This window comes from Streptomyces sp. NBC_00647 (assembly GCF_045207245.1).
Classification (GTDB): Bacteria; Actinomycetota; Actinomycetes; order Streptomycetales; family Streptomycetaceae; genus Streptomyces.
The window spans coordinates 6,704,679-6,759,911 of record NZ_CP109040.1 but is presented as its reverse complement, the minus strand read 5'-3'; the positions used below and the strand labels follow the sequence as shown (position 1 = coordinate 6,759,911).

56 protein-coding genes, 1 tRNA gene and 1 riboswitch are annotated in these 55,233 nt (G+C 70.7%); of the genes, 27 read left to right on the top strand and 30 right to left on the bottom strand.

Translation table 11 applies throughout. From position 1 onward, the window contains the following. The first annotated feature begins 91 nt into the window (after positions 1–91). The 3 genes from OG788_RS29880 (at position 92) to OG788_RS29870 (ending at position 2,323) form a co-directional block, all read left to right on the top strand. Complete coding sequence (locus OG788_RS29880; protein WP_351552899.1) at positions 92–511, top strand: VOC family protein; 420 nt, start codon at positions 92–94, stop codon at positions 509–511. 190 nt (positions 512–701) lie between these two features. Further along, complete coding sequence (locus OG788_RS29875; RefSeq protein ID WP_406374452.1) at positions 702–1,574, top strand: hypothetical protein; 873 nt, start codon at positions 702–704, stop codon at positions 1,572–1,574. Beyond that, a complete protein-coding gene (locus tag OG788_RS29870) occupies positions 1,571–2,323 on the top strand; it encodes a VOC family protein (RefSeq protein WP_406374451.1) in 753 nt (250 codons plus the stop codon). Before OG788_RS29875 ends, OG788_RS29870 begins: the two co-directional genes overlap by 4 nt. Here the strand turns inward: OG788_RS29870 and OG788_RS29865 are convergent. From OG788_RS29865 to OG788_RS29840, 6 genes are all read right to left on the bottom strand, one after another. Beyond that, on the bottom strand, positions 2,320–2,544 hold the full coding sequence (locus tag OG788_RS29865) for a hypothetical protein (protein WP_406374450.1): 225 nt from the start codon (positions 2,542–2,544) through the stop codon (positions 2,320–2,322). The two genes, OG788_RS29870 and OG788_RS29865, sit on opposite strands and share 4 nt — an antisense overlap. Before the next feature lie 41 nt (positions 2,545–2,585). After that, complete coding sequence (locus OG788_RS29860; protein ID WP_406374449.1) at positions 2,586–2,933, bottom strand: DUF952 domain-containing protein; 348 nt, start codon at positions 2,931–2,933, stop codon at positions 2,586–2,588. Positions 2,934–2,943: 10 nt separating this feature from the next. Then, positions 2,944–4,170, bottom strand: a complete 1,227-nt coding sequence (locus OG788_RS29855) for an RNA polymerase sigma factor (protein ID WP_406374448.1) — start codon at positions 4,168–4,170, stop codon at positions 2,944–2,946. A gap of 5 nt (positions 4,171–4,175) precedes the next feature. Next, on the bottom strand, positions 4,176–4,589 hold the full coding sequence (locus OG788_RS29850) for a YciI family protein (protein ID WP_406374447.1): 414 nt from the start codon (positions 4,587–4,589) through the stop codon (positions 4,176–4,178). 106 nt (positions 4,590–4,695) lie between these two features. Further along, a complete protein-coding gene (locus OG788_RS29845) occupies positions 4,696–4,917 on the bottom strand; it encodes a hypothetical protein (protein WP_406374446.1) in 222 nt (73 codons plus the stop codon). A gap of 26 nt (positions 4,918–4,943) precedes the next feature. Then, positions 4,944–5,528: a dihydrofolate reductase family protein gene (locus tag OG788_RS29840; protein ID WP_406374445.1), complete on the bottom strand. Its 585-nt coding sequence runs from the start codon at positions 5,526–5,528 to the stop codon at positions 4,944–4,946. Between the two features lie 144 nt (positions 5,529–5,672). Between OG788_RS29840 and OG788_RS29835 the strand changes: the two genes are divergently transcribed. After that, positions 5,673–6,263, top strand: coding sequence for a TetR/AcrR family transcriptional regulator (locus OG788_RS29835; RefSeq protein ID WP_406374444.1), 591 nt, complete (start codon positions 5,673–5,675; stop codon positions 6,261–6,263). Between the two features lie 275 nt (positions 6,264–6,538). Here OG788_RS29835 and OG788_RS29830 read toward each other — a convergent pair whose 3' ends face one another. From OG788_RS29830 to OG788_RS29820, 3 genes are all read right to left on the bottom strand, one after another. Then, positions 6,539–7,171: a GNAT family N-acetyltransferase gene (locus OG788_RS29830; protein ID WP_406374443.1), complete on the bottom strand. Its 633-nt coding sequence runs from the start codon at positions 7,169–7,171 to the stop codon at positions 6,539–6,541. A 340-nt stretch (positions 7,172–7,511) separates the two neighbouring features. Then, the gene (locus OG788_RS29825; RefSeq protein WP_406374442.1) at positions 7,512–8,651 is read right to left on the bottom strand and encodes a family 2 encapsulin nanocompartment cargo protein polyprenyl transferase; all 1,140 of its coding nucleotides are present in this window, start codon (positions 8,649–8,651) and stop codon (positions 7,512–7,514) included. A gap of 127 nt (positions 8,652–8,778) precedes the next feature. Next, a complete protein-coding gene (locus OG788_RS29820) occupies positions 8,779–10,185 on the bottom strand; it encodes a family 2B encapsulin nanocompartment shell protein (RefSeq protein ID WP_406374441.1) in 1,407 nt (468 codons plus the stop codon). 363 nt (positions 10,186–10,548) lie between these two features. Here OG788_RS29820 and OG788_RS29815 point away from each other — a divergent pair, with 363 nt between their 5' ends. Together OG788_RS29815 and OG788_RS29810 are read left to right on the top strand one after the other, a co-directional pair. Further along, entirely contained in the window at positions 10,549–11,139 is a 591-nt protein-coding gene (locus OG788_RS29815; RefSeq protein WP_406374440.1) for an N-acetylmuramoyl-L-alanine amidase, read from the top strand. A 179-nt stretch (positions 11,140–11,318) separates the two neighbouring features. After that, entirely contained in the window at positions 11,319–12,260 is a 942-nt protein-coding gene (locus OG788_RS29810) for a 1-aminocyclopropane-1-carboxylate deaminase/D-cysteine desulfhydrase (RefSeq protein ID WP_406376884.1), read from the top strand. Here OG788_RS29810 and OG788_RS29805 read toward each other — a convergent pair. Then, complete coding sequence (locus OG788_RS29805; RefSeq protein ID WP_406374439.1) at positions 12,242–13,837, bottom strand: Na+/H+ antiporter; 1,596 nt, start codon at positions 13,835–13,837, stop codon at positions 12,242–12,244. The two genes, OG788_RS29810 and OG788_RS29805, sit on opposite strands and share 19 nt — an antisense overlap. A 60-nt stretch (positions 13,838–13,897) precedes the next feature. Here OG788_RS29805 and OG788_RS29800 point away from each other — a divergent pair, with 60 nt between their 5' ends. The 3 genes from OG788_RS29800 to OG788_RS29790 all read left to right on the top strand — a co-directional run bounded on the left by OG788_RS29800 (position 13,898) and on the right by OG788_RS29790 (position 15,992). Continuing rightward, positions 13,898–14,158 (top strand): UBP-type zinc finger domain-containing protein, encoded by a 261-nt coding sequence (locus tag OG788_RS29800; RefSeq protein ID WP_351552846.1) that lies wholly within the window; start codon positions 13,898–13,900, stop codon positions 14,156–14,158. Positions 14,159–14,442: 284 nt separating this feature from the next. Next, on the top strand, positions 14,443–14,856 hold the full coding sequence (locus tag OG788_RS29795) for an anti-sigma regulatory factor (protein WP_054228129.1): 414 nt from the start codon (positions 14,443–14,445) through the stop codon (positions 14,854–14,856). Then, positions 14,853–15,992 (top strand): RNA polymerase sigma factor SigF, encoded by a 1,140-nt coding sequence (locus OG788_RS29790; RefSeq protein ID WP_406374438.1) that lies wholly within the window; start codon positions 14,853–14,855, stop codon positions 15,990–15,992. Before OG788_RS29795 ends, OG788_RS29790 begins: the two co-directional genes overlap by 4 nt. A 7-nt stretch (positions 15,993–15,999) precedes the next feature. On the opposite strand, the gene OG788_RS29785 is transcribed toward OG788_RS29790, so the two are convergent. Next, positions 16,000–16,452 (bottom strand): hypothetical protein, encoded by a 453-nt coding sequence (locus OG788_RS29785; RefSeq protein WP_406374437.1) that lies wholly within the window; start codon positions 16,450–16,452, stop codon positions 16,000–16,002. Between the two features lie 171 nt (positions 16,453–16,623). Here OG788_RS29785 and OG788_RS29780 point away from each other — a divergent pair, with 171 nt between their 5' ends. Continuing rightward, positions 16,624–17,592 carry a diacylglycerol kinase family protein gene (locus OG788_RS29780; RefSeq protein ID WP_351552837.1) on the top strand — a complete coding sequence of 323 codons (969 nt, stop codon included), beginning with the start codon at positions 16,624–16,626 and terminating at the stop codon, positions 17,590–17,592. A gap of 318 nt (positions 17,593–17,910) precedes the next feature. Continuing rightward, complete coding sequence (locus OG788_RS29775) at positions 17,911–18,168, top strand: WhiB family transcriptional regulator (RefSeq protein ID WP_006380970.1); 258 nt, start codon at positions 17,911–17,913, stop codon at positions 18,166–18,168. A 257-nt stretch (positions 18,169–18,425) separates the two neighbouring features. On the opposite strand, the gene OG788_RS29770 is transcribed toward OG788_RS29775, so the two are convergent. After that, entirely contained in the window at positions 18,426–19,901 is a 1,476-nt protein-coding gene (locus tag OG788_RS29770) for a PAS domain-containing sensor histidine kinase (protein ID WP_351552834.1), read from the bottom strand. A gap of 596 nt (positions 19,902–20,497) precedes the next feature. Between OG788_RS29770 and nagB the strand changes: the two genes are divergently transcribed. Then, a complete protein-coding gene (nagB, locus tag OG788_RS29765; RefSeq protein ID WP_406374436.1) occupies positions 20,498–21,283 on the top strand; it encodes a glucosamine-6-phosphate deaminase in 786 nt (261 codons plus the stop codon). 92 nt (positions 21,284–21,375) lie between these two features. On the opposite strand, the gene OG788_RS29760 is transcribed toward nagB, so the two are convergent. The 4 genes from OG788_RS29760 to OG788_RS29745 all read right to left on the bottom strand — a co-directional run bounded on the left by OG788_RS29760 (position 21,376) and on the right by OG788_RS29745 (position 26,403). Further along, the gene (locus OG788_RS29760; protein ID WP_406374435.1) at positions 21,376–23,106 is read right to left on the bottom strand and encodes a glycoside hydrolase family 3 protein; all 1,731 of its coding nucleotides are present in this window, start codon (positions 23,104–23,106) and stop codon (positions 21,376–21,378) included. Between the two features lie 8 nt (positions 23,107–23,114). Beyond that, entirely contained in the window at positions 23,115–23,990 is an 876-nt protein-coding gene (locus tag OG788_RS29755) for a carbohydrate ABC transporter permease (protein WP_351552825.1), read from the bottom strand. Next, complete coding sequence (locus OG788_RS29750) at positions 23,987–24,973, bottom strand: sugar ABC transporter permease (protein WP_351552822.1); 987 nt, start codon at positions 24,971–24,973, stop codon at positions 23,987–23,989. The genes OG788_RS29755 and OG788_RS29750 overlap by 4 nt, the downstream gene beginning before the upstream one ends. A gap of 146 nt (positions 24,974–25,119) precedes the next feature. Further along, a complete protein-coding gene (locus OG788_RS29745; RefSeq protein ID WP_266762593.1) occupies positions 25,120–26,403 on the bottom strand; it encodes an extracellular solute-binding protein in 1,284 nt (427 codons plus the stop codon). A gap of 427 nt (positions 26,404–26,830) precedes the next feature. On the opposite strand from OG788_RS29745, the gene OG788_RS29740 reads away from it, so the two are divergent. From OG788_RS29740 to OG788_RS29715, 6 genes are all read left to right on the top strand, one after another. Beyond that, entirely contained in the window at positions 26,831–27,595 is a 765-nt protein-coding gene (locus tag OG788_RS29740) for a GntR family transcriptional regulator (RefSeq protein ID WP_351552819.1), read from the top strand. Between the two features lie 202 nt (positions 27,596–27,797). Continuing rightward, positions 27,798–28,061 carry a DUF3311 domain-containing protein gene (locus tag OG788_RS29735; protein ID WP_406374434.1) on the top strand — a complete coding sequence of 88 codons (264 nt, stop codon included), beginning with the start codon at positions 27,798–27,800 and terminating at the stop codon, positions 28,059–28,061. Then, a complete protein-coding gene (gene mctP, locus OG788_RS29730) occupies positions 28,058–29,668 on the top strand; it encodes a monocarboxylate uptake permease MctP (RefSeq protein ID WP_351552816.1) in 1,611 nt (536 codons plus the stop codon). Before OG788_RS29735 ends, mctP begins: the two co-directional genes overlap by 4 nt. 200 nt (positions 29,669–29,868) lie before the next feature. Next, a riboswitch (cobalamin riboswitch) is annotated at positions 29,869–30,018 on the top strand. A 133-nt stretch (positions 30,019–30,151) separates the two neighbouring features. After that, positions 30,152–32,533, top strand: coding sequence for a ribonucleoside-diphosphate reductase subunit alpha (locus OG788_RS29725; RefSeq protein WP_406374433.1), 2,382 nt, complete (start codon positions 30,152–30,154; stop codon positions 32,531–32,533). Further along, positions 32,533–33,582: a ribonucleotide-diphosphate reductase subunit beta gene (locus OG788_RS29720; RefSeq protein WP_406374432.1), complete on the top strand. Its 1,050-nt coding sequence runs from the start codon at positions 32,533–32,535 to the stop codon at positions 33,580–33,582. Before OG788_RS29725 ends, OG788_RS29720 begins: the two co-directional genes overlap by 1 nt. Before the next feature lie 158 nt (positions 33,583–33,740). Then, positions 33,741–34,199 carry a hypothetical protein gene (locus OG788_RS29715; protein WP_406374431.1) on the top strand — a complete coding sequence of 153 codons (459 nt, stop codon included), beginning with the start codon at positions 33,741–33,743 and terminating at the stop codon, positions 34,197–34,199. On the opposite strand, the gene OG788_RS29710 is transcribed toward OG788_RS29715, so the two are convergent. Then, positions 34,160–34,363 carry a hypothetical protein gene (locus tag OG788_RS29710; RefSeq protein ID WP_406374430.1) on the bottom strand — a complete coding sequence of 68 codons (204 nt, stop codon included), beginning with the start codon at positions 34,361–34,363 and terminating at the stop codon, positions 34,160–34,162. The two genes, OG788_RS29715 and OG788_RS29710, sit on opposite strands and share 40 nt — an antisense overlap. A gap of 92 nt (positions 34,364–34,455) precedes the next feature. Here OG788_RS29710 and OG788_RS29705 point away from each other — a divergent pair, with 92 nt between their 5' ends. After that, positions 34,456–35,421: a helix-turn-helix domain-containing protein gene (locus OG788_RS29705; protein WP_356758909.1), complete on the top strand. Its 966-nt coding sequence runs from the start codon at positions 34,456–34,458 to the stop codon at positions 35,419–35,421. Between the two features lie 56 nt (positions 35,422–35,477). Here OG788_RS29705 and OG788_RS29700 read toward each other — a convergent pair whose 3' ends face one another. From OG788_RS29700 to OG788_RS29655, 10 genes are all read right to left on the bottom strand, one after another. Then, positions 35,478–36,848, bottom strand: a complete 1,371-nt coding sequence (locus OG788_RS29700) for a cytochrome P450 (protein WP_406374429.1) — start codon at positions 36,846–36,848, stop codon at positions 35,478–35,480. Continuing rightward, a complete protein-coding gene (cyc1, locus tag OG788_RS29695) occupies positions 36,845–37,924 on the bottom strand; it encodes an epi-isozizaene synthase (RefSeq protein WP_406376883.1) in 1,080 nt (359 codons plus the stop codon). The genes OG788_RS29700 and cyc1 overlap by 4 nt, the downstream gene beginning before the upstream one ends. 341 nt (positions 37,925–38,265) lie before the next feature. After that, entirely contained in the window at positions 38,266–38,916 is a 651-nt protein-coding gene (def, locus tag OG788_RS29690) for a peptide deformylase (protein WP_406374428.1), read from the bottom strand. Between the two features lie 59 nt (positions 38,917–38,975). Next, positions 38,976–39,956 carry a hypothetical protein gene (locus tag OG788_RS29685; RefSeq protein WP_266762575.1) on the bottom strand — a complete coding sequence of 327 codons (981 nt, stop codon included), beginning with the start codon at positions 39,954–39,956 and terminating at the stop codon, positions 38,976–38,978. 153 nt (positions 39,957–40,109) lie between these two features. Then, a complete protein-coding gene (locus tag OG788_RS29680; RefSeq protein WP_406376882.1) occupies positions 40,110–41,321 on the bottom strand; it encodes an HD-GYP domain-containing protein in 1,212 nt (403 codons plus the stop codon). A gap of 83 nt (positions 41,322–41,404) precedes the next feature. Continuing rightward, complete coding sequence (locus OG788_RS29675; protein WP_406374427.1) at positions 41,405–42,769, bottom strand: HD-GYP domain-containing protein; 1,365 nt, start codon at positions 42,767–42,769, stop codon at positions 41,405–41,407. Positions 42,770–42,962: 193 nt separating this feature from the next. After that, entirely contained in the window at positions 42,963–43,265 is a 303-nt protein-coding gene (rsrA, locus tag OG788_RS29670) for a mycothiol system anti-sigma-R factor (RefSeq protein WP_103548068.1), read from the bottom strand. Then, a complete protein-coding gene (gene sigR, locus OG788_RS29665) occupies positions 43,262–43,945 on the bottom strand; it encodes an RNA polymerase sigma factor SigR (RefSeq protein ID WP_351555040.1) in 684 nt (227 codons plus the stop codon). The genes rsrA and sigR overlap by 4 nt, the downstream gene beginning before the upstream one ends. 255 nt (positions 43,946–44,200) lie before the next feature. Next, the gene (locus OG788_RS29660; RefSeq protein WP_406374426.1) at positions 44,201–44,845 is read right to left on the bottom strand and encodes an alpha/beta family hydrolase; all 645 of its coding nucleotides are present in this window, start codon (positions 44,843–44,845) and stop codon (positions 44,201–44,203) included. A 1-nt stretch (position 44,846) separates the two neighbouring features. Then, on the bottom strand, positions 44,847–45,662 hold the full coding sequence (locus OG788_RS29655; RefSeq protein WP_406374425.1) for an SOS response-associated peptidase: 816 nt from the start codon (positions 45,660–45,662) through the stop codon (positions 44,847–44,849). 50 nt (positions 45,663–45,712) lie between these two features. Between OG788_RS29655 and OG788_RS29650 the strand changes: the two genes are divergently transcribed. From OG788_RS29650 to OG788_RS29635, 4 genes are all read left to right on the top strand, one after another. Further along, positions 45,713–46,444, top strand: coding sequence for a M50 family metallopeptidase (locus OG788_RS29650; protein WP_406374424.1), 732 nt, complete (start codon positions 45,713–45,715; stop codon positions 46,442–46,444). Positions 46,445–46,592: 148 nt separating this feature from the next. Next, positions 46,593–47,933, top strand: coding sequence for a 3-phosphoshikimate 1-carboxyvinyltransferase (gene aroA, locus OG788_RS29645; RefSeq protein ID WP_406374423.1), 1,341 nt, complete (start codon positions 46,593–46,595; stop codon positions 47,931–47,933). Between the two features lie 16 nt (positions 47,934–47,949). Beyond that, entirely contained in the window at positions 47,950–48,963 is a 1,014-nt protein-coding gene (gene rsgA, locus OG788_RS29640; protein ID WP_266762558.1) for a ribosome small subunit-dependent GTPase A, read from the top strand. Positions 48,964–49,088: 125 nt separating this feature from the next. Next, a complete protein-coding gene (locus OG788_RS29635) occupies positions 49,089–49,412 on the top strand; it encodes a multidrug efflux SMR transporter (protein WP_351555023.1) in 324 nt (107 codons plus the stop codon). A gap of 17 nt (positions 49,413–49,429) precedes the next feature. On the opposite strand, the gene OG788_RS29630 is transcribed toward OG788_RS29635, so the two are convergent. Beyond that, positions 49,430–50,038 carry a TetR/AcrR family transcriptional regulator gene (locus OG788_RS29630; protein WP_406374422.1) on the bottom strand — a complete coding sequence of 203 codons (609 nt, stop codon included), beginning with the start codon at positions 50,036–50,038 and terminating at the stop codon, positions 49,430–49,432. Positions 50,039–50,273: 235 nt separating this feature from the next. Here OG788_RS29630 and hisN point away from each other — a divergent pair, with 235 nt between their 5' ends. The 3 genes from hisN (at position 50,274) to OG788_RS29615 (ending at position 52,571) form a co-directional block, all read left to right on the top strand. Then, on the top strand, positions 50,274–51,074 hold the full coding sequence (hisN, locus tag OG788_RS29625) for a histidinol-phosphatase (protein ID WP_356758895.1): 801 nt from the start codon (positions 50,274–50,276) through the stop codon (positions 51,072–51,074). Positions 51,075–51,278: 204 nt separating this feature from the next. Next, positions 51,279–51,785, top strand: coding sequence for a hypothetical protein (locus OG788_RS29620; protein WP_406374421.1), 507 nt, complete (start codon positions 51,279–51,281; stop codon positions 51,783–51,785). 393 nt (positions 51,786–52,178) lie between these two features. Beyond that, the gene (locus tag OG788_RS29615; protein ID WP_351555011.1) at positions 52,179–52,571 is read left to right on the top strand and encodes a CBS domain-containing protein; all 393 of its coding nucleotides are present in this window, start codon (positions 52,179–52,181) and stop codon (positions 52,569–52,571) included. A 94-nt stretch (positions 52,572–52,665) separates the two neighbouring features. Here the strand turns inward: OG788_RS29615 and OG788_RS29610 are convergent, their stop codons facing one another. Continuing rightward, complete coding sequence (locus OG788_RS29610; protein WP_406374420.1) at positions 52,666–54,117, bottom strand: catalase; 1,452 nt, start codon at positions 54,115–54,117, stop codon at positions 52,666–52,668. A 140-nt stretch (positions 54,118–54,257) separates the two neighbouring features. On the opposite strand from OG788_RS29610, the gene OG788_RS29605 reads away from it, so the two are divergent. Beyond that, positions 54,258–54,683, top strand: coding sequence for a Fur family transcriptional regulator (locus OG788_RS29605; RefSeq protein WP_266762544.1), 426 nt, complete (start codon positions 54,258–54,260; stop codon positions 54,681–54,683). 194 nt (positions 54,684–54,877) lie between these two features. Here the strand turns inward: OG788_RS29605 and OG788_RS29600 are convergent. After that, positions 54,878–54,951: transfer RNA gene (locus tag OG788_RS29600), tRNA-Met, on the bottom strand. Between the last annotated feature and the right edge of the window lie 282 nt (positions 54,952–55,233).

The following is a 55,233-nucleotide window of genomic DNA, read 5'->3' as shown; positions in this document are numbered from 1 at the left end:
TGTCCCGGGCGGTTCCGGCCACGGAAAAAGCCGGGTCGCCCGCCCCCCGAGTCCCGGGCATGAGCCGCCGGACAAGGCCTAGGTTGGACGCATGGATCTGAAACTCTCCCAGTGCTTCATCTCCGTCGACGACCACGACAAGGCGCTCGCCTTCTACCGTGACGTGCTGGGCCTGGAGGTCCGGGGTGACGTCGGGTTCGAGGGCATGCGGTGGGTCACGGTCGGCTCGCCGCTCCAGCCGGACGTGGAGATCGTCCTGGAGCCCCCGGCCGCGGACCCGGACGCCTCTCCCGCGGACAAGCAGGCCATGGCCGAGCTGCTGGCCAAGGGGATGCTGCGCGGTGTGATCTTCTCGACCACCGACTGCGACGAGCTCTTCGAGCGCGTCCGCTCCTCGGGCGCCGAGGTCATCCAGGAACCCATGGACCAGCCCTACGGCCTGCGGGACTGCGCCTTCCGCGACCCGGCGGGCAACCTCCTGCGCTTCGCGGAGAAGCACCGCACCGGCTGATCCGGACAGCGCCCGGCCCGGTCGCCGCCGCGCCGGGTGGCGCCGCGCCGTCCGTCGTTCTCGGGTGCCCGCGGGCACCCGGGGGTGCCGGACGGCCGGAATCGCGCGGGAGGGACACTACGTCCATGTGGTCCGCGGGCGCCGTGCTCCCCGCGGGGTGAACCGTCCGAGCGCCTACGAGGAGTCACCCGTGCCGTCCGCGCGCCCTCGCATCCTGTACGTCAGCGACCTGGCCTATCCGGCCAAGGGGCGGCGGTACTGCGACGAAGACATCGCCTTGACCTCAGGGCTGCGCGAGGAGTTCGACATCGCCGTGTGCCATCCGCTGGACGCGGCCGCGCTGATGTCCGTCTTCGACGCCGTGGTCGTACGCAACAGCGGGCCGGTCCTGCACTACCAGGCCGCGTACGACGCGTTCCGGGAGCAGGCCCTCGCGGACGGTGTCCGGGTCTACAACCAGCTGTCGGGCAAGGGGGACATGACCGGCAAGGGGTACCTGCTGGAGCTGACCGCCGCCGGATTCCCGGTCATCCCCACCGTCGACAGCGCACGGGACCTGGACCTGCTGCCCGAGGCCCACACCTACGCGGTGAAGCCGAAGCAGGGCGCGGACTCCATCGGCCTGGAGTTCGTGCCGCGCGAGAGGCTCGCCGGGCTGCCGTTCGGCGACATCCTCGTCCAGCCACGCATCGACTTCCGCTACGAGGTGTCGTTCTACTTCGTGGACCGCACTCTCCAGTACGCCCTGTACGCGCCCGACCCGGAGCGGCGGTGGGCCCTGGAGCCGTACGAACCGACGCCCGGGGACCGGGAGTTCGCGCAGCGCTTCGTCGACTGGAACGACATCGCGTACGGCATCCAGCGCGTGGACGCCTGCCGGGCCCCCGGCGGTGAACTGCTCCTCGTCGAGCTGGAGGACCTCAACCCCTATCTCTCGCTCGACCTCCTCTCCCCCGAGGTCCGGGACGCGTTCGTCTCGCGGATGAAAACGTCGTTGCGCGCCCTGATCGGACAGGAGACGGTACGAGCCGTACCGCCCGTCCGGCAGGGAGATCACCCATGACCACGCCACCCGTCCGGTGGACCTACGCCTTCGTCGACCGGCCCGGCCGGGACTTCGGCGCCGCTCTCGACTTCTGGACCTCGGTCACGGAGACAACGCTGTCCGAACCGCGCGGCGATCAGGGCGAGTTCGTGACGCTGCTGCCCGGCGGGGCCGACGCGTGCGTGAAGGCGCAGGGTGTCGCGGACGGAACCGGGGGCGCTCATCTCGACCTCGCCGTCGAGGATGTGCCGGCGCTGGTGGAGTCGGCTCGGCGGCTGGGTGCCGAGGTGGTCTCCGGCCATGACGGGTGGGCCGTACTCCGTTCGCCCGGCGGACAGTTGTTCTGCGCGGTGCCCTGGCAGGGGGAGTCCGCGCGGCCACCCGTGGTCGAGGGACCGGGCGGCGCGACGAGCCGGCTCGACCAGGTGACCATCGACCTGGCACCGGGCGTGTACGCCGCCGAGATCGCCTTCTGGAGCGAGCTCACCGGGTGGGAGTCCCACCCCGGCGCGCTCCCCGAGTTCCACCTGATCAAGCCGCCCGCCGGGCTGCCGCTCCGCATCCTGCTGCAGCGCCTCGGCACCGGCCGCCCCACCTCCGCCCACCTCGATCTCGCCTGCTCGGACGTCGAGACGGTCCGGGCCCACCACGAGGGCCTCGGGGCAACGCCGGTCGGCCGGGGTGCGCGCTGGACGGTGATGCGGGACCCGGCCGGCGGCGTCTACTGCCTGACCGGCCGCGATCCCAGCACGGGCAGCCTGCCCTAGGGAGTGTCCGCGAACCCGGTCGCGACCGCACAGAGGACGGGCCGCCCGTCCTGCGCCTCGGGGCAGGGGGGCTCCGAGACGTCGGAGGAGAGCAGCGGTGCCGGGGCGTCGCGGCCGTCCTCCCCGGAGCGGTACCAGCCGGCGGGCGGTGGCGGCTCCGCCGCGTCCTGGAGCCAGAGCGTGAGGACGCCGCCCGCGACGACGACGACCGCCCACACCACCAGAATCCACCGCCATGTTCGACGTCGTCCCCCCGCCGCGGTCACGCCGAAGCCGCCCCGCCCCTGTCCCAGACCTCCACGTCCGCGACGGCGTCCGCCGGGATCGGCCCGTAGATGTGCGGGAACTCCTCGCCGCCGGGCGCCATCGCCTCGAACCGGACGGGCACGTCCAGCCGTTCGGCGTCGACGACGAGGACCACGAGCTCGTCGGGTCCGGTGTAGGAGCCGTACAGCATGGCGGCCACGGCGGGGAGCTGGTGGCGCAGCGAGCAGTGGATGAAGCCCTCCTCCTGGAGGGTCCGGCCGCGGGTGGACATCTCGAAGGTGCCCGACGCGCGGGCCGCGTCCCAGAGGGAGCGCTCGGTCAGGTGCAACAGGGGTTCGGACATGGGGCCAACGCTATGGCCTCAGCCGGGCCGCCCGCGCCTCCAGATAACGCCGTTCGGGGAGGCTGAGGGTCTGGCCGGCCGCCGCCGCGTAGGCGGCCCGGGCACCGGCCATGTCCCCCGCGCGCTCCAGCAGATGGGCGCGGACCGCCTCAAGCCGGTGTCCCGCGGCCGACACCCCCTCCAGTCGGTCGAGTTCGGCGAGGGCGGCGCGCGGGCCGTGCACCATGGCCATGGCGACCGTGCGGTTGAGGCGTTCGACGGGGCCGGGGACCCGGAGGACGAGGATGTCGTAGAGGCCGAGGATCTCGGCCCAGTCCGTCGCCTCGGCCGAGGGCGCCTCGTCGTGGACCGCGGCGATCGCGGCCCGGAGCGCGTAGGGGCCCGCCGGACCCCGCGTCAGCGCCTCCGTCACCAGGGCCACGCCCTCCCCGATCGCCGCCTTGTCCCAGCGGTCGCGGTCCTGCTCGTCGAGGGGAACGAGCTCTCCGTACGCTCCGGTCCGCGCGGCGCGCCGGGCGTCGGTCAGCAGCATCAGCGCGAGCAGGCCGGTCACCTCGCCGTCCTCGGGCAGCAGCCGGTGCACCGTGCGGGCCAACCGGATGGCCTCGCGGGCGAGTTCGGCCCGTTGGAGCGCGGTTCCGGAGGTCGCCGTATAGCCCTCGTTGAAGATCAGGTAGAGGGTGTGGAGGACGGATGGCAGCCGTTCCTCCCAGTGGTCGGGGCGGCCGAAACCCACCCCCCGCACCCGCTGCTTGGCCCGGCTGATCCGTTGCGCCATGGTCGCCTCGGGCACCAGGTACGCCCGTGCGATCTCCGCCGTGGTCAGACCGCCCACCGCGCGCAGGGTGAGCGCGATCTGCCCGGCCGGGGGCAGATCGGGGTGGCAGCACAGGAAGAGGAGGGAGAGCGTGTCGTCCTCCGACGGGGCACGGTCCGCGCCCGGCGGCGGTGCCGTGAACGCGTCCCGCGGCGTCAGCGCCGCCGCCTTCTCCTCCCGCAGCCGCCGCGACTCCTCCGCGCGCAGGGCGTCGACGAGCCGTCGCGAGGCGACCTTGATCAGCCATCCGCGCGGGTTGTCCGGCACGCCCTTCGCGGGCCACTGCCCGGCGGCCGCGAGCAGCGCCTCCTGCACGGCGTCCTCGGCGGCGTCGAAGTGCCCGTAGCGGCGGACGAGCGCGCCGAGGACCTGCGGCGCGTGGCGGCGCAGCAGGTCCTCGGCCTCGGTCGTGCCTCTCATCCCGCTCAGATGTCCCCGGCACCGTCCTGGATGCGCCGGATGACCACCGGGTACTCGGTGAGGCCCTCGGGGCCCGGGCAGCGGGTGACGCGCTCGGCGATCTCGGTGACCCGCTCCAGGCTCGCGCAGTCGACCACCCAGTAGCCGGCCATCAGCTCCTTGGTCTCGCTGTACGGGCCGTCGGTGATCACGGCCTTGCCGTCGGGCCCCCTGCTCACCAGGCGGGTCTGCGCGGGTTCGACCAGCCCCTGCGCGTCGACCAGTTCACCCGATTCGGAGAGGTCGTCGCTGATCGCGCCCATGTAGGCGTACATGGCCTGCAGTTCCTGCTCGCTCCAGACCGGTGCCTGGGCGCTCGCCTTGCCCCGCATGCTCTCGTAGTCGGCCTGTGTGCCCTGCACCATCACCAGGTACTTCATGAGTCCGCTCCTTCGGCTTCCTCGGTTCGGGCCACCCGTGCCGGGCGGCTCTCACTGGGGACGTCGGAGCCGGCACGCGCTTCTCTACACCGCGGCGTCCGGCGCGTCAGGATTTTCCGGCGGGCTCTTCCGGCAGGTCGTGCCCGGGCCCGGGCTCCGCCGGCGGGAGGTGTTCGTGCCCGGGCGCGTCGGCGTACGCCTCGCACTCCGGGTTCCGGCAGGGGCCGGGGCCCCATTTGGGGACCCAGGCGCCCAGGGTCTTGTACCGGTGCACCACCGTGGCGACCGGTTGCCCGCAGACGGGACATGCATGCTCATCGGTGCCCATGCCTTCAGGGTAGGGCGGCGGCGGACTCAGCGCTTCCTGCGGTACGTCCGCACGAGCACCCCGTTCCCGAACACCCGAACCACGTCGAGGGTGAACTCGGTGATGTCGAACCCGGAGCCGAACATCGGCATTCCGGAGCCGAGGACGACGGGGTACGTCTTGATGACCAGTTCGTCCACCTCGTCGATCAGCGCGCCGGCGAGCCGCGAGCCGCCGCACAGGTAGATGCCGAACTCACTGTCCTCCGACTTGAGTTCGCGGACCGCCCCGAGGATGTCGTCCGCGACGATCCGCACCTGCGGGTCGGGCGACCCGGCGAGGCTCCGGGAAGCGACGTACTGGCGCAGATGCGCGTAGGGGCTGGTGACTCCGATGTCCAGCGCCACGTCGTAGCTGGCACGGCCCTGGACGACCGTGTCGAACACCCGGTTCTTCAGGTCGTCGAGGCCGAGGGCCACGCGGCCCGGCGTCGACAGGGTCTCCGGGTACTCCGCCTTGAGGAAGGTGAGGAACTCCTCGTCGACGAACGGCATGAACGCCTGTGCGTCTCCGGCGGGGTCGCCGATGAAGCCGTCGATCGAGCAGGCGACGAAATAGGTGAGCTTGCGCAAGCGGATCTCTTCTCGTAGGCAGCGTCTTCTTGAACGGCTTCCGCCGAACCACGTCAGTTATAGTGCTTCACCTGTAGTGGTTGCAAGGGATTTCGCGGCCCGGTCCCGGAGAATGTCCCGACGACCGACGCGGAGGAGGCCCGTATGGCAAGGAACATCGAGCGCAGAGCCGCTCTCGTCGACGCCGCCGTGGCGGTGCTGGCGCGGGAGGGGGCCCGCGGGCTGACGTTCCGCGCGGTGGACGCCGGGGCCGCCGTCCCGGTGGGCACCGCGTCGAACTACTTCACCGACCGCGACGATCTGCTCAACCAGATCGACGCCCACCTCCACCAGCGCCTGGCCCCGGACCCGGCGGTCCTGGCCGATCTGCTGAAGGGCCCCCGGAACCGGGCCCTGGTCCTGGACTTCATGCGGGACCTGCTGAGCCGCGCGACCCGTGACCGCACGGGGTATCTCGCCCTTTTCGAGATGCGCCTGGAGGCCACCCGCCGCCCGTCCCTGCGCACCTCGTACACCGCGTCGGTGCGCGGCGACCTGGACCAGGCCATGGAGTTCCACCGGGACGCGGGGCTGCCTGGCGGCGACGAGACCGTGGTCGTCCTCTACCTCGCGGTGCTCGGGCTGCTCCTGGAACACCTGACCCTGCCCGGGGTGCTGGACGAGACCCTGCCGGGCGTCGCCGTACCGGACGCCCTGCTCGAAAGGATCGTGACGACGATCGTCCCGGAGGCCTAGGCCTCCGGGACGAGGTCCGGGTCCGGGTCTCCAGATCGCCGGGGGCGGGCCGAGCCGGGATCCAGTGCCGGGCTCGGCGACCGGGGAGGGCAGGGATCTAGAGCTGGGCCCGGCGACCGCGGCGCGGCGGGGCGGGGCGGGGCGGGGCGGGGCGGGATCCAGGGCTCGGCCCGGCGACTGTGCCGGGCAGGGATCTAGAGCTGGGCCCGGCGACCGGGGCGCGGCGGGCCGGGATCAAGGTCTGGGGCAGCCCGGCGACCGAGGCGGGCCAGGACCTACTGCTGGGCCCGGCGACCGGGGCGCGGGTCTCGCCACATCGGCCACATCCGCGGGCCGTCCGGCAGGTCGAGGGGGCGGCCCGTGAACACGAAGCCGAGCCGTTCGTACAGGGCGCGGCTGCGGTCGTTGCTCGCTTCCAGATACGCGGCCAGGCCCTCGCTGTCGCAGCGTTCGAGAACCGACCCGATGAGCGCGCTGCCGAGCCCCTCACCCTGGCGCTCCGGCGCCACCCCGATCATCCACAGGTACGCGTGGGCGCGCCCCACGGGGTGGACGTCCGCCGTCAGCCGGCCGATCAGCTCGACGCGTTCGTTGTCCGGGTCGACAGCCGCGCGAAGCTGCGCGGGGCCGTCCTCGTCCTCACCGTCGCCCTCCGTCGCGTCCCCGTGATCGCCGTCGGGGAGGGACAGCCACAGGGCGCACGCCGAACCGTCCTCGGCCAGGTCCACCCGCCCCTCGGCGAGGACCACGTCGGTGAACGCCGCCATCAGCTTGGGGTGCGTCACACGGCGGTGCGCCGGGTCCGGGAAGACCCAGTGGCTCACCGGATCGTCGTGGAACGCCTTGTCCAGCAGCCGGACGACCAGCTCCCGGTCCGCCTCGCCCGCCACCCGTATCGCCACACCCATGACCTTCCCCGCCCTTCGCCCCAACCGGCCTTGACCGTACGGCGGTTGAGCCTAATCTCCCCGGAGCCGGCGGACCGACCCGGGTGCCCGGGGGTGGGGGCGGCCCGATGTCCGGTGCCCGGTCTCCCGGGCACGCGCGCCCGGGAGACCGGGCGCGCGGGGCCCACGGGGTGTGCGGCGCGGCGCGCGGACTCCGGCGGCCGCTCGGTCCGGCACGCGCGAAGGCGCGGGCCCCGCACACCGTGGGGATGTGCGGGGCCCGCTCTCCGGAGCCCGGCACCGTACGGATGTCAGGTGCCGTACGGTGCCCGGGCTCCGGGTCTTCGACCGGCCGGGCCGGTCAGCTGCTGCGCCGGGTGACGAACTCGGCGAGGGCGAGGAGGCCTCCCGCCGCCTCGGGGTCGGGGACCGCCCGGGACAGTTCGTGCATCGCCCGGGCCATCCGGTCGGCCGCCTGGACCTGCGCCCAGTCGCGCCCGCCCGCCCGCTCGACGGCGAGCGCCGTGCGCTCCATATCTCCTTCCCGGTAAGGCGCCGCGTACAACTCGGCCAGCTCCGCGGCCGCCGGGCTGCCCGAGGTGAGTGCTGCGACCACGGGCAGCGACTTCTTGCGGGCGGCGAGGTCCGCCCCGGCCGGTTTGCCGGTGCGGCTCGGGTCCCCCCAGATCCCGATCACGTCGTCGATCAGCTGGAAGGCGAGCCCGGCCTCCCGGCCGAACGCGTCGAGCGCCTCGACGTCCTCGGCGTCCGCCCCCGCGTACAACCCCCCGATGGCACAGGCGCTGCCGAGCAGGGCGCCCGTCTTCGCCTCGGCCATGGCCAGGCACGCGTCGAGGGTGACCTCGCCGGGGCCGAGCCGCTCCATGGCCGTGTCCGTGTGCTGTCCCGCGCACAGTTCGACGACGCAGCCCGCGAGCCGCGCGGCGGCAGCCGATGACGCGGGGTGCGGGTCCTCTGCGAGCAGCCGCTGGGCCAGCGCCTGCAGGGCGTCCCCGGCGAGGATCGCGTCGGCGTCGCCGAACACGGTCCACGCGGTGGGGCGGTGTCTGCGGGTGGTGTCCCGGTCCATCACGTCGTCGTGCAGCAAGGTGAAGTTGTGGATCAGCTCCACCGCGGCGGCCGCGCGTACGGCCGTCGCGTGCTGTCCGCCGAGCGCCTGGACCGCGGTCAGCACGAGCGCGGGCCGGATGGCCTTGCCGGCGTTCCCCGCCGCCGGAGTGCCGTCCGCCTGCTCCCAGCCGAAGTGGTACAGCGCGATCCTGCGCATCGAGCCCGGCAGCGAGTCGATCGCGCCGCGCAGTTCGGGGTCGACGGACGCCCGGGCGCGCTCCAGGATGCCCGCCGCCTCCTGCACGTCGAGCGGGTTCGGCGCACCCTGCCTTCCCATGGGTCTCCCGCCGGCGCTTCGCCTGTCCGGAGGCCCTGCCGGGCGCCGCCCGTTCGGAATTCCGGCCGGACCCTGCTGCGTCTTCGTCGTCATGCGGTCACCTGCGCGATCGCACCGGACGGTCCGCCGACGGTCGCCTCGCAACGGCCGCCGGGCGCGCACCCCCGTCGTGTTCCCGCCCCGAGGGAGGGGAACACGACGGGCTCCGCTTCGCGGAACGTCACCGCCAGCGGCCGATCTCGACGTTCTCCAGGATGCCGAGGGCGTCCGGCACGAGCACCGCGGCCGAGTAGTACGCCGTCACCAGGTAGGAGATGATCGCCTGTTCGTTGATGCCCATGAAGCGCACCGACAGGCTCGGCTCGATCTCGTCCGGGAGGCCCGCCTGCTGGAGCCCGACCACTCCCTGCTCGGCCTCGCCGGTACGCATGGCGATGATCGAGGTCGTACGGGCGTCGCTGACCGGGATCTTGTTGCACGGGAAGATCGGCACCCCGCGCCAGGTCGGAATGCGGTTGCCGCCCATCTCGATGGTCTCGGGGACGAGTCCGCGCTTGTTCAGTTCACGGCCGAACGCGGAGATCGCGCGGGGGTGGGCGAGGAGCAGCTTGGTGCCGCGGCGGCGGCTGAGCAGTTCGTCCATGTCGTCGGGGCTCGGTACGCCGTCGTGCGGCTGGAGCCGCTGGTCGTACTCGCAGTTGTTGAGCATGCCGAACTCGCGGTTGTTGATGAGCTCGTGCTCCTGGCGCTCCTTCAACGCCTCCACGGTGAGCCGCAGCTGCTGCTCGGTCTGGTTCATCGGCTGGTTGTAGAGGTCGGCCACACGCGTGTGCAGGCGCAGGACCGTCTGGGCGATGCTCAGTTCGTACTCGCGCGGGGTGGCCTCGTAGTCCACGAACGTGCCCGGGATATCCGATTCACCGGTGTGGCCGGCCGCGAGGTCGATCTCCTTCTCGCCGTACTTGTTGGTGCGCTGCGAGGGAATCGCGCGCAGTTCCTGGAGGTGCTCCCGCAGTGACTCGGAGCGCTCCGCCACCTGTTCGAGGTCCTGGCGGGGCAGCGCGAGCACGGTGACCGCCGTCACCGCGCGGGCCGTGTACTCCCAGATGGCCTCCGGGTCGATGAGCGCCTGCTCGCCGAAGTACGCGCCGTCGGCGAGGACACCGAGCACCGCGTCGTCCCCGTAGGGGCCGGTGCCGATCTTCTCGACCTTTCCGTGCGCCAGCAGGAACACCTCGTCGGCCTGGCTGCCGAACGAGGCCAGCACATCCCCCGGGACGAACTCCCGCTGCTGGCACCGCTGGGCGAGCTCGCCCAGCACTTCCAGATCCTCGTACGACCGCAGTACGGACAGTTCTCCTAGCTCCGCGGGGATCACCTGGACACGGTCGCCGGTCTTGACGAACGTGACGCGACCGTCGCCCACGGAGTAACTGAGCCGCCGGTTCACGCGGTACGTGCCACCTTGCACGTTCACCCACGGAAGCATGCGCAGCAGCCACCGTGAGCTGATCTCCTGCATCTGTGGCGCGGACTTGGTGGTGGTGGCCAGGTTCCGCGCGGCTGATGTGCCGAGACTCTGCTGCGGACGGTTCTGCTCCGCGCGGACCTCTTCGCCTACCGACATGAAAATTGCCCTCCCGGTCGTGCACTGATCTTGCAGAGCAAGCCTTCCATCACGGAGTGTGCTGGTGCTATTACACGAATGAGGGGGAATGGATCACCCCGGACCTGGGCAGAGAGGGCGATTCTGTCCAGCGATCGCCTCCCGCCGGCCGGGAAACTCCGGGACCGGGCCTCTTCGGACGCCCGCGAACCGTGCCGCCGCCGCGGAGATGCTTTCCTCCGGTCCTGACCGGTTCCTCCGCGACTGACCGGATCGGCTCGCACGCCGTGCGAACGAGTGGGTCCGGCGGCCCGGCCGGCGATACAAGCTGCGATACGAGACGGCCGCGCAAGGTGGCCGGCGCGCAGCGCGAAGGAGGCGGCCATGGCCTCGCCCATGTCCGCGGGCAGCTTCCTCGACCGGATCAGGGAGGAAGGCGTCCATGTCGTCGAGGTCGGCGACTGGAAGCATCACAACCGCAATCACAAGGGCCCGTGGGGGCCGGTGCACGGCGTGATGATCCACCACACGGTGACCTCTGGCACCGAGCGAACGGTCGGGATCTGCCGCGAGGGCCACGGGGACCTGCCGGGGCCGCTGTGCCACGGTGTCATCACCAAGGACGGTGCCCTCCACCTGGTCGGCTACGGCCGGGCCAACCACGCGGGCCTCGGCGACGACGACGTGCTGCGCGCGGTGATCGCCGAGAAGGCGCTCCCGCACGACAACGAGGCGAACACCGACGGCAACCGCCACTTCTACGGCTTCGAGTGCGAGAACCTCGGCGACGGCAAGGACCCGTGGCCCGAGGCGCAGCTCGACGCCATCGCCAAGGTCTCCGCCGCGATCTGCCGGCACTACGGCTGGACGGAACGCTCGGTCATCGGCCACCTGGAATGGCAGCCCGGGAAGGTGGACCCGCGCGGATTCACGATGAGCTTCCTGCGGGGGCGCGTCCGCGAGCTGCTGAAGTGAGCGAACGCCCGGGGGCTCCTACGGGCTGAACCCCGGACCGCTCTCGGCAGCCGGCTTCCGGGAGCGGCCGACACCGCGGGTCACCCCGGTGTCCGGCCCTCCCCGGACAGGTGTCCGACAATGAGAGCGTGACCAGCCCCGACGCCCCGGATCCCGCCGCCGCCCACGGCGCGCCGGGCATGCCCCGAGCGCTCGGCCCGGCCGGACCCCGGCCGCGGCTTCCGTCGCCGGTCCGGGAGGCCGTGGACGCGCGCTTCGCGCGCCACGGCGTCCGTCTGCTGCTGAAGCGGGACGATCTGATCCACCCGGAGCTGATCGGCAACAAGTGGCGCAAGCTGACGCCGAACCTCGAAGCGGCGGCGGGCCGCACCCTGGTCACCTTCGGCGGGGCGTACTCGAACCATCTGCGCGCCACCGCCGCGGCCGGCCGCCTGCTGGGCCTGCCCACCCTCGGCGTGGTCCGCGGCCAGGAGCTGGCGGACCGCCCCCTCAACCTCTCGCTCGCCCGCTGCGCCGCCGACGGCATGCGTCTGCACTTCGTCGACAGGTCGACCTATCGCCACAAGACGGAGCCGCGGACGCTGGCCGGGATCCTGGGCTCGACGGACACCGAGGACGCGTACGTGGTGCCCGAGGGCGGCAGCAACGCCCTCGCCGTACGCGGCTGCCGGGCGCTCGGCGAGGAACTGCGCGACCACGGCGACATCGACGTGGCCGCCGTCGCCTGCGGTACCGGCGGCACCCTCGCGGGCCTGGCCGCGGGCCTCGCACTCGGCCGGCGCGCCCTCGGTGTCGCGGTCGTCGGAGGCGGGTTCCTCGACGCCGACACGAGGGCCCTGCAGACGGCCGCCTTCGGCGCCCGGCGCGGAACCTGGTCCCTCGACCACCGATTCCACTTCGGCGGCTACGCCCGCACCACTCCCGAACTCGACGCCTTCGCCGAGGACTTCGAGCAGCGCCACGGGCTGCCGGTCGAACGTCTCTATGTCGCCAAGATGCTGTACGGACTTGTCGCCCTCGCCGAGGAGGGCGCGTTCCCGCGGGGCACGACGGTGGCGGCGGTGATCACCGGAGCGCCGTTCCCCGCCGCGGGAGCCGCGCCTCAGGCCGCCTCCCGGTAGGCCGCCGCCTCCTCCAGGTCCAGTCGGCGCAGCAGCGTGCGCAGCATCTCGTCGTCGATGTAGCGGTAGTCGCGCAGCTTGACGAAGACCTCGCGCTCGGCGCCGATCATCTCGCGGGAGAGGCGGCGGTAGGTGTCGTCGGCGGTCTCGCCGGTGACCGGGTTGACCGCGCCGAGGCGCTCCCAGACGGCGTTGCGGCGCCGCTCCAGGACGGTGCGCAGGCGTTCGGCGAGCGGCGGGGGCAGCGCGTTGCGCTCGTCGGCGAGGAGTTCGTCGAGGCGCTGCTCGGCGGCGCGGGAGGCCTGTGCCTGGGCGTTGGCCTCGGCGAGCGTCTCGGCCTGGGTGTCGCGGCCCGGAAGTTTCAGCAGCCGGATCAGCGGGGGCAGCGTCAGGCCCTGCACGACCAGGGTGCCGATGACGGTGGTGAAGGTCAGGAAGAGGATCAGGTTGCGGTCGGGGAAGTCGTCGCCGCCGTGCACGGTGAGCGGGATGGAGAAGGCGATGGCGAGTGAGACGACGCCGCGCATGCCGGCCCAGCCGATGACGAACGGCGCCTTCCAGGTGGGGTTGTCCTCGCGTTCGCGGATGCGCGCCGAGAAGATGCGGGGCAGGAAGGTGGCGGGGTAGACCCACACGAAGCGCGCCGCGACGACGACGAGGAAGAGGGCGATCGCGTACCAGGCGGCGGTCGTGCCCTCGTACGCCCCGAGGCCCTTCAGGACGACGGGCAGCTGCAAACCGATCAGCGCGAACACCGCGGACTCCAGGATGAACGCGACCATCTTCCAGACCGCCTCCTCCTGGAGCCGGGTCGCGAAGTCCACCTCCCAGGAGCGGTGTCCGAGGTAGAGCGCGACGACGACGACCGCGAGCACCCCGGAGGCGTTGAACTGCTCGGCGACGCCGTAGGCGACGAAGGGGATCAGCAGGGAGAGGGTGTTCTGCAGGAGCGCTTCGTTCATGTGGGTGCGCAGCCAGTGGATGGGGATCATCAGGACGAGTCCGACGAACACCCCGCCGACCGCCGCGAGCAGGAACTCGCGGACGCCGCCCGCCCAGGTCGCGCCCTCGCCGACCGCCGCGGCGAGCGCCACCTTGTAGGCGGTGATCGCGGTCGCGTCGTTCACCAGGGACTCGCCCTGCAGGATGGTGGTGATCCGAGAGGGCAGCCCCACCCGGCGCGCCACCGCCGTCGCGGCCACCGCGTCCGGCGGCGCGACGACCGCGCCGAGCACCAGGGCCGCGGTCAGCGGCAGGCTCGGCACGAGCAGATAGGCGACCCAGCCGACCACGAGGGTCGCGAAGAGGACGTAGCCCACGGACAGGAGCGCGACCGGCCTCAGCTGGGCCCTCAGGTCGAGGTAGGAGCTGTCGGTGGCCGCCGTGTACAGCAGCGGGGGCAGCAGCAGCGGGAGGACGACTTCGGGGTCGAGTTCGTACGGGGGCACCCCGGGGATGTACGAGACGATCAGGCCCACGGTGACGAGCAGCAGGGGCGCCGGAACCGGAGTACGGCGGGCGACGCCGGCGACCGCCGCGCTCCCCGCGACCAGCAACAACAGTGGCAACACGTGCATCGTCTTCGCCCGCCCTCATTTTCGCGCGGCATTCCGCACGCCCGACGTAACCTGGCAATCATGAAACAGTGCACGCACGCCGACGCGCTGCCGCAGCCCGAACCCGAGCCCCGGAGCGAGACCTGCCAGGAGTGCGTGGCGGCCGGCACCCACCCGGTGCAGCTCCGGCTGTGCCTGGAGTGCGGGCATCTCGCCTGTTGCGACTCCTCACCGCTGCGGCACGCGACCGGGCACCACAAGGACACCGGGCATCCGATCATGCGCACGTTCGAGCCGGGGGAGAACTGGCGTTGGTGTTTCGTGGACCACGTACTCGTCTGAGCCGTGGATCACGTGCGCGTGTGACTCAGGATCCGGACGGTTCGACCGTCTGACGTCTGGGTACGTCAACCCGGCGCGCGCTCTTCCTATTTGGGGCCGCAGACCCCTAGCCACTGTCCGTACTCATAGGCTTACTATGAGTGACAGCAAGGGGCGGGGTCCCCAGGACAGGAAAGTCGGGAGCGCGGTAGCGTCACCGCTGAACGACGTAGCGCGTTACCCCGGGGGGCGACCCTCGGCCCCCGAAAGAGCTCGAATGAGCTTGTACCACCATGGAGGTGAGGGTGTCCCAGATCGCAGGCGAGCCCGCGACGAAGGACTTCGTGGAAGTCCGGCTGCCGGCCGCGGGTGCCTACCTGTCGGTACTGCGCACGGCCACGGCCGGGCTGGCAGCCCGTTTGGACTTCACCCTCGACGAGATCGAGGACCTGCGCATCGCGGTGGACGAGGCCTGCGCGATCCTGCTGCAGCAGGCCGTCCCCGGTTCGGTGCTCAGTTGTGTCTTCCGGCTCATCGACGACTCACTGGAGGTCACGGTCTCGGCGCCGACCACGGACGGTCACGCTCCGTCACGTGACACTTTCGCGTGGACCGTCCTGTCCGCCCTCGCGGGCAAGGTCGACTCCACCGTCGCCGAGGACAAGACCGTTTCGATCAGCCTCTACAAACAGCGCGGCGCGGGACCCGGGCCGGCGTGAGGAACGGGGACGGGCCGGTGCGTGACGAAGAGCGCGGCACACGGGAGCCTCCCGCGGAGCGCGCCGACGGCCCGGGCGGGCCGCGGCACACGGCGGACGGCGTCGACGGCATCCCCGAACAGGCCCGGCCGCATCCGGAGAACGGCGTCTCCTCGGCAGCCGCAGCGCAGCTGGGGGTCTCCTCCCCCGTCCGGGGAGGTCCCCCCGGTTCGAGCGCAGCCGAGGACATGGGGGAAGAGCCGCGAGCTCGGGGAATGGTGACGGGCGGGACTATGAGCGAGCACGAGCGAAACGCGGAGCAGAACGTGCAGGGCGCGCAGCACGGGCCGAGCGCCCAGCCGATCCAGCACGGGCCGAGCGCCCAGCACATCCAGCACGATCCCCACGACCGCAGCGGGGCCCGGGCGATGTTCATCGAGCTGCGCAAGCTGCAGGACGGCAGCGCCGAGTACGCGGAGCTGCGCAATCAGCTGGTCCGCATGCATCTGCCGCTCGTCGAGCACCTCGCGCGCCGCTTCCGCAACCGCGGTGAGCCGCTGGACGACCTCACCCAGGTCGCGACGATCGGGCTGATCAAGTCGGTCGACCGGTTCGACCCGGAGCGCGGCGTCGAGTTCTCGACGTACGCGACCCCGACGGTGGTCGGCGAGATCAAGCGGCACTTCCGCGACAAGGGCTGGGCGGTGCGCGTCCCGCGTCGCCTCCAGGAGCTGCGGCTGGCTCTGACCACGGCGACCGCGGAGCTCTCCCAGCTGCACGGCCGCTCACCGACGGTTCACGAGCTGGCCGAGAAGCTGGCCATCTCGGAGGAGGAGGTCCTGGAGGGCCTGGAGTCCGCCAACGCGTACTCCACGCTGTCCCTGGACGTCCCCGACACGGACGACGAGTCCCCGGCCGTCGCGGACACCCTGGGCGCCGAGGACGAGGCACTGGAGGGCGTCGAGTACCGGGAGTCGCTGAAGCCGCTCCTGGAGGACCTGCCTCCCCGGGAGAAGCGGATCCTGCTGCTTCGCTTCTTCGGCAACATGACGCAGTCGCAGATCGCGCAGGAGGTCGGCATCTCGCAGATGCACGTCTCGCGACTGCTCGCCCGCACTCTCGCCCAGCTGCGGGAGAAACTCCTCGTCGAGGAGTGAGACCCGCCTACTTCTCGTCCTGTACGTCGCCGCCGGGCCCTCGGATGCCGAGGGCCCGTGTCGTTGCCGGGTTCAGCAGCAGCACCAGGCTCGCCACCGCGACGGCCGCGAGGGCGATGCCGGCGGGGATCGCGACACTGTCGGCCTGGAGCAGGGTGTAGGCGACCGGCAGCGCCATGATCTGGGTGATGACGGCCGGGCCCCGGCTCCAGCTGCGGCGCAGCAGCAGTCCGCGCGCGGCGAGCAGCGGCAGCAGCGCGAGCACGATCAGCGTGACGCCGCCGGTGACGGCCTGCTGCCGGCTGTCGGGGTCGCCCGTGAGTCCGAGTACGAGGACGCAGACACCGCCCGCCACGAGGGCGGTCCCCTCCAGCGCGGCCAGCGCCGCCGCGGCGGTCAGCCGCCCGGGACGGGGTTCGGCGAGGGGGGCGTCGGGGGTGGGATTCTGCTCACGGCTCACTCCTGAAGAGTAGCCGTCACCCCCGGGCCGCCCGGTGCCCCGGGGGCCGCCTACGGCCCGGTCCCGGGGCTCGCGCCGGTCCGTCGCCGCGTCCCTGCTGACCCCGGAACCTCTTACTCGATCCCTACCTCGGTCTGGGCCGAGTACCACCCAGTAGGTACGCTGCTTCGCATGCGCGCACTTCTCGTGGTCAATCCGGCAGCAACCACCACAAGTGCGCGGACGCGTGACGTCTTGATCCACGCGCTGGCCAGTGAGATGAAGCTGGAGGCGGTCACCACCGAGTACCGCGGGCACGCCCGGGACCTCGGCAGGCAGGCCGCGGACAGCGACGACATAGACCTGGTCGTGGCCCTCGGCGGGGACGGCACGGTCAACGAGGTCGTGAACGGTCTTCTCCACCGGGGCCCCGACCCGGAAAACCTCCCCCGCCTCGCCGTGGTCCCCGGCGGTTCCACCAATGTCTTCGCCCGCGCCCTCGGCCTGCCGAACGACGCCGTGGAGGCGACCGGCGCCCTGCTGGACGCGCTGCGCGAGGAGCGCGAGCGCACGGTAGGCCTCGGCCTCGCCGCGGGGACTCCCGGCACGGAGGACGAGGCCGTACCCTCCCGCTGGTTCACCTTCTGCGCCGGTCTCGGCTTCGACGCGGGGGTGGTGGGGCGGGTCGAACAGCAGCGCGAACGCGGTCGGCGCTCCACCCATGCGCTGTATCTCCGCCAAGTGGTACGCCAGTTTTTGGACGAACCTCACCGCCGGCACGGAACGATCACGCTGGAGCGTCCCGGCGCGGACCCGGTCACCGATCTGGTCCTGTCGATCATCTGCAACACCGCGCCGTGGACGTTTCTCGGCAATCGTCCGGTGTACGCGGCGCCTAAGGCCTCGTTCGATACCGGACTCGACGTACTCGCCCTCAGCCGCATGTCGACGGCCTCGGTTGCCCGGTATGCCACCCAGTTGCTCACTTCGTCCCCCGAACGCGGCCCCCAGGGCAAGCACGCCGTCTCTCTGCATGACCTGACGGACTTCACCTTGCATTCGAAGGTGCCACTGCCCCTTCAGATGGACGGCGACCATCTCGGACTGCGTACTAGCGTGACGTTCACAGGCGTACGCCGTGCACTGCGTGTGATTGTGTGAGCGGAAGGGGCCAAACTCCTTTCACTCGAACGTTTAGACCAGGGTCCACCCCATGGAAGTACGGCTGTGACTCAGCCGACACCGAGGAATCAAAAAAAACTTTCTGGAAGGGGTTGTATCCGCCGCTGAGGTTTGCGAGTCTCTACGTGGCGCTCGGGACGGCCCGCAACATCGGCCCCACAGAGCACCGGAACCCCTCCTCAAATCACAGGACCACACCAGTCCGTCTGGTTGTCGGCCCTTCACTTGTTGAGGGATTCGTGAAAGCGTTCACATTCACAAGCAACGTGCATGTAATACCAAGGAGAGGTAGCAGCCATGGACTGGCGTCACAACGCCGTTTGCCGCGAGGAAGACCCCGAGCTCTTCTTCCCCATCGGCAACACCGGTCCTGCGCTGCTGCAGATCGAGGAAGCCAAGGCCGTCTGCCGCCGCTGCCCCGTCATGGAGCAGTGCCTGCAGTGGGCGCTCGAGTCCGGCCAGGACTCCGGCGTCTGGGGTGGCCTCAGCGAGGACGAGCGCCGCGCAATGAAGCGCCGTGCCGCCCGCAACCGAGCTCGTCAGGCCACCGCCTGACGTTCCACCCCGCACGAGCCTGAGCTTGGCGGCGCGTACAGCGAGTACGCAACTCCCGCCCCCGAGCCGCAGCGCGCAGTACCCCGATGCGCTTGATGCAACGAGCTTTCAGCCCCGGACCACCTGGTGGTCCGGGGCTCATTGCTGTTCGCGTCCGGCGCCCCTGGCGTCCGGCGTCGGTCACAGTGAGTGACGGGCATCCATGGGCATCGACTACCCCTGCCCGTCGGCCACTTGTGCGGGCATTTGTCCCCCCGCTACTTGGGTACGACCACCGGGATGTCCAGGAGCACCTGGGTGCCGCGCTCCGGAGCGGCCACCATGTCGAAGGTGCCGCCCAACTCGCCCTCCACCAGCGTCCGTACGATCTGCAGGCCGAGGTTGCCCGAGCGGTGCGGGTCGAAGCCCTCGGGCAGTCCGACCCCGTCGTCCTGGACGGTGACCAGCAGGCGGGCGTCCTTGGAGGTGCCGCCGCGCACCGCGGAGACCTCGACAGTGCCCCGGTCGCCCTCGCGGAAGCCGTGCTCCAGCGCGTTCTGGAGGATCTCGGTGAGGACCATGGAGAGAGGGGTCGCGACCTCGGCGTCCAGGATGCCGAAGCGTCCGGTGCGCCGGCCGGTGACCTTTCCGGGTGAGATCTCGGCGACCATGGCGAGCACCCGGTCGGCGATCTCGTCGAACTCCACCCGCTCGTCCAGGTTCTGGGAGAGCGTCTCGTGCACGATCGCGATCGAACCGACCCTGCGCACGGCTTCCTCCAGGGCTTCCCGGCCGCTGTCCGAGTCGATGCGGCGGGCCTGGAGACGCAGCAGGGCAGCCACCGTCTGGAGGTTGTTCTTCACCCGGTGGTGGATCTCCCGGATGGTGGCGTCCTTGGTGATCAACTCGCGCTCGCGGCGGCGCAGTTCGGTGACGTCACGGAGCAGGACGAGGGAACCGACGCGGGTTCCCTTGGGCTTGAGCGGGATCGCGCGCAGCTGGATCACGCCTTCGGCACTCTCGATCTCGAACTCGCGGGGCGCCCAGCCGCTGGCGACCTTGGACAGCGCCTCGTCCACCGGACCCCGGGACGGGGCGAGTTCGGCGGTCGTGGATCCGAGGTTGCAGCCCACCAGGTCGGCGGCCAGGCCCAGCCGGTGGTACGCGGAGAGCGCGTTCGGTGAGGCGTACTGGACGATGCCGTCCGCGTCGAGGCGGATCAGTCCGTCGCCGACCCGCGGCGAGGCGTCCATGTCGACCTGCTGGTCGGGGAACGGGAAGGAGCCGGCGGCGATCATCTGCGCGAGGTCGGAGGCGCTCTGCAGATACGTCAGTTCGAGGCGGCTCGGGGTGCGCACCGTGAGCAGGTTGGTGTTGCGGGCGATGACGCCGAGGACACGGCCCTCGCGGCGTACGGGAATGGACTCGACCCGGACCGGGACCTCCTCGCGCCACTCGGGGTCGCCCTCGCGCACGATCCGGCCCTCGTCGAGCGCCGCGTCCAGCAGGGGGCGGCGGCCGCGCGGGACGAGATGGCCGACCATGTCGTCCTGGTACGAGGTGGGCCCCGTGTTGGGGCGCATCTGCGCGACCGAGACATAGCGGGTGCCGTCGCGCGTGGGAACCCACAGCACGAGGTCGGCGAAGGAGAGGTCGGAGAGCAACTGCCACTCCGAGACCAGCAGATGCAGCCACTCGAGATCGGAATCACCGAGGGCGGTGTGCTGGCGTACGAGGTCGTTCATGGAGGGCACGTGTGCGAGCGTACCCGGAGGATCCGACAGGTCCCGAAATCAGCCACCCGCGTGGGGCCCCCAGGGGCGCCGCAGGGCCCCGGAAACACCCGCGGGCCGCGGCGCCTGGGAGGGACCCTCAACCCTCCCGGCACCGCAGCCCGGAGCAACATCGGCCGTGGGGTGTGCGGTCCCGGTCGGCCGAGGAGAGGAGCCGGAGCAGTCAGGGCAGAGAGCGCCGGTTCCTCGGTCCGCCTTCCTGTGCGGGGAAGACGGAGGCTTGTTCAGTTTCTCAAAGCATTGTGGACTAGACCATGGTCCCGCGTCCATGTGTCCGCAGCCCGTGCGCCCGCTGATGCTCTTTGTTGTCCGCTTATCCAACACCAGAAGCACCCATCAGACTATCCCGCTTCGGTTCCCGAACGGGGGGAGTTACCGGATGAGCACGTCCGGGGCGGTCCGGACGCGCGGGCCCCCTTCCCCGGGGTGCAATGGAAGCGCGCCCTGGCCCGGCGGGGCGACGGAAGGGTGACGCTCTGCTAGATTGGTCTATACCACATGCCCTTCGGGTTCCAGTTGAGTCCCCTGAGTCCCCTCTCCAGATCGGCAGGCCCAGCGTGGAAGTTGTCATCGTCCCGGACGCCAAGGCAGGCGGCGAGCTGATCGCCCAGGCCATGGCGGAACTGCTCAGGCGCAAGCCCGACGCCCTGCTCGGCGTGGCCACCGGCTCGACGCCGCTGCCCATCTACGAGGCGCTGGCGGCCCGAGTGGGTTCCGGTGCCGTGGACGCCTCACAGGCGCGCATCGCGCAGCTCGACGAGTACGTGGGGCTGCCGGCCGAGCACCCCGAGTCCTACCGCTCCGTGCTGCGCCGTGAGGTGCTCGAACCGCTGGGCCTCGGCATGGGCGCGTTCATGGGGCCCGACGGCACCGCGACGGACGTCCAGGCCGCGTGCGAGGCGTACGACAAGGCACTGACCGCCGCCGGCGGGGTCGACCTCCAGTTGCTGGGGATCGGGACGGACGGGCACATCGGCTTCAACGAGCCGTGCTCCTCGCTCGCCTCGCGGACCCGGATCAAGACGCTGACCGAGCAGACCCGGGTGGACAACGCCCGGTTCTTCGACGGCGACATCGAGCAGGTGCCGCACCACGTCATCACGCAGGGCATCGGCACGATCCTGGAGGCGCGGCACCTGGTGCTGCTCGCGACCGGCGAGGGCAAGGCGGACGCCGTGGCGGCGACGGTCGAGGGGCCGGTCGCGGCGGTCTGCCCGGCGTCGGCGTTGCAGTTGCACCCGCACGCGACCGTGGTCGTCGACGACGCCGCCGCGTCCAAGCTGAAGCTCGGGGACTACTTCCGCCACACGTTCGCCGCCAAGCCGGACTGGCAGGGCATCTAGAGCCCGCCGGTCGGTCGACGTACACATGCCGGTGCCCGGCCTCCCCAGGGGAGGCCGGGCACCGGCATGTCGGGCCCGAGGGGCCCTGCGTCCTACTCCCCCGCGATGACCTCGGCCGCCGCCTGGCCGCAGACCCGTGCGGCGCCGTGGGTGGCGATGTGGAGGGCGCCGCGGGGCGCCGACTGGGGGACACCCATCTCGACGACAACGCTGTCCGGGCGGGCGGCGAGGAGCGAGTCGAGGGCGGCCGCCATCCAGGGGTGACGGTGTTCGTCCCGGACCACGGCGACGACCGGGCGGCTCCCGGCGGCGGCGAGGGCCGAGGAGCCCGCGTCCTCGCCGGTGAAGCTGCCGGTCTCGGTGCCGGGGAGCAGCCGGGCCAGCTCGGCGGCCACCCCCCAGGGGGTCTCGTCACCGACGGCGATGTTCGCGACCGGGGTGAGCGCGGCGACGAAGGGGGCGCCGGTGAGCGGTGTGTACGACGCCGAGCGGGTCACGGTGAGCGCGCGCCGGGCGGCGACCAGGCCGACATCGACGGCTCCGCCCGTGCCGTTCGAGCCACTCGTACCGAGCGAGCCGCCCGAGCCGTTCGAAGCGTTCGAACCGCCCGTGCCGTTCGAGGCGCTCGTGGCGTTCGAAGCGTTCGAACCGTTCAAGCCATTCGTGTGGTGCGCCTCGGGGGCGGTGGCGCTCCCGCCGGTCACCACGGCGCGCGGCCCGGCCGGGGTCGCTCCGGCCGCGGTCCCGGCCGTCGCGCCGGAGGTGGCCGTGGCGGTCCCGGAGACCGCGGAGGCCGTGGCCGTCCACTCGGCCAGCGCCCGCACCCGGTTCGCCGCGTCCGCGAGGCGTTCCTCGGGGAGTTCGCCGGCACGGACGGCGGAGACCAGGGCGTCGCGGAGGCGGCGCACGGTGTCGTCGTCCGCCAGTCCGCCGCCGACGCAGATGGCGTCCGCTCCGGCCGCGATGGCCAGCACGCTGCCCCGCTCGATGCCGTACGTCGCGGAGATGGCCTGCATCTCCATGCCGTCGGTGACGATGAGGCCGTCGTAGCCGAGTTCCTCGCGCAGCAGGCCCGTGAGGATGCGGCGGGAGAGGGTGGCCGGGCGGTCCGGGTCCAGGGCCGGGACGAGGATGTGCGCGCTCATCACGGCACGGCTGCCCGCGGCGATCGCGGCCCGGAACGGGACGAGCTCGCGCGACTGGAGGACCGACAGGTCCGCGTCGATGCGGGGCAGGGCGTGGTGGGAGTCCACCGCGGTGTCCCCGTGGCCGGGGAAGTGCTTGGTGCAGGCGGCGACGCCGGCGGCCTGGAGGCCGGTGACGTAGGCGGCCGTGTGCCGGGCCACCAGGTCGGTGTCGGCGCCGAAGGACCGTACGCCGATGACCGGGTTGGAGGGGTTGGAGTTCACGTCGGCGGACGGCGCCCAGTTGAGGTTCACTCCGCACGCGGCCAGCCGGCGGCCGAGTTCGCGGGCGACGTCCTCGGTGAGCGACACGTCGTCGACGGCGCCCAGCGCGTGATTGCCCGGGAAGGACGAACCCGTGCGCACCTCCAGGCGGGTGACGTCGCCGCCCTCCTCGTCGATGGCGACGAGGACGTCGTCGCGTTCGACGCGCAACTGGGCCGTCAGGGCGGCCAGTTGCTCGGGCGAGGCGATGTTGCGGCCGAACAGGCCGACGGAGGCGAGGCCTTCACCGAGACGGCGGAGCAGCCAGTCCGGCGCCGTGGTCCCGGTGAAGCCGGGCTGCAGCACGGTGAGGGCGTCGCGCGTCAGGCCGTCCTTTGAATTGGACGCAGTGGTACCACTGGCGAATGTCGTCATCGGGAGGGTTATCCCTTCACGGCGCCCGCGGTCAGACCCGCGGCCATCTTGCGCTGGACAAGGAGGAACAGGACGACGATCGGCACGGCCATCATGGTGGATCCGGCCATCATCGGGGCGTACTCGGTTCCGTGCTTGGTGGTGAAATTGCCGAGCCAGACGGTGGCGGTCTGGTTCTTCTGGCTCATCAGCATCAGGGCGTAGAGGTATTCGTTCCACGCCTGGATGAAGGCGTAGACGGACGTCGCGACCATGCCGGGAGCCAGCAGCGGGAAGACCACGCGGATGAAGGCGCCCGTGCGGCTGCACCCGTCGACCATCGCCGCCTCCTCCAGCTCCTTCGGGATGTTGACGATGAAGCCGCGCAGCGTCCACACCGTGAAGGGGAGGATGAAGGTCAGATACGTGATGATCAGACCGGAGAGCTTGTCGTACTGGTCGAGGTCGTTCAGCAGCAGGAAGACCGGGATGATCATGGCGACCAGCGGGACCATCTGGACCGCGAGGATGCCGACGATCACGACCTTGCGGCCGCGGAAGGCGAAGCGGGAGATGGCCAGCGCGGCCAGCATCCCCACCACGATGCCGATCACGACCACGGCGAGCGACACGACGAGGCTGCGGCCCACCGGGCCCCAGAAGTCGGCGATGTCCAGCGCGCGGCGGAAGTTGTCGAGCGTCAGCCCCGTCGGGAACAGGCTCGGGTCGGGGTCGATGGCGTCCTTGGCCGGCTTGAAGGCCGTGTTGAACATCCAGTAGACGGGGAAGCCCGCGGTGAGGAAGACCAGCAGGCCGAGCAGGTTCCAGCCGAGCTTGGACTTGCGGGGCCCGGAGGACTTCCGCCCCGCGGCGGACGCACGCCCGGGCGTGGCGACGGCGCTCATTCGACCTCTCCGATCTTCAGCATCTGACGCATGTACACGGCGACCACGCCCAGCAGCAGCAGCACGGTCAGCAGGGCGATCGCCGATCCCTGCGCGTAGTCGTTGACGACGAAGGCGCGGTCGTACGAGTACGTGGTGAGCAGTTGGAACTCGGCCTCGGGGTGTCCGTTGCGCATGACGAAGACCTGCGGGAAGACACCCATGTCCCAGATGACGGAGAGGGTCGTGAGCATCACGATGATCGGCTTGAGGATCGGCAGCGTCACATAGCGGAAGACGCCCCAGGCGCCCGCGCCGTCGAGCCGTGCGGCCTCCTCCAGCTCCGCGGGCACCTGGGTGAGTCCCGCGCTGAGCGTGATGACGACGAACGGCACCGCGCCCCAGACGACCAGGAGCATGATCACGGTCAGGCCCTGCGGGCCGCTCGCGAACCAGTTGTGGCCGATCATGTCGACGCCGGGGAGCTTGCTGAGCAGCGCGTTGAAAACGCCGTAGTCGGAGTCGAAGAGCCACTTGAAGACCGTGGTGGCCACGATGATGGGCATGCCCCAGCTCGCCACCAGCACGATGTTGATGAGCGTCTTGACCCAGCCCGAGACCCGCTGGAGGAGCAGCGCGATCAGCATGCCGATGACCATCGTGAAGACGACGGCCCCGCCGGCGAAGAAGATCGTCCGGACGACCACCGCCCAGAACTCGCCGTCCCCGAGCACCTTGGAGAAGTTGTCGAAGCCGACCGACTCGGCCGGCTGGAAGCCCCAGAGCTGGGACTGCCCGAACTTCTGGAAGGAGAGCGTGACCAGGCGCACCAGCGGATAGCCGAGGACCAGCGCGAGGATCAGCAGGCACGGGGCGAGCAGGGCCCAGGGGGCCGCCGTCCTGCCCGAGGTCCGCTTGACGCGTGGCGCCTTGGGGACGGCCGGTGGCGGTGCCTGCCGCGGAGGCGGCACCTTGGCGGGGGTGGTCGTGTCTGCGGCACTCATCGCGCGCTCCTCAGCGGTCCCTCAGGTCGTACGAAAGCGAAGGCCCGTACGGCCGGGCGCCGCGGGGACGAGCCCCGGGCCGGGCCGTACGGGAGGCAGGGCCCCGCCCCTCCGCGAAGGAGGACCGACGGGGCCCCGCGCTCAGGTCACTTGGTGTTGATGACCTTGTCGATCTTGGCGTCCGCTTCCTTCGCGGCGTCCTCGACCGACTTCTTGCCGGTACCGATGCTCTGCAGCATGGTCTGCAGGACCTGGGCCTTCTCGACCTGGCCCCAGCCCGGCGCCATCGGGACGAACCAGTTGGACTCGGCCGCGGTGGCCGGGACGACCGTCGCCGGGTCGTTCTTCAGGGTGGCGAGGTCGGTCTTGTTGTTGGGCAGGTTGCCCTTGCCCATCAGGCCCTTCTGGCCCTTGGCGCCGGTGAACGCGTTGATCCACTCGGCGGCGACGGCCTGCGCCTTCGACTTCACCGGGACGGCGAGGTCGGAGCCGCCCAGGAAGACCGGGAGGTTCTTGCCGGACGGGCCGGGCATCACGAAGTTCTCGAGGTTGCCCTTGAGCTTGCCGGTCTTGTCGCTCTTCGGGTCCTCGGCGGTCGCGCCCTCCCAGGCGGCGCCGAAGATCATGCCGGACTTGCCCTGGCCGTAGACGATGTAGCGGTCGGACTCGTCCTTGGTCTTGTCGCCGTGCATGTAGGTGTCGACGACGTTCTTGAACTCGGTGAGGCCCTTGACCGACTCGGGCGAGGAGAGGTTGGCCTTCCACTGGCCGCCCTCCTCCTTCGCGATGGAGCCGCCGGCGTCGTAGACGAAGGACATCGCCGCGTACCAGTCGCGGGTGGGCTGGTACCAGGCGCTGAACTTGTCACCCTGCTTCTTCTGGATCTTGTCCAGGGCGGAGGTGAGCTCCTTGTACGTCTTCGGCGGGGTCTTCACGCCGACGGAGGCGGCGAGGTCCTTGCGCCAGTTGCCGACGCGGCCACCGGCGTAGTACGGCACGCCGTAGGTCTTGCCGTCGTACGTCACGGAGGCCTTGAGGCCGTCCAGCCAGGCGTCCGAGTTCTCGAACTTGGCCGTGTCCAGGGGAGCGAAGGCGCCCTTGACCATGTAGCCGAGCATCTCGGTGTTGCCCATCTCGACCACGTCGGGCGCCTTGTCGGTGGCGAGGACGGCGTCGAGCTTGGTGTTCTTGTCCGGCCAGCCGTAGTACTCGTGGTTGATCTTGATGCCGGGGTGCTTCGCCTTGATCGCCGCGTCGGCCGCCTTGACCAGCTCGGGCCAGTTGTTCTGCGCGTCGACCGTGAGCCAGACGGTCAGCTCCTTGGCGTCCGCGCCCTTGTCCGACCCCCCGGACTTGTCGTCGTTCCCGCACGCCGCGATGGAGAACATCATGCCCGCGATACCGATCGCGGCTATCAGCTTGCGCTTCACGCCACCCTCCTCAGGGATGCCACAAACCCCCCTGCTCCCCGCGGTGACATAACGCCGTGTACCGCCCGTGGGGCCGGGACTGGACCAATGGTGTAGACCAGTACGGGGAGCTTGGCCTAGACCTAGAGGGGTGTCAAGGGTGTGTAAGCCCGTCCAGTCGTCCGTTATGGGACCTACATATGCAAGGACCTTTAAGTAGGTAAGCGGCATAAACAGTGGGCCTGTTCAGGGCCCACGGAAGGGCCGCCCGCGGAGTCGCCCACGCGGCCGTCTGCGCGCGATGGACTAGACCAACGGGTACGTCGACGGTATATAGAGGGGATCACGGAGCGTGCGGGGGACACTCGCACGTCAAGCCGTGCCACGATGTGAGCCGTGGCCGACGGTAGGTCGGTCGCTTCGGCATCCGGAGCCGGGAAGGCAGAGCATGAGCACCGACGTCAGCAGTGCGGAGAACGAGGGTGGGGCGCCCATCCGTACCGCGCGCGTGCCCAAGTACTACCGCCTCAAGAAGCACCTGCTCGACATGACGGAGACACTGCCGCCCGGTACGCCGGTACCGCCCGAGCGGACCCTCGCCGCCGAGTTCGACACCTCGCGCACCACGGTGCGGCAGGCCCTTCAGGAGCTGGTCGTCGAGGGCCGCCTCGAACGCATCCAGGGCAAGGGCACCTTCGTCGCCAAACCGAAGGTCTCCCAGGCGCTCCAACTGACCTCGTACACCGAGGACATGCGCGCCCAGGGCCTCGAACCCACCTCGCAGCTGCTGGACATCGGCTACATCACGGCGGACGACGCCCTCGCCGGCCTGCTCGACATCTCGGCCGGCGGCCGGGTGCTGCGCATCGAGCGGCTGCGCCTCGCGAGCGGCGAGCCGATGGCCATCGAGACGACCCACCTCTCCGCCAAGCGCTTCCCCGCCCTGCGCAGGTCGCTCGTCAAGTACACCTCTCTCTACACCGCGCTCGCCGAGGTCTACGACGTCCATCTCGCCGAGGCCGAGGAGACCATCGAGACCTCGCTGGCGACCCCGCGCGAGGCCGGACTGCTCGGCACCGATGTGGGCCTGCCCATGCTGATGCTCTCCCGCCACTCGATCGACCGGCAGGGCGAGCCGGTGGAGTGGGTGCGGTCGGTGTACCGGGGAGACCGGTACAAGTTCGTCGCCCGCCTCAAGCGCCCGCAGGACTGATCCGCGCGGGGTGGCGCGCGGGCCCGGACGGGCCGTCAGGATCCGTACCCCCCCGAGGGGTTCCGCTCCTGATGAGGGGCCCCGCGCGCACCCTCACGAACCCTCCACACCCGCCGTCCGACGGGGGGTTCCCTAAAGCGGAACCGTCGCCTAGATTGCCTGCGCGTTACCCAGGTGATCGATGAGGGGACGGAGCCGACCCATGTCAGACCTGCCCGAAGTGAAACCACCGGTGGTGACACCGGTCCGTGCGGTGATCGCCCTGTGTCTGCTCGCGCCCTTCGTCGCGATGCTGTGGGTCGGTTCCTACGCCAAGACCGACCCGGCCTTCATCGGCATCCCGTTCTTCTACTGGTACCAGATGCTGTGGGTGGTCCTCTCCACGGCGCTGACGGTGACCGCGTTCCAGCTGTGGAAGCGTGACCAGCGGGCCCGCGCCTCCGCGAAGGGAGGTGCCGGAGCATGAACGACGGTGTGAACGGCGTCGCCCTCGGCGTCTTCGTCTTCTTCTTCCTGGCCGTCACGGTCATGGGCTTCCTGGCCGCGCGCTGGCGCAGGGCCGACAACGAACACAGCCTCGACGAATGGGGCCTGGGCGGCCGGTCCTTCGGCACCTGGGTGACCTGGTTCCTGCTCGGCGGCGACCTCTACACGGCGTACACCTTCGTCGCCGTACCGGCGGCGATCTACGCGGCGGGCGCGGCCGGCTTCTTCGCCGTGCCGTACACGATCCTGGTCTACCCGCTGATCTTCACCTTCCTGCCCCGCCTCTGGTCGGTCTCCCACAAGCACGGCTATGTGACGACCTCGGACTTCGTGCGCGGCCGCTACGGCTCCAAGGGCCTGTCCCTCGCCGTGGCCGTCACCGGCATCCTGGCCACCATGCCGTACATCGCGCTCCAGCTGGTCGGCATCCAGGCCGTCCTCGACGTGATGGGCGTGGGCGGCGGCGAGAGCACCAACTGGTTCGTCAAGGACCTGCCGCTCCTCATCGCCTTCGGCGTGCTGGCCGCGTACACCTACTCCTCGGGCCTGCGGGCCCCCGCCCTGATCGCGTTCGTGAAGGACACCCTGATCTACATCGTGATCGCGGTGGCCATCATCTACATCCCGATCAAGCTGGGCGGCTTCGACGAGATCTTCAAGGCGGCGAGCGACAAGTACACGGCCGCGGGCGCCGGCGGGCTCGTCCCCGCCGAGGCGGGCCAGTGGACGTACGCCACCCTCGCGCTCGGCTCGGCGCTGGCGCTGTTCATGTATCCGCACTCGATCACCGCGACGCTGTCCAGCCGCAGCCGGGAGGTGATCCGGCGCAACACCACGATCCTGCCGCTGTACTCGCTGATGCTGGGCCTGCTCGCCCTGCTCGGGTTCATGGCGATCGCGGCCGGCGTGAAGGTGCAGAACGGACAGCTCGCGATCCCCCAGCTCTTCGAGAACATGTTCCCGGACTGGTTCGCGGGCGTGGCCTTCGCCGCCATCGGCATCGGGGCACTCGTCCCGGCGGCCATCATGTCCATCGCGGCCGCGAACCTCTTCACCCGCAACATCTACAAGGACTTCATCAAGCCGGACGCGACCCCGCGGCAGGAGACCCAGGTCTCCAAGCTGGTCTCGCTCCTGGTGAAGGTGGGCGCGCTGGTCTTCGTCCTGACCATGGACAAGACCGTCGCGATCAACTTCCAGTTGCTCGGCGGCATCTGGATCCTGCAGACGTTCCCGGCGCTCGTCGGCGGCCTGTTCACCCGCTGGTTCCACCGCTGGGCGCTGCTCGGCGGCTGGGCGGTCGGCATGCTCTACGGCACGATCGCCGCCTACGGGGTGGCGTCGCCGACCCAGAAGCACTTCGGCGGCAGCTCGAAGGAGATCCCCGGCATCGGGGAGATCGGCTACATCGGCCTGACGGCGTTCCTCCTGAACGTGGCCGTGTCCGTCGTCCTCACCTTCGCCCTGCGGGCGTTCAAGGCTCCCGACGGCATCGACGAGACGTCGCCCGGGGACTACACGGCCGACGCGGGAGACCCCGGCGTCGAGACGGAGCTCCCCCCGGCCACGGCGGGCGCGAGCCACTAGCCACAGGTCACGCACCACGGACGACGGGCCGCCGGGAGGGAATCCGGCGGCCCGTCGCCGTGCCGGGCGGGCGCGACGAGGCCCTCGTACGCGGCCCGACGACCTCCGGCCGCTCACCTACGAGTTGACGCTCCAGCACACTCCGTAGCGCTCTCCGATGCCGACCCGACACAACATGTGGGGGTACTCCCGGAGCCCGGCACAAGATGTATGCTCATGGTCGCTGTCACCGCAGGGGAATCCGGTGCGAATCCGGAACTGTCCCGCAACGGTGTACTTGTGTGTGTTCGCGTACCCACGCGACCGCGCTCGCGTCAGTCCGAGGACCTGCCGACAGCGCACCCCGGCCGTCCGGCCCGGGTGCCGACGACGTCCGGGCCTCGCGGAATGGGCCGGTGGACGCGGTGCGCTGCTGCCCAGAAGCGCTCCCGTGTGCCCCGTGCCTCCCCGCAAGGCCCCGTGCCGAGCGAGGGAGAGCCCCACGTGACCATCGCGCCAGCCGATCCGGCTTCAGTGACCGCGCAGCAGGCCCCGGTGGAGACCGACGGTCCCGGAACCGCGCTGCTGCGGACCCTGACGGATCTCACCGCCGACCTCCCCGACGCCGACCCCGGCCGGGTCGCCGCCGCGGCGCTGCGCGGCCGGTCCGCCCGCGCCGACGAGGCCGAGCTGCGCGAACTGGCCACCGAGGCGGCCGCAGGGCTCATCTCCGAGGACCCCGCCTACTCCCGGCTGGCCGCCCGCCTGCTCACGATCAGCATCGCCGCGGAGGCCGCCTCCCAGGGCGTCACGACCTTCTCCGAGTCGGTCGCCGTCGGCCACCGCGAGGGCCTGATCGCCGACCGCACGGCCGAGTTCGTCCGGCTGCACACGGCCCGTCTCGACGCGCTGATCGACTCCGAGGGCGACGACCGCTTCGGCTACTTCGGGCTGCGTACGCTGCACAGCCGCTATCTGCTCCGGCACCCGATCACCCGCAGCGTCGTCGAGACGCCCCAGCACTTCATGCTCCGGGTGGCCTCCGGCCTCGCCGAGGACGACACGGTCCGCTCGGTGGACGAAGTCGCCGCGCTCTACCGGCTCATGAGCCGCCTGGACTACCTCCCCTCCTCCCCCACGCTCTTCAACTCCGGTACGCGGCACCCGCAGATGTCGTCCTGCTACCTCCTCGACTCCCCGCTGGACGAGCTGGACTCCATCTACGACCGCTACCACCAGGTGGCGCGCCTGTCTAAGCACGCGGGCGGCATCGGCCTGTCCTACTCCCGTATCCGCTCGCGCGGTTCGCTGATCCGCGGCACCAACGGGCACTCCAACGGCATCGTCCCGTTCCTCAAGACGCTCGACGCCTCGGTCGCCGCGGTGAACCAGGGCGGCCGGCGCAAGGGCGCGGCCGCGGTGTACCTGGAGACCTGGCACTCCGACATCGAGGAGTTCCTGGAGCTGCGCGACAACACCGGTGAGGACGCCCGGCGTACGCACAACCTGAACCTCGCGCACTGGATCCCGGACGAGTTCATGCGCCGGGTGAACGAGGACGGCGTCTGGTCGCTCTTCTCCCCCGCCGACGTGCCGGAACTGGTCGATCTGTGGGGCGACGCGTTCGACGCGGCCTACCGCAAGGCCGAGGAGGCGGGCCTCGCCAAGAAGACCATCCCGGCCCGCGACCTGTACGGCCGCATGATGCGCACCCTCGCGCAGACCGGCAACGGCTGGATGACCTTCAAGGACGCCGCCAACCGCACCGCCAACCAGACGGCGGAGCCCGGCCACACCGTCCACTCCTCGAATCTGTGCACCGAGATCCTCGAGGTCACGGACGACGGGGAGACGGCGGTCTGCAACCTGGGCTCGGTCAACCTGGGCGCGTTCGTGGTCGGTCAGGACATCGACTGGGAGCGGCTCGACGAGACCGTCCGCACCGCGGTGACCTTCCTCGACCGTGTCGTGGACATCAACTTCTACCCGACCGAGCAGGCGGGCCGCTCCAACGCCAAGTGGCGTCCGGTCGGCCTCGGCGCGATGGGCCTCCAGGACGTCTTCTTCAAGCTGCGCCTGCCCTTCGACTCGCCCGAGGCCCGCGCCCTGTCCACCCGGATCGCCGAGCGCATCATGCTCGCCTCCTACGAGGCCTCCGCGGACCTCGCCGAGCGCAACGGCCCGCTCCCCGCCTGGGAGAAGACCCGTACCGCCCGTGGAGTGCTGCACCCGGACCACTTCGACGTCGAGCTGAACTGGCCGGAGCGCTGGGCCGCCCTGCGGCAGCGGATCGCGGCGGTCGGCATGCGCAACTCGCTGCTCCTCGCCATCGCGCCGACCGCCACCATCGCGTCCATCGCGGGTGTGTACGAGTGCATCGAGCCGCAGGTGTCGAACCTGTTCAAGCGCGAGACGCTCTCCGGCGAGTTCCTCCAGGTCAACTCCTACCTGGTGGCCGAGCTGAAGAAGCTCGGCGTGTGGGACGCGCAGACCCGTGAGGCACTGCGCGAGTCCAGCGGCTCGGTGCAGGGCTTCACCTGGGTCCCGCAGGACGTCCGCGACCTGTACCGCACGGCGTGGGAGATCCCGCAGCGCGGCCTGATCGACATGGCCGCCGCCCGGACCCCGTTCCTGGACCAGGCCCAGTCGCTGAACCTGTTCCTGGAGACGCCGACCATCGGCAAGCTCTCCTCGATGTACTCCTACGCCTGGAAGTCGGGCCTCAAGACGACGTACTACCTGCGGTCCCGTCCCGCGACGCGCATCGCCCGCGCGGCCCAGGCCCAGGCGCAGCCCGAGAAGACCATCCCCGTCCAGCAGGTCGCCGACCCCGACGCCGTCGCCTGCTCCCTGGAAAACCCCGAGTCCTGCGAGGCCTGCCAGTAATGAGCGACACCACCACCGAGAAGGCCGCGTCCGAGAAGGCCGCGTCCGAGAAAAACCTGCTCGACCCGGGCTTCGAACTGACTCTCCGCCCCATGCGCTACCCCGACTTCTACGAGCGCTACCGGGACGCGATCAAGAACACCTGGACCGTCGAGGAGGTCGACCTCCACTCGGACGTCGCCGACCTCGCGAAGCTGACGCCGGGCGAGCAGCACATGATCGGGCGGCTGGTCGCGTTCTTCGCGACGGGCGACTCGATCGTGTCGAACAACCTCGTGCTGACGCTGTACAAGCACATCAACTCCCCCGAGGCGCGGCTCTACCTGAGCCGTCAGCTCTTCGAGGAGGCCGTGCACGTCCAGTTCTATCTGACGCTGCTCGACACCTACCTGCCCGACCCCGAGGACCGCACCGCGGCCTTCGCGGCGGTCGAGAGCATCCCCTCCATCCGCGAGAAGGCGCAGTTCTGCTTCAAGTGGATGGACTCGGTGGAGAAGCTGGACCGGCTGGAGACCCAGGCCGACCGCCGCCGCTTCCTGCTCAACCTCATCTGCTTCGCCGCGTGCATCGAGGGGCTCTTCTTCTACGGGGCCTTCGCGTACGTCTACTGGTTCCGCAGCCGGGGTCTGCTGCACGGCCTGGCGACCGGCACCAACTGGGTGTTCCGCGACGAGACGATGCACATGAGCTTCGCCTTCGAGGTCGTCGACACCGTCCGCAAGGAGGAGCCGGAGCTCTTCGACGACCGGCTCCAGGAGCAGGTGACCGACATGCTGCGCGAGGCCGTCGAGGCGGAGCTGCAGTTCGGCCGTGACCTGTGCGGCGAGGGTCTGCCCGGCATGAACACCGACTCGATGCGGCAGTACCTGGAGTGCGTCGCCGACCAGCGCCTCCAGCGGCTGGGCTTCGCGCCGGTGTACGGCTCCGAGAACCCGTTCTCCTTCATGGAGCTCCAGGGCGTCCAGGAGCTGACCAACTTCTTCGAGCGCCGGCCGTCCGCGTACCAGGTCGCGGTGGAGGGCACGGTCGACCTCGACGAGGACTTCTGACCGCTCGTCCTCCGGACGGTCCGGTCACGGCCGGCACCGCCGCGACGACCGGGTGACGGGTGACAGGGCCCCGGCCGCCATCGGCGGCCGGGGCCCTGTCCCGTGGAGAGGGATCCTGATCCGCCGGTGGTACGTCCAACCCGCAAGGAGGCCACCCCATGCGTCGAACGACCCACACCCGGACCATCGCCCTCAGCGCCCTGATCCTGCTCCTCGCGGGCTGCGGCACGCAGAGCGGAGGCGACGCGGGCGGCAGCGGCACCGTGTCGCCGTCGCCCACCGCGTCCCCCCGGGACTGCGCCACGGCGAAGGCGGAGCTCGGCGCCGCCGACACCGGCGACACGTACTGTCTGGCACCCGGCGAGACGATCCGTGTCTCGCTGGACGGCACCACGCGCAAACCCTGGGCGCCCGTCAAGGCGGCCGGCAGCGGGCTGGAGGCCACCAACAGCGGCATCGTCCTCCAGCCGGGCGACGCCTCCGCCGCCTACAAGGCGGTCTCGCCGGGAACGGTCCGGCTGACGTCGTCCCGGCCGATGTGTCCGAGTGATCCGGCCCGGGTCTCCTGCGACGGGCTTCAGGAGTGGGCGGTCACCGTGGTGGTGACGAAGGAGTGAGGCCGCGGCGGCCGCCCGGCCTCCTGGCGGGGGCCGGCGGCCGCCCTGAGCTGACGGTCCACGCGCCGCTCGCGCGCGAGCCCGATCAGGGAGGGGAGCGTCACGGCCGTGAAGATCGCGAGAACGGCCAGGATTCCGACGAGGTTCTCCATCGCTGAGTTCATGACACTAGTGTCACGTCGATGACTCCTTACCGTCAGTGGCAGAACTGCCGCAGACCCTCGAATTACTGCCACTTCCACGGCACACTGGGGGCATGCTGAACAACGTGGCGGCCGTCCTGCTCGACGGCGTGCATCCCTTCGAACTCGGCGTCGTCTGCGAGGTGTTCGGCCTCGACCGTAGCGACGAGGGCTTGCCCGTCTACGAGTTCGCGGTCGCGTCCGCCGAAGGGCCGACGCTCGGCACCCACGTCCCCGGGTTCACGGTCTCCACTCCGTACGGTCTCGACCGGCTCGAAGAGGCCGACCTGGTGGTCGTGCCCGCCGGCGACACCTACGCCGTACGCGGCTATCCGCCCGAACTGCTCGCGGCGCTGCGCCGTGCGGTGGACCGCGGGGCCCGGGTGCTCAGCGTCTGCTCCGGCGTCTTCGCGCTCGGCGCGGCCGGGCTCCTGGACGGCAGGCGCTGCGCCGTGCACTGGCAGCACGTCGACGAGCTGGCCCGGCAGTACCCGCGGGCGATCATCGAGCCGGACGTCCTGTACGTGGACGAGGACCCGGTGATCACCTCGGCCGGCACCGCCGCCGGCATCGACGCCTGTCTGCACATCGTCCGCAAGGAGCAGGGCCCCGAGGTGGCCAACACCATCGCCCGCCGCATGGTGGTGCCGCCGCACCGCGACGGCGGCCAGGCCCAGTACATCGAGCGGCCCCTTCCCCGCTCACGGTGCGACACGGTCGGCGAGGTGCTGGTGTGGATGCAGCAACACCTCGACGAGGAGACGACCGTCGAACAGCTCGCGGCGCGTGCGCATATGGCGCCGCGCACCTTCGCACGCCGCTTCCAGCAGGAGACGGGGACCACGCCGTACCGCTGGATCCTGCGTCAACGGGTCCTGCTGGTACAGGAGTTGCTGGAGGCCACCGACGAGACGATGGACGCGATCGCGGGCCGTGCCGGCTTCGGCAACGCGGCGGCGCTGCGCCATCAGTTCGTACGGAGTCTGGGGACGACTCCGCAGGCGTACCGGCGCACGTTCAGGGGCCCGAAGGCGGCCTGAACGTGCGCCGGTAGACGTGCGGGTCGGACACCGGCCGGGCCGGGCACCCGACCGCCTCAGCGGGGACGGGCCTTCAGCCGCAGCTCGTTGGGCCGCAGGGTGATACCGACGCGGGTCGTGTCGTTGGACCCGGACACCGGCTCGAAGCGCCACCGGGACGCCACGGTCGCGGTGACCAGGCTGAGCAGCGCCATCGAGAAGTGGTCACTCGGGCACTTGCGGTTGCCGACGCTGAACGGGCGCATCGCGTACTTCGGGATGTCCTTGGAGCGTTCCGGAAGCCAGCGGTCGGGATCGAAATCCAGGTGCTCCTGGTACGACCGCGGGTCGCGCTGGATCGCGTACGGACTGTAGATGATGTCGGCACCGGCCGGAATGCGATAGCCACCCAGCTCGGTTTCGGTCACCGCTCGCCGCGTCAATATCCATACGGCGGGGCGCAAACGCATCGCCTCGACGACGACATTGTTCGTATGCGACAGCTTCCGCACGTCGTCGAATCCGACGGGCCGGTCTCCGGCGAGGGTTCGGACCTCTTCGGCCACCTTGTCCGCCTGTTCCGGATGTTCCGTCAGGACTTGGAGCAGCCACATGATCGTGGACGCGATGGTTTCGCTGCCTGGGGTGAGTATCGCGACGACTTGGTCGTGGATCTCCTGTTCGTCGATGGGGTCGCCATCGTCGTTCTTCGCTTCCAGCAATGCCGTCAGCAAATCGTCCGGCTTTTGACCAGATGCCCGTCGCTCGTCGATGATCTCGTCGACGAGCGCATGCAAATCGGCCAATGCCCGGTCGAATGCGCGCATCGAAGGAAGCGGGAGCCGATAGAGCGGCCCCGCGGGTATGACCATGCGCCGGTACATGCCGCGGAACACGGTGGCGAGGGCGAGGCTCAGCCGTTCGGCACGCTCGTCCATGAACCGGCCGCGCAGCAGGCAGCGGGCGGCGACGCGGACGGCGACGCGGAACGACTCGGAGGTGCAGTCGACGGCCGTCCCCTGCTCCCAGCGCGCCGCGAACGCGCGCGCCTCCTCCTCCATGATCGGGCCGTACTCGGGGATGATGTCGAGCCGGAACGCGGGCTGAATGGTCCGCCGCTGGCGCCGGTGCTGCGGCCCGTTGGCCGTGGCGACGCCCTGCTTGCCCAGCAGCCCTTCGAGCGACTCCCACAGGGGGCCGCCGATCTCGTAGTCGGGGCTGAGCGCCAGCGCCCCGGTGAGCGCGGGGGTGGTGACGGCGTACACCGTCTTGGGGCCCATCCTGAGCCGCACGACATCGCCGTGGTCGCGCAGCTGGGCGAGGAAGCCCAGCGGGTCGCGCACCAGCTTCCAGCCGTGCCCGAGACCGGGCACCCCGCCTCCGGCGATGGGCGGGACGGACAGCGCCCGCACCTCGGGCACCTCGGGTCGTACCGACTCGACGGTCATTTCTCACCTGCCGCTTCGTTGTTGACGTACGGGGGTGTGGAGCGGTCGTCCCAGCTGTCGACCATGTACCGGCCCGACTCGTGGTGGAACCAGTACACAGAGCTGAACCAGTTCCGCATATTTCCGAGGCACGCCCTTACGGCGGCACTGGTCTCTTTTCCTCGCACGGTGCCGTCCGCGAGAGTGTCGGCGAGCCTCAATACGTCCTTCTCGGTGATGAGGAATTGTTCGATGCATTCCTCGATCCGCCGCCTCACTTCGGTGACGGCCTCTTCGAGCGTCAGCCCCTGATGATGAATGAGACTGATTCCGAGATTATGGACCTCGTCGCCCGCTATTTCCTTGGGCAGCGAACAGAGGTCGTTGTACCAGGCCGCGAATTCCTGACTGAGCAGTGCCGCCCGGTGAAATGCGGGATGCAACCGCACTTCGTTGGGGATTTCCTGACCCGCACTCGGTTCCAGAAGGTCGGTCCAGATCCAGTGCGCAAAAGTGAGCCGGCGGAGTTCGAGGTATTCCCCCACCGTGGGGACGGTGCCGGAGGTACGGTTCCGGAACTCCCGGTCGTACGCCTCGATCACCGCGTGGAAGTGGAGCGCGAACCGCTTGTTCCAGTTCTCGCCGAGGAACGAGTACAGCCGCACCATGCTGTCCGCGAACCCCGCCACCAGGGGATCCTGGTGGTGCAGATGGTCCCTGGGGGCGTCGAGGGCCGCGTGAAGCTGCGACCTGAGCCTCCGCCAGGCGTCCACCCGGCCGTGGACGACATCGCGGTCGTGGCGGTCGTCCCAGACGAAGAACCACGCGCTGTAGTCCGCTATCGCCTGCATGACCTCGTCGGGGGCACCAATGTAGTAGCCCGCCATGAGGTCCGTGTAGCACAGGCCGTCGGCATATTCTTCGACCTTGTCCGCGGACATCAGTCGCTTTTCGAGGAGCCAGGTCCGGGTCTTCTCCTGGAGCCTGGGCCAATACGGGTGCAGTTGACGGGGAAACTCGGACTCGATCACCGGGAGAGAGAGCGCCGGTGGTACCGCGATCGCTGTCGATGAAGAGCCGTATGAGAAAGCACGCACGAACAAACCCCTCTCAGCCGCCTGTTGACGCCACACCCCTCCACCTGTGCCGGGCGTGCGCCGTTGCGTATCCCCGCACTTCCCATTCAGCACTACAACTGACCGTTCTGGGAACGGATTTGGCCCACTGACTACCTCAGCGTGCCGAGAATCTCCCCTTGTGTGACTGGATCCGGATCATTGAAGGAGCACAAGGGATCGAACGTGCGACGTACATGCGAACGGTGCCTGGTCAGGGCGTTCACCCGACCAGGCACCGTTCGAGCAGACCCACGAGGGGTCGTGCGTCCCGCCTGTCAAAATGCGTCACAGCCGTCCGGGGCGACCGGCGACGTGGTGGTTCAGTCGTTCGCCACGGTCGCGTAGCGCGGCTCGTTCTCGGCCATCTGCCGCAGCGCGTCCTTGCGCTCGCGCTTGGAGAGCCGGTCGATGTACAGGTAGCCGTACAGGTGGTCCGTCTCGTGCTGGAGGCAGCGCGCGAAGTAGCCCGTGCCACGCACCCTGATCGGGTTGCCCTTCTCGTCCTGCCCGGTGACCTCGGCGTAGTCGGGGCGGGCGAGCGGCGCGTACGCGGTCGGCACGGAGAGGCAGCCCTCGTTGCTCTCGTCCAGCTGGCGCTGGTCGGCGGGCAGGTCGACCAGCTTCGGGTTGCAGACCACACCGACGTGCCGGGTGCCCTGGTCGTCCTGGCAGTCGTAGACGAAGACCTTCAGGTCGACGCCGATCTGGTTGGCGGCCAGGCCCACGCCCTCGGCGGTGCGCTGACTCGCGAACATGTCGGCGACCAACTGCTCCAGCTCGTCCCCGAAGTCGGTGACGTCCTTGCACTCCTTGTGCAGAACCGGGTTCCCGACCACGGTGATCGGCCGCGAGGTGCCGCGCTCGTGGTAGGCCGCCTCGCGCTCCTCGGTGTCCTCGGTGTCGATGACGAAGCCGTCGTCGTCCACGGGGAGCACGCCCACGTGCTGCTGATCGGTGTCCTGCTGCGCCATGACGACGTACGCCTTCCTCAGACCTCGGTAAATTCTGCGAGTACAGCCTAAAGGTGTACTCAGCAGACCTCTTCCAGATCCCGCCAGTCACGGGAGTCCGGGCTGTCCGCGACCCAGCCGTCGAGCAGGCCGCGCACCAGCGAGGCGGGCGCCGCGAGGCCGCACTCCCGCTCCGGGACCCAGAGCTGCCCGTCGGTGCGATGACCGAGCGGACCCGGGTGCCCCGGCTCACTGTGGTCGTGCGGGTCGAGGTGTTCCTCGTCGCCCTCGTCGGACGGCATCCGGGACTCCGAGCACATCCGGCACAGCAGCCGTACGGACGACGACCAGTCCTCCGCGGCGAAACCGGCGTCGGCGGCGAGCTGCTCCAGCGCGTCCCGGTCGTCCTCGGTGGCCGCTTCCAGCAGGACGACCCAGGTGGGCACCGGAGAGGGGGCCCACAGCTCGATCTCGTCGAAGACCGGGTAGGCGTGCCCCGCGGCGGTGGTCCGCTCGCCGTGCGGGACACCGTCGTGCAGCACGACCTCGCCCCAGCGGCGTCCGGAGGACGGCAGCGGGATCGACAGCACCTCGACGCGGGCGGGATCCAGCCTGCGCCCCCACACCACCTCGGCCTCGCCCTCCGGCGACAGCCGGACGGCCGCGCTGCCGAGGTCCATGCCCACCGGCTCACCGGAGACGGCGGCACCTCCGGGCACCCGCAGTCCGTACGCCTGCCAGGAACGGCGGGCCAGCGGCCAGTCCTGGAGAGCGGTGGCCGCGATCCCCACGTTCCACCAGTCAGGTGCGCCGGTCTCCCGGTCGAGCAGAGCGACGGCCCGCAGTCCCGCCGCCCGCGCCTGCTCCCAGTCGTGCCGGAACTTGTGCAGCAGCGCCAGGTTGAACCAGGACTCGGACAGCCAGGGCTCCAGGTCCGCGGCACGCGTCAGCAGCGCTCCCGCGTCCTCGTAGCGGCCGTCGCCGATCAGCGTGAACGCACGGTCGGTGGCCTGCCGCCATGAGGCGGAGGGCCGGTGTCGTCCCTTGCCGAAGATCCTCACGATTCCCGCCTGCCAGTTCCTTGCGTTTCCCGCCTGCCGGTCCTTTGAAGAGTCCCTTGAAGGCAGTGCAGCCCCGGGCTGGCCCATGCCCCCGAACACCCTCTTCCTCGCATCCAACCACGGACCGTCGGACGGCCGCTCATTACCCATGGGTTACCCAGCCCAGGGCAAGGTCAGACCGGGTCGGGACAGGACCCGGGCGAGTGACTCCACAACCTCTGGCTGATAGTCGTGGGCAGTGGCCAGCCGCAACTTCTCCAGGGCCGTCAGCGGCCCTCCGGGCCCTGCTTCCCGGGCCATCTCCTCGTATGCGTTCACAGTCCGGACGATGCGCGCGGTGACAGGCTGCTCCCGGTAGGGGTCCGCCTGCCGCTCCACCACCACGGCGACCTCGGCGTCCACCCCGGTCTGCCGTACGACGGCGCCGCCGAGCAGCGCGATCCTCCGCTGCTCGCCCGCCGGGAGCACGGCGGTGGCGCCGGCCGGCACCGGGTCGACCAGGCTGAGCTGTCCGATGTCGTGCATCAGCGCCGCGTACTCCAGGACGGTGAGATCGGGCTCGGAAAGGCCCAGCTCCCGGCCCACGGCCCGGCTGAGCGCGGCCACGCGCCGGGCGTGCCCGGCCGGTGTGTACCCGGCGACCTCGGTCGCGCGCGCGAGGGAGGCGATCGTCTGCCGGTAGGTGACCCGCACGGCGGCGTACCGCCGGAAGGACAGCTGGGTGAGCAGCAGCGGCAGCGAGAAGACGGGCAGCGCCCAGAGCCCGACCACCGCGACCGCGAGCGACATGACGGCCCCCGTCGCGCACACGGCCGACCCGATCCCGAGCGTGGCCCGCAGTTCGTCGCGCAGCAGCGGCCCGAACGGCCACCGGGTCCGCACATGGGCCGTCGCCGCCGCGAGCACGGCGTCCCACAGGGTGGTGAGCACGAGCAGCGCGACGAGCAGCAGAGCGTGGGCCGGACCGCCCCCGTCCAGCAATCTGCCCTGGTTGTAGAGCGGTTGGAAGCAGACGGCGGCGAAGGCGACGGTGAGGACGCGACGCGCGAGGTGGTCGACCGTGGGCCCGCGTCCCCGCGCCACATGCGGAATGCAGCCGATCAGCGCCGCCGCCACGACGACGGCGACGACCTGGAGGACGCCGTGATCGGTGCGGTGCCCGGCGTTCTCGCCGAGCAGCGCGTACGCGAGGGCTCCGGCGGCCCCGAGGGGCGCCGACTCCCGTTCCTCGGTCCCGCTCCACCGGGCGAGCTCGCCGACGGCGATGAGAACGCCGAAGGCCAGCGCGGTGCCGCGTTCGTCGAGTCCGTCCCAGAGGGTGACCCCGAGGGCGAGAACCGCGAGGAGGAGGGCGAGCGCGCGCACCGCGGTGAGCGCGGCGGGCGTTGTTCCGGCCGACGGGAGACGGGCGGCGCGGGCCGAGAGTCCGTGCCGTGGGGCGGCGGTGCTCACGGCGACCTCCGCCCGACCGTGCCGGACGGACGCGTCGGCGGCTTGCCGGGGCCGGGCAGGACGGACGGGCCGACGTCCGCGGTGACCGCGGGACGCCAGCCGTGCCGGCCGAGCGCCCGCACCAGCGCCCCCACCATCCGGGGGTCGAACTGCGCCCCCGCGCACCGCTCGAGCTCCTCGAGGGCCACCGGCACGGGTCTGGCCCTGCGGTAGGACCGGGTCGACGTCATCGCGTCGAACGCGTCGGCAACGGCCACCACCCGGGCGAACTCGGGGATCTGCGCCCCCGCCAGCCCGTACGGATATCCGCTCCCGTCCAGCCGCTCGTGGTGGTGCAGGATCGCCGAGCGGGCCTCGCCGAGGAACCCGATGCCCCGGACCATCTCGTGCCCGTACTCGGGATGCAGTTCGATGACCCGCCGCTCCTCGGGGGTCAGCGGGCCATCCTTGCGCAGCAGCCGCGTGGGGACGCCGAGTTTGCCGACGTCGTGCAGGATCCCGGCGAACCGGAGCCCCTCGACGCGCTCGTCGTCCATGCCCAGTTCACGGGCGATCATGACGGACGCCTGGCCGACCCGCTCGCTGTGCCCGCGGGTGTAGCCGTCCTTGATGTCGACGGCCTGGACGAGGGCGCGGATGGTGGCCTGGTGGGCGGCTCGTTCGCGGTGGTACTGGGCGAAGACCCAGCAGGACACGTACATGGGCAGCAGGACGAGCAGCGCGGCGACGGGTCCGTAGGGACTGCGCCACAGCACCGCCATCATCAGCCCGGCGAGCCCGTGCACGGCGACGGGTGCCAGCGAGCGCGCGAAGAGGCCGCGCCAGGCACCACGCGCCGGCGCCCGCTCGGCCAGCGCCAGGATTCCGCCGTCGAGGACGGTGAGCACGGCGCAGAAGGTGAGCACGGCGGCCCCCGCGGGCACCAGCGCGTAAGGGAAGTCGGGCGTGACCACCGCGTCCCGGCCGCCGAGCGCCCCGTGCACCCGCGAGGCCGCCCAGACGGCGACGGCGAGCTGGGCCGCGCGCCAGACCCGGCGCGGGCCGCGCGGCCGCGCTTCGACCCGGGCGAGCAACGCCCCGGGCAGGGCGACGAGCGCGGCGGCGGACGGCGGCAGCAGAAAGGCACCGGCCAGCAGCACGGGGAGGAAGGTGCCCATCCCCTGGAGGGACGCGCCGCCGGGCGCACCGGCGCCGCGCGGCCGGGGCGGCAGCGTGACGCGCTCGCAGCCCGCGTACAGCACGGCGAGCAGCGCGACGATCCACCAGGAGACGCGGAGATGCGGCAGGGGCGCGAGGCAGGCGAGCGCCATGAGAACGACACAGGCCACGTACACGCGGGCCCACGCCGGAACCGAACCCATCCTCGTACCTCCCCCGTACCTCCCCTGAGCTCAGGCTTCGGAGCCTAGGACGGGAGGAAGGGGGCGGGGACGGGTATGAACGAATCCGCGGGCTCTGAGCCCGCGGATTAGCACGTTCGGGTGATAAACGAAGGGTCTTCGCCGGAGACGGAGACCGGCCCTCGCGCCGGAGGGCCGGTGGTCGGCCGGGAGGTCAGGACTCCTGTGCCGTCGCGGTCACGTCGTGCTCGGGCACGGTCTGACCGGAGCGGATCAGATCGATGCGGCCCATGACCTTGGCCCGCAGATCCGTGGGCACGTCGTCATGGCCGCAGCACCGCTTGACCAGCTTCTTGACAGCCTGTTCGAGGCCGTACTTCTCCAGACACGGGGAGCACTCTTCGAAGTGGACCTCGAACTTGGTGCAGTCCGCGTCCGGCATCTCATGATCGAGGAACTCGTAGAGATGATCGAGTACCTCACTGCAATCCGTCTCGTGCGGCTCTCCGCAGCTCATGAGCCCGAGCCTTTCGCTTCGTTCGACTCTCCGGCGCCGGCGGGGACCAGCCCGCGGTCACGGGCGTAGTCCTCCAGCATGCCGCGCAGTTGGCGACGACCCCGGTGCAGCCGGGACATCACCGTACCGATGGGTGTCCCCATGATGTCCGCGATCTCCTTGTACGCAAAGCCCTCTACGTCCGCGAGATAGACGGCGATGCGGAATTCCTCGGGGATCGCCTGCAGCGCTTCCTTGACGTCCGAATCGGGCAGGTGGTCGAGCGCCTGCGACTCGGCGGAACGGAGGCCTGTCGACATGTGCGACTCGGCACGCGCCAGCTGCCAGTCCTCGATCTCCTCGGCCGCACTGCGCTGGGGTTCGCGCTGCTTCTTGCGGTACGAGTTGATGAAGGTGTTGGTGAGAATGCGGTACAGCCACGCCTTGAGGTTGGTGCCCTCGCGGAACTGGTGGAAGGACGCGTACGCCTTGGCGTACGTCTCCTGCACCAGGTCCTCGGCGTCGGCCGGGTTGCGCGTCATGCGCAGGGCGGCCGAGTACATCTGGTCGAGGAATTCGAGCGCGTCCCGCTCGAAGCGCGCGGTGCGCTCGGCGGACGACTCCGTGCTCTTGCCCTGGCCCTCGGGCTGCTCCGCCTGGCCGTGTTCGGTCCCTGCGTCGGTCCCAGTGACCGGACCCACCTCCTCCAGCGATGTAGTGGCACCGAGACCGGTCCCACTGGAATCGGAGGATAGACGAACATCATGCCCGCCCGCCGCCCGAATCGGGGCGTTCTTGCCCGCGTGCAGCACCGTCCAGTCCAGGTCAGCGCGGCTGCTGCGGCTCGGGCAGAAGGTCGAACCCATGCGGCGGACTTCCTCTCGTACGAACGGTCCAGCACGCTCCGTGCTGTCTGATCGGCACAACAGAAGTCCGTCACTCTGCATTCCCGGCCGTCACCCGAGTGACGCGGCCCACCGCACGACACCGTCCGTGACGACCTTCAGCGCCTCCTCCTGGCCGAGCGGAGCCCGCTTCGGGACGGCGAAGCCGTGATCGCCGAAGGGCACCTCGATCAGCTCGTACGCGCCCGGCGGGAACTCCTCCGGCTTCCCGAACGGGTCGTTGCCGCCCTGGACGACGAGCGTGGGCACCCCCGCGCCGAGCAGCTCGTCGGCGCGGGACTTCTCGGGCTTGCCCGGCGGGTGCAGCGGGAAGCTGAGCGCGAGGACGGCGGCGGCCCCGAGTTCGGTCGCTGTCCTGCACGCGACGCGGGCCCCCGCGCTGCGGCCGCCGGAGACCACGGGGAGCCCCGGTTTCGCCAGCACCGGCCACACCCCCCGCCATCCCACGTCCAGCGTCCTCGGCGCCGGCGCCACCTTCTTCCCGGCCACCCGCCAGGGCTGCTCGACGAGCGCGACGCTCACTCCGTGGGCGGGCAGCACCTCGGCGAGCGCCCGCAGGTCCCGGGCCTCGATGCCGCCGCCCGCGCCGTGGCTCGCGGCGAGGACGAGCCGCGCCCGCCGCGCCCGGTGCCAGGTGACGCGGGCCGTGCCGGCGTCCGTCTCGATCGTCTCGATCGCGTTGCTGATCTCGGTCACGTCAGAAGAGTGTGCCCTCCTCGGGCCCCTCCAGCTCCTTCAGCAGCTCCGGTCCGTTGTTGCGGACATTGCTGACCGCGGTGGAGACGGGGTAGGCGCGCAACAGTCCGGTGGGCGGCGGCGCGAGCAGGTCACGGAGGCCGTCCGGGTCCGTGGCGGCCGGGTCGAGCCAGCTGTCCCAGCGGTCGGGCGTGAGCATCAGGGGCATCCGGGGGTGGATGTCGGCCAGCGCGTGCGGGCCCTCGGCCGGGGCGGCCGCGAGCGGGGTCGTCTCCGCCTCGGTCGTGATGACCGAGCAGGTCACCCACCAGGCCAGCGGATGCTCGTCCGGGAGCGTCCGGTCCCGCCAGAACTCGTACAGTCCCGCCATCGCGAAGACCGAGCCGTCCTCGGGCGTCACGAAGTACGGCTGCTTGCGCGGCCGCTTCTTCCTGCCCTCGACCTCCAGATCGCGTTCGGCGCTGCCGGTGACCCACTCGTAGTAGCCGTCGGCGGGGATGATGCAGCGCCGGCCGGTGAAGGCCCGGCGGTACGAGGGCTTCTCGTGCACCGTCTCCGAGCGGGCGTTGATCATCCGGGCGCCGCCCTCGGGTGTCTTGGCCCAGGACGGGACGAGTCCCCACTTGAGTCTGCGCAGCTGGCGAACCGGCCGCGGGCTGTCCGCGTCCTTCACAGGACGGTCGAGGACGACGTAGACCTCCTTCGTCGGGGCCACGTTGTAGTCGGGCGCCAGGGTCTCCGCGCCGTCCCACTTCTCGATCTCAAAGATTCCTGCGAGATCCTCGGGTCCACGACTGGCTGCATACCGTCCGCACATACGTGCCACACTGCCAGATTCCGCGTTACGAGAGGGAGCCACCGCCGACAATGGACAGCACCGCATCGACCTCGCTGGCCTCGCTCGCCTCCCTCTGGGACGAGGTCTTCGGCACGCAGCCGGACCCCGACCTGTGGGTGGTGATCGCCACCATGGTCGCGGCCCTCGCGGCGATCGTCCCGCACCCCGTCTGGCGCGTCTCCCGCAACGCCATCACCATCGCGCACGAGGGCGGCCACGGCCTGGTCGCCCTGCTCACCGGGCGCAGCCTCAGCGGCATCCGGCTGCACTCCGACACCAGCGGCCTCACGGTCAGCCGCGGCAAGCCGACCGGCCTCGGCATGATCCTCACGGCGGCGGCGGGCTATACCGCTCCCCCGCTGCTCGGCCTCGGCGGCGCCGCGCTGCTCGGCGCGGGTCACATCACCCTGCTGCTGTGGCTGGCCACGGCCCTGCTGATAGCCATGCTGGTCATGATCCGCAACGCGTACGGCGCGCTCACCGTGATCCTCACCGGCGGCACCTTCCTGCTGGTCTCCTGGCTCGCCGGACCCCAGGTGCAGGCCGCGTTCGCGTACGCCGTGGTGTGGTTCCTGCTCCTCGGCGGCGTCCGCCCGGCCTTCGAACTCCAGGCCAAGCGGATGCGGGGCAACGCGGGCGACTCGGACGCCGACCAGCTGTCACGACTGACGCACGTACCCGCCGGGCTCTGGCTGTTCCTCTTCCACGCCGTGTCGCTGTGCTCCCTGATGGGCGGCGGGCGCTGGCTCCTCGATGTGTGAGCCGCACACTGCGGCCCCAGAGTCCTTGAGCTGGGCCGCAGCCGTCGGCGGGCCTCCGGCGACGCGCCGCGCCCGGCCACCTCGCGCGAGCGCCGCCGGGCGTGACGGACCCGCGGCTGCCCGGCGCCCTGCCACTAAAGTGGGGCGCATGACCGTGAACCCCGCCCACACCGCCCTCTGGCCCGCCCCGCACGCAAGCGGAGCCGTCGACGCGACGGTCCACGTGCCGGGGTCCAAGTCGGTCACCAACCGCGCTCTCGTGCTCGCCGCGCTGGCCTCCGAGCCGGGGTGGCTGCGCCGCCCGCTGCGTTCCCGCGACACCCTGCTGATGGCCGGCGCGCTGCGCGCGATGGGCGTGGGCATCGAGGAGACGGTCGCCTCCAGCTCGACGGTCGCGGGGGGCCCGGAAGCCTCCGGCGAGGCCTGGCGGGTCATCCCCTCGGGCCTGCGCGGCCCGGCCACCGTCGACGTCGGCAACGCGGGCACCGTGATGCGCTTCCTGCCTCCGGTCGCCGCGCTCGCGGACGGCCCCATCCGGTTCGACGGCGACCCCCGGTCGTACGAGCGTCCGCTGAACGGCGTGATCGACGCCCTGCGCCTGCTCGGCGCCCGCATCGACGACGACGCCCGCGGCGCGCTGCCGCTGACGGTGCACGGCGGGGGCGCCCTGGACGGCGGCCCGGTGGAGATCGACGCGTCGTCGTCCTCCCAGTTCGTGTCCGCCCTGCTGCTCTCCGGCCCGCGGTTCAACCAGGGCGTCGAGGTCCGGCACACCGGCTCGACGCTCCCGTCCATGCCGCACATCCGGATGACCGTCGACATGCTGCGCGCGGTCGGCGCCCAGGTGGACACCCCGGAGTCGGGCGGCGAGCCGAACGTCTGGCGGGTGACGCCGGGCGCGCTGCTCGGCCGCGACCTGATCATCGAACCGGATCTGTCGAACGCCCAGCCGTTCCTGGCGGCGGCGCTGGTGACCGGCGGCACGGTCGTCATCCCCGACTGGCCCGCGCACACCACCCAGCCCGGCGACCGGCTGCGGGAGATCTTCACCGAGATGGGCGGTTCCTGCGAACTGACCGAGAGCGGACTGGAGTTCACCGGTTCGGGTGCGATCCACGGTATCGACGTGGACCTGGGAGAGGTCGGTGAACTGACCCCGGGCATCGCGGCGGTCGCGGCGCTCGCCGACTCCCCCTCCACGCTCCGCGGCGTGGCCCATCTGCGTCTGCACGAGACGGACCGGCTGGCCGCGCTCACCAAGGAGATCAACGAACTCGGCGGCGACGTCACCGAGACCGCCGACGGCCTGCACATCCGGCCGCGGCGACTGCACGGCGGCATCTTCCACACCTACGACGACCACCGCATGGCGACGGCCGGCGCGATCCTCGGGCTGGCGGTGGAAGGCGTCCAGATCGAGAACGTGGCGACGACGGCGAAGACCCTGCCGGACTTCCCCGACCTGTGGACCGGAATGCTCGGGAACTGACGGGCGGACCTGGATCATGCGCCGTTACAACAAGAACACCGACGAGGACGACATCCGCCAGCGGCCGAACCGCAAGGGCAACCGTCCGCGTACGAACATCCGCCCCAAACACGAGGAAGCCGTCGAGGGCATGGTCCTCACGGTCGACCGGGGCCGGCTCACCTGCCTCGTCGAGGACCGCGTCGTGATGGCGATGAAGGCCCGCGAACTGGGCCGCAAGGCCGCCGTCGTCGGCGACCGGGTGGCCATCGTCGGCGACCTGTCCGGCGAGAAGGACACCCTCGCCCGCATCGTCCGCATCGAGCCGCGCGGTTCGGTACTGCGCCGCACGGCCGACGACGACGATCCGTACGAGCGCGTGGTCGTCGCCAACGCCGACCAGCTCGCCATCGTCACCGCCCTCGCCGACCCCGAGCCGCGCCCCCGTCTGATCGACCGCTGTCTGGTGGCTGCCTTCGACGGCGGCCTGACCCCGCTGCTCGTGCTCACGAAGTCGGACCTGGCCCCGCCGGACAAGTTCCTGGAGCTGTACGGCGCCTTGGACATCCCGTACGTGGTGACCAGCCGCGACGAGCTGCAGAGCGAGGCCGCCGCCGACCTGGTGCGTGAGCAACTGGTCGGCAGGATCACGGCGTTCGTCGGTCACTCGGGCGTCGGCAAGACGACCCTGGTGAACGCGCTGGTGCCGCCCGAGCAGCGCCGGACGACCGGTCATGTCAACGCGGTCACCGGCCGCGGCCGGCACACCACCACCTCGGCGCTCGCCCTGCCGCTGGCGGGCAGTGCCGGCGGGTGGCTCGTCGACACCCCCGGTGTCCGGTCCTTCGGCCTGAACCACGTCGACCCGTCCCGGGTCATCCACGCCTTCCCCGACCTCGTACCCGGCACCGAGGGCTGCCCCCGCGCGTGCAGTCACGACGAGCCGGACTGCGCTCTCGACCAGTGGGTGGCGGACGGTCACGCGGACCCGCAGCGGCTGTACTCGCTGCGCCGGCTGCTGGCCACGCGGGAACGCCGCGAGGGCGACTGACGTCTCCCGTGTTTGCGTGCGCCCGCCGTCGGTAAGGGCTTCTCCCGGCCGGTGAATGCATAATCGCACCGAGCCGGATCCGGGCCGGCCGAAGCAGTCGACGTGCGGATGAGGGAGGACACGACATGGCGTGGCTGCTGGTCGTTGTGGCGGGGCTGCTCGAAACCGGCTTCGCCGTCTGTCTGAAGCTCTCGCACGGCTTCACCAGACTCTGGCCCACCGTCGCCTTCTGCATCTTCGCCCTCGGCAGCTTCGGTCTGCTGACGCTCTCCCTGAAGAAGCTCGACGTCGGTCCGGCCTACGCGGTGTGGACCGGCATCGGCGCGGCGGGCACCGCCATCTACGGCATGATCTTCCTCGACGACCTGGTCTCCGTCCTCAAGATCGTCTCGATCAGCCTGGTCATCATCGGCGTCATCGGGCTCCAGCTGTCGGGATCGGCGCACTGATCACGCGCACCGGGCCCTCAGACCCCGAGCCGCTGGGACGGCGCCAGGGCGGTCTTGACCAGCTCCGTGACCCCTCCCCGCGCGGGCGGCGCCACGACCCACGACAGCGCGAGCCGGACCACCAGTTCGCACGCCCGTGTGACCTCGGGGGTGTCCGCCCTGGACATGGCGAGGGCGGCGACCGCTCGGTCACGGACCAGCGCCACGAAGTCGGTGGGCGAGGGCAACGGCCCGTCGGCCCGCCGCTGCGCGGGAACCACCGACGACGAGGGCACGGCGGACAGCGCGGGCGAGGGCAGCCGCTCACCCCAGCACCCGGTCAGCATCGCCCGCACCAGCGCGTTGCTGCGCGCCGCCGAGGCGGTCCATTCGGCGGCCGCGACCAACCGCTCCCGCGCGTCCGTATGGGCGGCCAGGGCCCGGTCCACCCCGGCGAGATACGCGTCGGCCTCCCGCCGTACGAGGGCACGCGCGAGCCCGTCCTTGCTCCCGAACTCGTTGTACAGCGTCTGGCGTGACACCCCGGCCACGGCGGCCACATCGACCATCCGCACCGCGGACCACGCCCGGCGCACGAGCGCCGTGTAGGCGGCGTCCAAGAGGGATTCTCGAGCTGCGGGCATCATCGCCTCCCTGGGGCGAGCGACTCTGCAGCAAGATTTGACGCGTACGGAAGCACTGTCAAGGGTTCGCGGCGGCTCCGAAGGGCGCGCGCACGCACCCGCACGCATCCGGGCCCCGGACGCAAGCCCCCTCCGCCGTCCCCGGCGGAAGCGCCCGGCGCGACCACCGGGCCGCCGGCCCCACGATGATCCCCGTCCTGTGTAGCCCCGTCCCGACGCGGGCAGATACGGTTCACCCATGCCCGACTATCGCGATGACCTGCGCCTCGCCCATGTCCTGGCGGACGCCGCCGACGCCGCGACGATGGACCGGTTCAAGGCGCTCGACCTGAAGGTCGAGACCAAGCCGGACATGACGCCGGTGAGCGAGGCGGACAAGGCCGCCGAGGAACTCATCCGCGGCCAGCTCCAGCGGGCCAGGCCGCGCGACGCGATCCTCGGCGAGGAGTACGGCATCGAGGGCACGGGCCCGCGCCGCTGGGTCATCGACCCGATCGACGGCACCAAGAACTACGTCCGCGGTGTCCCCGTCTGGGCCACCCTCATCTCCCTGATGGAGGCGGGCGAGGGCGGCTACCAGCCGGTCGTCGGCGTCGTCTCCGCCCCCGCGCTCGGCCGTCGCTGGTGGGCGGCGAAGGGGCACGGCGCCTTCACCGGCCGCAGCCTGTCCTCGGCGAGCCGTCTGCGGGTCTCCAGCGTCTCGCGGATGGGCGACGCGTCCTTCGCGTACTCCTCGCTGTCCGGCTGGGAGGACCAGGGCCGCCTCGACGGCTTCCTCGACCTCACGAAGGCGGTCTGGCGCACCCGCGGTTACGGCGACTTCTGGCCCTACATGATGGTCGCCGAGGGCTCCGTGGACATCTGCGCCGAACCCGAGCTGTCGCTCTGGGACATGGCGGCGACCGCGATCGTGGTGACCGAGGCGGGCGGCTCCTTCACCGGCCTCGACGGACGCCCCGGCCCGCACAGCGGCAACGCGGCCGCGTCGAACGGCCTGCTCCACGACGAGATGCTGGGCTATCTCAACCAGCGGTACTAGTGACGCCCGGTCAACCCGGGCCCGGCCGTTGCGCGTTGTGCGGCCTTCTTCCCGGGGGGCCGCCGCGAGAAGGCCGACGGCCGCCGACCGGGCCGGCGAACCCCGGGCCGGTCCGGTCCTGCCGGGCCGGGTGACGGACGTACGCACGGTGGCCGTGATGTGACTGTGACGCACGGTGGTGCCGCTCGATGCCATGCTGCGGATATGTCTGATGAAACGCTCGCCGAGAGATCAACTCCGGCCACGTCACCGTCGGCACCGGCACCGGCACAGCCCCCACGGGGGAATCGCTTGTGGGGCGCCGTGGCGGCGTCGGTGGTGGCCGGGCTCGTGATCGGTTCGGGTGCCGTCGCCCTGGCATGGAATCTCTCCGGGTCCGGGGACGACCGGACATTCACGCTGGTGGGGCAGGTGCAGATCGGGGGCAGCTCAGGAGCCTCGGGGCCTTGCAGCGGCGACCCTGACTTCGGCGACCTCGACAAGGGTGCGCTGGTGACCGTCTTCGACTCGGCAGGCCGGGTCGTCGCGACCGGGACGCTCGGAAGCGGCGCCTACGACGCCTTCGCGAAGTGCACCTTCCCGATCGCCGTGCGGGGGGTGCCGGACGGTTCGAACTCGTACGCGGTGAAGGTCGGTTGGCACGAGAAGAAGAAGATCACGAACGAGGAGGCGCGGACCGGGAGCCTGGTCATGGAGTTCGGCATGTCGTGATCGGAATCCGGCCTCACGGGCGCGCGGCACATACCGGCCCGGGAGACGGGATCTCGCCTCACGGGCACGTGGCGCATACCGGCCCGGGAGACCGGATCTCGCCTCACGGGCACGTGGCGCATACCGGCCCGGGAGACGAAGTGGTGCCGTACCCCCCGGCCGAAGCGTTCGATACCGCCGGGACCAGTGTGCCGTGTGAGCAGCACCGGCCGACCCGGGGCTGCTGAGTAACCCTCGGGCGCCCCCGAACTCACGGCACACGCCCCCTTGTTGACCCTCCCTTTAACTGCGACCCTGAGAGCTCCCCCACTTGTGAACTTGTGAACCGCTTCTCTTTGCGCTCCGCCATGGAGCCGAGGAGCCGGCGGATCACCAAGGAGGTGGCTCCAGCCCATGCTCGTTCGCGACGCCATGAGCACGGTGGTCCTCACCATCGGCCCGGCACACACGCTCCGCCAGGCGGCCCGCCTGATGTCCGCACGCCACGTCGGCGCGGCGGTGGTCCTCGACGAGGACTCCTCCGGCCTCGGCATCCTCACCGAGCGCGACATCCTCAACTCCCTCGCCCACGGCCAGAACCCGGACTCCGAGACCGCAGGCAGCCACACCACCACCGACGTCGTCTTCGCGGCATCCTCCTGGACCTTGGAGGAGGCCGCGTCCGCGATGTCGCACGGCGGCTTCCGGCACCTGATCGTGCTCGACGGCAGCGGCCCGGTCGGCATCGTCTCGGTGCGCGACATCATCCGCTGCTGGGCGCCCGCGCGGCAGAACGTACCGGCCTGAGCACACGAGCGGGTCGGAGCCCCGGGTTGCCCCCGGGACTCCGACCCCGTCACCCGCCGCAGGCAGGCACCCCCGTCAGCCCCGTCAGCCGCGGTCAGCCCCGCAGGGCCCGTACCGCGGCCTCCAGTCGCTTCCCGAAGTCACCGTCAGCCCGGCGGAAGTTGTCGATCGCGCGCTCGGCGATGTCGTCACGGGAGACCTTGGCGATGAAGCCCGCCAGGTTCTCGATCAGCCGGCCCTTCTCGTCCTCGGACATCAGGCGGTAGAGGTTGCCCGCCTGCACGAAGTCGTCGTCCTCGGAGTGGACCGGGGCCGCGGTGCCACCGGTGCCACCGGTGACCGCGACCGGCTGCCACAGCGGCCGGTCCGTCTGGAAGGGGCCGCCGAAGCTGTTCGGCTCGTAGTTCTTCGCGCCCTTGTGGCGGCCGTCGTACAGGAAGCCGTCGCGCGCGTGGGTGCGCGCCTCGGTGGCGTGCGGGCGGTTCACCGGCAGATGGTCGGCGTTGATCCCGACGCGGTAGCGGTGCGCGTCCCCGTACGCGAACAGCCGCCCCTGGAGCATCTTGTCGGGCGAGGGCCCGATCCCCGGAACGAAGTGCGCCGGGGAAAAAATGCTCTGCTCGACCTCGGCGAAGATGTTCTCCGGGTTGCGGTCGAGCTCCAGCCTGCCGATCTCGATCGGCGGATAGTCCTCGTGCGGCCACACCTTGGTGAGGTCGAACGGGTTGAAGCGGTAGTCCGCCGCCTCGGCCGCCGGCATGATCTGCACCTGCACGGTCCAGGACGGGAAGTCACCGCGCTCGATGGCCTCGCGCAGGTCGCGCTGGTGGGAGTCAGGGTCCTCACCGGCGAGCCGGCCGGCCTCGGCCGGGGTGAGGTTCTTGATGCCCTGGTCGGTCTTGAAGTGGTACTTGACCCAGAAGACCTCGCCGGCCTCGTTGTTCCACTGGTAGGTGTGCGAGCCGTACCCGTTGAGGTGCCGGTAGGAGGCGGGGATCCCCCGGTCACCGAAGAGCCAGGTCACCTGGTGGGTACTCTCCGGGCTCAGCCCCCAGAAGTCCCACACGTTGTCGGCCTCCTGGGAGCCCGTGTACGGGTCGCGCTTCTGCGTGTGGATGAAGTCGGGGAACTTGATGGCGTCCTTGATGAAGAACACCGGGGTGTTGTTGCCGACGAGGTCGTAGTTGCCCTCCTCGGTGTAGAACTTCAGCGCGAAGCCGCGGGGGTCCCGTACGGCGTCCGCGGATCCGAGGTTCCCCGCCACCGTCGAGAAGCGCAGGAAGGTCTCGGTCCGCTTGCCGACCTCGGAGAGGAACGCGGCGCGGGTCCACCGCGAGACATCCCGGGTCACCGTGAAGGTGCCGTACGCGGCGGCACCGCGCGCGTGGACGACCCGCTCCGGAATGCGCTCCCGGTTGAAGTGCGCGAGCTTCTCCAGCAGGTGCTGGTCCTGTACGAGGACGGGGCCGCCGACACCCGCGGTCTCGCTGTTCTGGTTGTCGGCGACCGGCGCACCGGCCTCCGTCGTAAGCGGTCCCTGCGTCACGTGCGCCTCCAGCGTCGTCCAGGCCGGTCCGGCCCTCGGCAATACGAACCAGACCCTACATTAGACAATGTCTAAGTCAATCCAGCTTCTAAAGTCACACCCGTTCGGGATCTGGTTCACCTGCTGTTACGCTGACCTGTATGAGTGACCTGTTGGAACGACTGCGCGGACGTGGATGGCGGATGACCGCGCAGCGACGTGTCGTGGCCGAGGTCCTCGACGGCGATCACGTCCATCTGACGGCCGACGAGGTGCACGCCCGGGCCGTGGCCAAGCTGCCCGAGATCTCCCGGGCGACCGTCTACAACACGCTGGGTGAGCTGGTCTCGCTCGGCGAGGTGCTGGAAGTCGCCACGGACAAGCGCGCCAAGCGGTACGACCCGAACGCGCACCGGCCGCACCACCATCTGGTCTGCGCCCAGTGCGGCGCGATCCGCGACGTCCACCCGATCGGCAACCCGCTCACCGACCTCCCCGACTCGGAGCGCTTCGGCTTCACGGTCTCGGACGTCGAGGTGACGTACCGCGGCGTCTGCCCGAACTGCGCGGCGGCAACGGCGGCATAGAAGCACGCACATGAAAGCCCCGGCACGCGACGCGCGCCGGGGCTTTCCGCTGTGCGCTGTGCGCCATTCGCTGTGCGCTGCACGCCGTTCGACTTCGACTTCGCCGTTCGCCGTTCGCCGGAGCGCTTCCGCTCCGCGGTCCGGGAATACACCGAGGGCCGGAACCCTTTCGGATTCCGGCCCTCGGCCTTCAGTAGCGGGGACAGGATTTGAACCTGCGACCTCTGGGTTATGAGCCCAGCGAGCTACCGAGCTGCTCCACCCCGCGTCGATGAACTGAACAGTACGTCAACTCTGTGGCCAGCGCAAATCCCTTGATCGAACACTCCGGCAGGCAGTTCTGGGGGCCTTGGCCTGCCCCGGCCGAGACGGCCACCGGCACGCCGGAGCCGAAGCGGAGGCCCACACGCTCAAGCCGGAGCAGGCCCTGACCCCGGCCCGGCCGAGGGCGCGCCCGACGCGCCCACGCCGATCCGGACCCCGGCGCCCTGGCCGGGCATGGCCGACGCGCTCACGTCGGAACGGAGCCCGGCCCGGGTCTCAGGCCGGA

What these genes read in the sequence shown, in the direction of transcription:
- OG788_RS29880 (WP_351552899.1), top strand. Translation starts at nt 92, where the DNA reads ATGGATCTGAAACTCTCCCAGTGCTTCATCTCCGTCGACGACCACGAC.
- OG788_RS29870 (WP_406374451.1), top strand. Translation starts at nt 1,571, where the DNA reads ATGACCACGCCACCCGTCCGGTGGACCTACGCCTTCGTCGACCGGCCC.
- OG788_RS29860 (WP_406374449.1), bottom strand. Translation starts at nt 2,933, where the DNA reads ATGTCCGAACCCCTGTTGCACCTGACCGAGCGCTCCCTCTGGGACGCG.
- OG788_RS29855 (WP_406374448.1), bottom strand. Translation starts at nt 4,170, where the DNA reads ATGAGAGGCACGACCGAGGCCGAGGACCTGCTGCGCCGCCACGCGCCG.
- OG788_RS29850 (WP_406374447.1), bottom strand. Translation starts at nt 4,589, where the DNA reads ATGAAGTACCTGGTGATGGTGCAGGGCACACAGGCCGACTACGAGAGC.
- OG788_RS29845 (WP_406374446.1), bottom strand. Translation starts at nt 4,917, where the DNA reads ATGGGCACCGATGAGCATGCATGTCCCGTCTGCGGGCAACCGGTCGCC.
- OG788_RS29835 (WP_406374444.1), top strand. Translation starts at nt 5,673, where the DNA reads ATGGCAAGGAACATCGAGCGCAGAGCCGCTCTCGTCGACGCCGCCGTG.
- OG788_RS29830 (WP_406374443.1), bottom strand. Translation starts at nt 7,171, where the DNA reads ATGGGTGTGGCGATACGGGTGGCGGGCGAGGCGGACCGGGAGCTGGTC.
- OG788_RS29825 (WP_406374442.1), bottom strand. Translation starts at nt 8,651, where the DNA reads ATGACGACGAAGACGCAGCAGGGTCCGGCCGGAATTCCGAACGGGCGG.
- OG788_RS29820 (WP_406374441.1), bottom strand. Translation starts at nt 10,185, where the DNA reads ATGTCGGTAGGCGAAGAGGTCCGCGCGGAGCAGAACCGTCCGCAGCAG.
- OG788_RS29815 (WP_406374440.1), top strand. Translation starts at nt 10,549, where the DNA reads ATGGCCTCGCCCATGTCCGCGGGCAGCTTCCTCGACCGGATCAGGGAG.
- OG788_RS29810 (WP_406376884.1), top strand. Translation starts at nt 11,319, where the DNA reads ATGCCCCGAGCGCTCGGCCCGGCCGGACCCCGGCCGCGGCTTCCGTCG.
- OG788_RS29805 (WP_406374439.1), bottom strand. Translation starts at nt 13,837, where the DNA reads ATGCACGTGTTGCCACTGTTGTTGCTGGTCGCGGGGAGCGCGGCGGTC.
- OG788_RS29800 (WP_351552846.1), top strand. Translation starts at nt 13,898, where the DNA reads ATGAAACAGTGCACGCACGCCGACGCGCTGCCGCAGCCCGAACCCGAG.
- OG788_RS29780 (WP_351552837.1), top strand. Translation starts at nt 16,624, where the DNA reads ATGCGCGCACTTCTCGTGGTCAATCCGGCAGCAACCACCACAAGTGCG.
- OG788_RS29775 (WP_006380970.1), top strand. Translation starts at nt 17,911, where the DNA reads ATGGACTGGCGTCACAACGCCGTTTGCCGCGAGGAAGACCCCGAGCTC.
- OG788_RS29760 (WP_406374435.1), bottom strand. Translation starts at nt 23,106, where the DNA reads ATGACGACATTCGCCAGTGGTACCACTGCGTCCAATTCAAAGGACGGC.
- OG788_RS29755 (WP_351552825.1), bottom strand. Translation starts at nt 23,990, where the DNA reads ATGAGCGCCGTCGCCACGCCCGGGCGTGCGTCCGCCGCGGGGCGGAAG.
- OG788_RS29750 (WP_351552822.1), bottom strand. Translation starts at nt 24,973, where the DNA reads ATGAGTGCCGCAGACACGACCACCCCCGCCAAGGTGCCGCCTCCGCGG.
- OG788_RS29740 (WP_351552819.1), top strand. Translation starts at nt 26,831, where the DNA reads ATGAGCACCGACGTCAGCAGTGCGGAGAACGAGGGTGGGGCGCCCATC.
- OG788_RS29735 (WP_406374434.1), top strand. Translation starts at nt 27,798, where the DNA reads ATGTCAGACCTGCCCGAAGTGAAACCACCGGTGGTGACACCGGTCCGT.
- mctP (WP_351552816.1), top strand. Translation starts at nt 28,058, where the DNA reads ATGAACGACGGTGTGAACGGCGTCGCCCTCGGCGTCTTCGTCTTCTTC.
- OG788_RS29720 (WP_406374432.1), top strand. Translation starts at nt 32,533, where the DNA reads ATGAGCGACACCACCACCGAGAAGGCCGCGTCCGAGAAGGCCGCGTCC.
- OG788_RS29715 (WP_406374431.1), top strand. Translation starts at nt 33,741, where the DNA reads ATGCGTCGAACGACCCACACCCGGACCATCGCCCTCAGCGCCCTGATC.
- OG788_RS29710 (WP_406374430.1), bottom strand. Translation starts at nt 34,363, where the DNA reads ATGAACTCAGCGATGGAGAACCTCGTCGGAATCCTGGCCGTTCTCGCG.
- OG788_RS29705 (WP_356758909.1), top strand. Translation starts at nt 34,456, where the DNA reads ATGCTGAACAACGTGGCGGCCGTCCTGCTCGACGGCGTGCATCCCTTC.
- OG788_RS29700 (WP_406374429.1), bottom strand. Translation starts at nt 36,848, where the DNA reads ATGACCGTCGAGTCGGTACGACCCGAGGTGCCCGAGGTGCGGGCGCTG.
- def (WP_406374428.1), bottom strand. Translation starts at nt 38,916, where the DNA reads ATGGCGCAGCAGGACACCGATCAGCAGCACGTGGGCGTGCTCCCCGTG.
- OG788_RS29675 (WP_406374427.1), bottom strand. Translation starts at nt 42,769, where the DNA reads ATGGGTTCGGTTCCGGCGTGGGCCCGCGTGTACGTGGCCTGTGTCGTT.
- rsrA (WP_103548068.1), bottom strand. Translation starts at nt 43,265, where the DNA reads ATGAGCTGCGGAGAGCCGCACGAGACGGATTGCAGTGAGGTACTCGAT.
- OG788_RS29655 (WP_406374425.1), bottom strand. Translation starts at nt 45,662, where the DNA reads ATGTGCGGACGGTATGCAGCCAGTCGTGGACCCGAGGATCTCGCAGGA.
- OG788_RS29650 (WP_406374424.1), top strand. Translation starts at nt 45,713, where the DNA reads ATGGACAGCACCGCATCGACCTCGCTGGCCTCGCTCGCCTCCCTCTGG.
- aroA (WP_406374423.1), top strand. Translation starts at nt 46,593, where the DNA reads ATGACCGTGAACCCCGCCCACACCGCCCTCTGGCCCGCCCCGCACGCA.
- rsgA (WP_266762558.1), top strand. Translation starts at nt 47,950, where the DNA reads ATGCGCCGTTACAACAAGAACACCGACGAGGACGACATCCGCCAGCGG.
- OG788_RS29635 (WP_351555023.1), top strand. Translation starts at nt 49,089, where the DNA reads ATGGCGTGGCTGCTGGTCGTTGTGGCGGGGCTGCTCGAAACCGGCTTC.
- OG788_RS29630 (WP_406374422.1), bottom strand. Translation starts at nt 50,038, where the DNA reads ATGATGCCCGCAGCTCGAGAATCCCTCTTGGACGCCGCCTACACGGCG.
- hisN (WP_356758895.1), top strand. Translation starts at nt 50,274, where the DNA reads ATGCCCGACTATCGCGATGACCTGCGCCTCGCCCATGTCCTGGCGGAC.
- OG788_RS29620 (WP_406374421.1), top strand. Translation starts at nt 51,279, where the DNA reads ATGTCTGATGAAACGCTCGCCGAGAGATCAACTCCGGCCACGTCACCG.
- OG788_RS29615 (WP_351555011.1), top strand. Translation starts at nt 52,179, where the DNA reads ATGCTCGTTCGCGACGCCATGAGCACGGTGGTCCTCACCATCGGCCCG.
- OG788_RS29605 (WP_266762544.1), top strand. Translation starts at nt 54,258, where the DNA reads ATGAGTGACCTGTTGGAACGACTGCGCGGACGTGGATGGCGGATGACC.